We start from the raw sequence: 56,873 nt of genomic DNA, 5'->3' as shown, positions 1-56,873 counted from the left end.
TAGGAGGCGACCTTGTCGCGGTGCACCTTCGTCACCAGCGGGCCCATGTCGCAGTTCCGACGTCCGTCACCGATCCGCAAGGTCGCTGCACGTTCGGCGATCTTCGCGATGAGTTCGTCCGCGACGGGCTCCACGGCGACGACGACCGAGATCGCCATGCACCGCTCACCGGCGGAACCGAAACCGGCGTTGATCGCGGAGTCGGCGACGAGGTCGAGGTCGGCGTCGGGCAGCACGAGCATGTGGTTCTTCGCCCCGCCCAGCGCCTGGACGCGCTTGCCGTGTGCGGTGCCGGTCTCGTACACGTACTTCGCGATCGGCGTGGAACCCACGAAGGAGATCGCACGGACGTCGGGGTGGGTGAGGAGCCCGTCGACGGCCTCCTTGTCACCGTTCAACACCGTGAACACCCCGTCGGGGAGGCCTGCTTCCTTCCAGAGCTTCGCGAGCCAGATCGCCGCGGACGGGTCCTTCTCACTCGGCTTCAGCACGACCGTGTTCCCGGCCGCGATCGCGATCGGGAAGAACCACATCGGCACCATCGCGGGGAAGTTGAACGGCGAGATGATCCCAACGACCCCGAGCGGCTGCTTCGTGGAGTACACGTCGACACCGGTCGAGACCTGCTCGGAGAACTCACCCTTCAGGTGGTGTGCGAGACCGGTCGCGAACTCCACGACCTCCTGACCGCGCGTGATCTCACCGAGCGCGTCGGAGACGACCTTGCCGTGCTCCGCCGTGATGATCTCCGCCAGCTCACCCTTCTTCGCCTCGAGCAGCTCACGGAACTTGAACACGATCTGCTGACGCTTCGCGAGGGACAAGTCGCGCCAAGCCGGGAAGGCCTTGGCAGCCGATGCGACAGCTGCGGCGATCTCGTCCTGATCGGCGAGCGCGACGTGCTTCGTCGCGACACCGAGCGCGGGGTCGTAGACCGGGGCGGTGCGACCCGAGGTGGACGGGGCTTCGGCTCCGTCGATCCAGTGCGGGACGACCGGGAGGGAGTCAGTGCTCATGATGCGGGTGGTTCCAATCTGTGAAGGATCAGCGATCGCGGCGGATCGGGAGGCTCAGGAGGGGAGGTCGGCGTGGACGAGCCCCGCCGCGGTGTCGACTGCAGCGGAGACATCGCCGTCGGCCGGGTAGATCAAGGTGCGTCCGACGACCAGGCCGCGGACACCGGGCAGTTCGAGGGCTCGTTCCCAGGACGAGTAGACGTCGTCCCGATGGCCGTTCGGCTCGCCACCGAGCAGGAGTGTCGGCATCGAGGTGGCAGCCATGACGCGTTCCATCTCCTCGACGACCGGCAGCTTCATCCAGGTGTACGCCGAACTCGATCCGAGACCGGACGCGATGGCGATCGAGGTGATGACCGCCTCGGCTGAGAGGTCGTTGACGATCCGTCCCTCGCGCCACTCACTCATGAACGGTTCGAGCATGATCGGCACACGAGCCTCGACCGCCTGGTCTACGGCACGGGCGTTCGCCTCGATGGTCGCGACCGATCCGGCATCGCCGAGGTTCACCCGGAGGAGTGTCTTGGCGAAGTCGAGACCGTCTCGCACGATCCCGGGAATGTCGTAGCCGGTGAAACGGTCGTCCATCTCGAACGCGGCGCCGCGCAGCCCACCCCGGTTCATCGACCCGACCACGACCTTGTCGTCGAGCAGGCCGAGGAGGGCGAGGTCGTCGACGATGTCCGGGGTGCCCAGCACGCCGTCGACACCAGGGCGCGAGAGCGCGAGCGCGAGGCGGTCCAGAAGCTCGTACCGGTCGGCCATGGCCATCGACTCGTCGCGCACACCGAGGGCTCCGCGAGCCGGGTGGTCGGCAGCGACGATGAAGAGTCGACCGTCACCGCGGATGAGCTCGCGCCGACGCCGGCCGGCATGGGCACGGGCGATGGCGGCCGGGTCGGATGCGCGGACCTCTCGCAGGCGCTCGAACTCGCTTTCGCGGAGGAACCGCGATGTCCTGGCGTTGTTCACGATGGTCATCGGGCACCTCCGAGTTCTGCTGCACCGACGGTGCCGATGGTGTCGAGGATCTCGAGCACCTCGGTGGAGTTCGGCATGGCCGTCGAGCACTCCCGCCGCGACGCGACGATCGCCCCGGCGATGTTGGCGAACCGCAGGATCTTCTCGAGACCCCACCCTTCGATGAGTCCGTGGCAGAGGGCGCCACCGAAGCTGTCCCCCGCGCCGAGTCCGTTCACGACGTCCACGAAGTACGGCGGGACCTCGACGGTCTCGTCGCTCGTTTTGGCGAGGACCCCCTTCGGACCCTGTTTGACGACGGCGAGTTCGACGCCGCGTTCCAGCAAGGCGTCTGCAGCGCGGTGTGGATCCGTCTCGCCGACAGCCACCTCGCACTCCTCACGGTTGCCGACAGCGACCGTGACGTGTTCGAGCGCTCGCCCGACCTGGGCGGAGGCCTGCTCGGCCGAGTTCCAGAACATCGGACGGTAGTCGAGGTCGAGGATCGTCAGCGGCCGGCGGGCGCGGGCTTCCCACGCGGTGAAGTGGGCCGAGCGGCTCGGTTCCTCGCTGAGCCCCGTCACCGTCGCCCAGAACACCTTGGCACGGTAGATCGCGTCGAGGTCGAGGGACTTCGACGTGATCGTCAGATCAGGCGCCTTCGGCTTCCGGTAGAAGTACAACGGGAAGTCGTCCGGCGGGAAGATCTCGCAGAAGGTGACCGGCGTCTGCAAGTCCGCCTCCCAACCGACGAACTCGTCAGCGACGCCGAGGCGCCCGAGTTCGCGATGGACGTATCGACCGAAGGGGTCGTTGCCCGTCCTGCTGATGAGCGCCGTCGGGTGCCCGTGCTGGGCGGCAGCGACAGCGACGTTGGCGGCGCTCCCCCCGAGATACTTGCCGAAGGTGTCGACGTCCTCGAGCCCGAGGCCGTCCTGCAACGGGTAGATGTCGACGCCGACGCGTCCCATGGTGACGACGTCGTACGTGGTGGCTGATGGAGCGGTCATACGTCTCTGTACAACTTTCTGTGAGCTGTTCGGTGAGGCCATGACCAGCATACACAGAATGTCTTAACAAATGAACATGGATCGAGAATCTTGCTTACGGGCCAACCCGTCCGCTGGGACGCCACGGGGACGTAGCCAACAGTGGGAGCCAAGACCTGCTGGGCGTCCATACGAAGAAGCCCCGAGATCCGCATGATCTCGGGGCTTGCTATTCGGTGGGCCCTGCCGGGATCGAACCGACGACATCCACGGTGTAAAGGCTCTCGGATAGGGCAGTTCCGCCTGTTTCCGCGCTTCAGGCGTTGCTCGACGCTCCTCACTGCAGCAGCTGTTGCATCGTGAGGGGACGGCTCGGGGACGAGCGGCGGGTTGGAAGTCACGGCTTCAGATCGTGGCGGACAGATGGGCCCGCCCGGCCAACGGGAGAGCTCACTCCGACCGGCACAGCGGCGACCGTCAGGGTCGATGCCGCCCTGGCAAACCGATAGCGACCTGGAGAACGGCGACGTCCTGTCAGTTCACGAGCATGCCGCGCGGACGACCTCGTTCGTCGTCTGGACCACCGCGAATTCCTGGTGCAGGCTGGCCAGGGCGGCGTCGTGCAGCTCGGTCGCCGACCACCGTCGCCCATCGGGACCGAGTCGCTCGAACGTCGCCGTCGCATCACTGACGATGGTGACGTGGAAACCGAGATTGGCCGCCATGCGGGTTGTGGTGGACACACAGTGATCGGTCGTCAGGCCACAGATGACCAACGATGAGATGCCGGCACGGCGCAGCTGCACCTCCAGATCAGTGCCGATGAACGCGCTGTTGACGGTCTTGACCACGACCGGCTCCCCCGCGACCTCGCGAGCCTCCGGCTTGACCTCGTAACCGGGCCCACCCAGCGAGAACAGTTGACCCTCGCTGGCGCTCTGATGTCTGACGTGGAACACCGGTCGACCGGCCAGGCGCCAGTCGCTCAACAACATCCCGACGTTCGATTCGGCATCGTGGTTGTTGCGTTGCCCCCACTGTGGATCGTCGAATGCCTGCTGGACGTCGATCACGAGGAGCGCGGTCTTCTCCCGGGCGGTGACTGGATCGTTCATGCTTCCACTGTGCAGCGGGCCCGCCGGAGGTGCCATGTCCATCGCGCCAGAAGGCCCCCATTTCCGGACAAAGCATCGAATGCGGCCGCTAGGCTCGCCGGCATGACCGACCAGCCGAACGTTCCCATCAGCCGTGAAGAGATCGAGGCCAAGTACAACACCAACACGCCGCGAGAGCGCTACTCCAATCCATACTTGCGAACGATGGGATTGGCGGCCGCCATTCTGGTGGCGATCGGTCTGTTGGTCACCGCTGCAACGTTCTCGAGCTACAGCGGCGCGGCCGGTGGTCTCTCATTGATCTTGGCAGGACTGACCATCGCCGTGTTCTGGCTGCTCGCCGGCGCCGTCGTGCACGCCGTTCGATCTCTCCACCAAGCGCCCAGCACACGGCGCGCAACCGAACAACCGGACTAGCGCGCACGGCGCCCGCCGGGCGCTGAGCATCGGCACGACGGCTGCGGGTCGACCCGTAGTTCCTCGCCTGTGGCGGGCGACTTCACGTCAGGTTGACGCGCATTCGACGACGGTCGCGTCGTCGACGAGCGCTCGCACCTGGGGCTCAGTAGCGCAGCTTGGCTACGCCTCGCATGCGGAGATCGTTGCCTCCAAGGTACTGAGCCCCAGCGCACCACGCTCGGTGAGCCGGACGGCCCGCGAGTCGGGGCGACGGGTGATCCACTGCTGCGTTTCCATCGCCTCCAGGATTTGAGCTCCAACCTGGCCGGCGACGTGAGCGCGGCGCCCGGTCCAGTCCAGGCAGCCTCGTGACCACGGCCGTGAACCAGAACCAGGATGCAGACGGAGCGACTCCACAACGGGGCCAGCCGGGAACGGTGACGGGGCGTTCTCCGTCGCCGCGGTGCGGATGCTCGAGAGGATGCTTGCGTGGACGAGCAGGTCCGTGACGCGTAGGCCGAGATCTCCGGCGAGATGGTCGTAGCAGGTCCGCGCCTCCCGGAGATCGGCCGAGACTCGGTGCTGTCGGAAGGACCGCACGACCGTGCGAGGGGCGATGGCCTGGAGCGCCTCCACCGCCCGGGCGACCTCGTCGTTCGTCAGACGGAAGAAGCGGTTCCTGCCCACCCGATCGACCGTGACGATGCCTGCGTCGAGGAGCACGCGGAGATGCTCGCTGGCGGTGGAGGCTGAGACGCCGGCAGCGCGGGCGAGCTCCCCAGCGGGGATGGCACGGCCACCGAGCAGCGCTGTCACGATCCGGCCGCGAGCGGGATCACCGAGTGCTCGCGCCGGCACCGAGATGTCCGCGTCGCCGGTCACGACCCGGCCTTTTCGAGCGCTCGACGGGCAGCGGCGACATCGTCCACGAGCAGCACCTTGCGGTTGTCATGGTCGCTGTACTGGCCGTGCAACACCACACCGGCCCCGGCGAGCCGCTCCATCATCCGGCCGAGCGCACCCGGCGCATCCACGACGAGATCGACCACGAGCGCTTCCCGCACGAGCACCGGCCCGAACCCGATCCCACGCAATACCTCCCCAGCGCAAGCCCCCTCAGCTACGAGATAGTGCGCCACTCCCGACCACAGGCCCCCGCCCTCCAAGCCGATGCCGGCCGCACCCAATGCGCGTCCGATCGCCGCGAGGGAGGAAGCACCGTCCGGGGCCGGGATCTCGATGTCGAACATCACCGCACCGTGATCTCGGGTTCGAGGGTGACGACGGCGGTGAGGCTGTTCGCGATGTAACACTGCCGGTGGGCTTTCTCCAGGAGTCGCTCCACCGCTCCCGTCGTCGTGCCCTGGGCCACGATCGTCGGTCGAAGCACGATCTCGGTGAGCCGCATCGGACGTGTGTCGTCCGGCATGATCCCGGTCGCGGCGTCCCGGTAGTCGATGATCTCGACGCCTGCATGGGCGGCGACCGCGAGGAACGACAGCAGCTGACACGAACTCGCCGCCGCCACCAACAATTGCTCAGGGTTCGGCAACCCGCTGTCGCCTCGGAACTCGGCCGCTGCGCTCAGGTCGATCGACGAATCCCCCAACCGCACCCCATGGCGACGGCTGTAGATCTCGTAGGCATCGGTCCGCCCGCTCCACGTCACGGTAGCGGTGTAGTTGTGCGTCGTCATGCAACCACGCTAGGTCGCGAATGCTTCGGCAAGTACCGAAACAACACCGCTACGGCGTTCGGTGGTTCGCGGGAGAAATCGGTGTGGCGGTCGCGTTCTGCCTTTCCTGGCTGCTGTGTTTCTTCCGCACTGCAGGTCACGACGCATTCACTCACATCTGATCGGACACGGCGTGCTCTGCGGCGCTATGCTCCGGGCAGGTCATCACCCCGACGAGAGCCTGCCTCGGATGATTAGGGTCCGGAGAGACAGCGGGGCACACGTCTCCGCTCCTGCACACGCCTCTACCGACGTCGGAGCGACGTGCCCGAACCCGCCGCCCCGAGACCAGAGCAGCGTGTCATGCGCGGAACCCGAATCCCGTGCTGGCCCACAACTGCGCCGGTCCCGTGCATGGTAGATCTGTCGCGCCGGGCCCACAAGGTGCAATCGGCACGGTGCAGGGCGGAGACTGTGCGGCGCGATCCCACGCGGGCGCTGCTGAATCGACTCCACCCACACGATCGGTGTCCGCTCCAACGCTGCGGCCGTAGCTCGCATCAACGCGCTCATCGACATCGGCGGTGCTGCCGTTCGCGCCCCAAGGCCTCCGGGCGTCGAACTCTCCAACATCGAGTGTCCGGCGATGAGGCGCGCACGGCTTAGCGAAAAGGCCCCGAGATGCCCATGATCTCGGGGAACTTCCTTCGGTGGGCCCTGCCGGGATCGAACCGACGACATCCACGGTGTAAACGTGGCGCTCTACCAGCTGAGCTAAAGGCCCGCGATCGGATGGAAGCGTCCGATGCGACTCGTCGAGTCTAGCCGGAGTCGCCGTCGGAGCCGGAACGCTCCACAACCCGGGTTCGCGCGCTTCCGCCGCGACACCGGACGATCGGTCGGGCGCGGTGACGGTCGCTGGCCGTACGATCGAGGGGATGGATACGACGATCCCCACCCCGTACGAAGACCTCCTGCGCGACACGCTCGAGCACGGCGCCGCCAAAGGCGACCGCACCGGAACCGGCACGCGCAGTGTGTTCGGCCGCCAGCTCCGCTTCGACCTCTCCCAGGGCTTCCCGCTCATCACCACGAAGCGGGTGCACTGGAAGTCCATCGCCTACGAACTCCTGTGGTTCCTCCGCGGCGACGGCAACGTCCGCTGGCTGCAGGAACACGGCGTCTCGATCTGGGACGAATGGGCCGACGACCAGGGCGAACTCGGCCCCGTCTACGGCGTGCAGTGGCGGTCCTGGCCGACCCCCGACGGCTCGCACATCGACCAGATCTCGCAGGTCATCGACCAGCTGCGCACCGACCCGAACTCGCGCCGCATCATCGTCTCCGCTTGGAACGTCGCCGACATCCCCAATATGGCGCTCGCCCCGTGCCACGCCTTCTTCCAGTTCTACGTCGCCGACGGCAAGCTGTCCTGCCAGCTCTACCAGCGCAGCGCAGACCTCTTCCTCGGCGTCCCCTTCAACATCGCCAGCTACGCGCTCCTCACCCACCTCGTCGCCGAGCAGGTCGGCCTCGAGGTCGGCGACTTCGTGTGGACCGGCGGCGACTGCCACATCTACGACAACCACGTCGAGCAGGTGACGGAGCAGCTCACCCGCGCACCGTTCCCCTACCCGAAGCTGCGTATCAACACGAAGCGCGACAGCATCTTCGACGTGGAGTACGACGACCTCGAGATCGTCGACTACCAGCACCACCCCGCCATCCGAGCGGCCGTCGCCGTATGAGCCTGGCGCTCATCTGGGCCCAGGCCCACGACGGCGTCATCGGCGCCGACGGCGACATGCCCTGGCACGTCCCCGAAGACCTCGCGCACTTCAAGGCGCTCACCGGATCCGACGCGGTGATCATGGGACGCCGTACCTGGGATTCACTCCCCCCGCGGTTCCGTCCGCTCCCAGGACGCCCGAACATCGTCGTCACCCGCGATCACGCGTGGTCCGCCGACGGCGCGATCGTCGCCCACTCCCTGGAGGACGCGTTCGAAGCGACGCAGCTCGCCGGCAACGGCCAGGCCTGGGTCACCGGCGGCGCGGGGCTCTTCACCGAAGCGCTCGCGCTCGCCGACCGGCTCGAGGTGACCGAACTCGACCTCGACGTCGCGGGCGACACCTTCGCGCCGATCATCGGCGAGGAGTGGGTGCCGGTCACGATCGACCCGGCACACGGCTGGTCGGAGTCACGAACGGGCGTCCCGTACCGGTTCATCCGCTACGAGCGCGCACCCGCGGTCACGATCACCGGCTGAGACTCTCGACGATCCGGAGCGAACACAGCGAGCCGCGGCTCAGGCCGGCTGACGCAGCTCTTCGAGCGCGGCGCGGTAGGCCGCGAGCGAACGGGCCTCGCCCGGTGCCGTGATGAAGCTCTCACGGATGATGCCCTGCTGGTCGATGAGGAAGGTCGCACGGTTCGCGAACCCTTTCTCCTGCAGGAACACCCCGTACTCCTTGGCGACCTGGCCGTGCGGCCAGAAGTCGGCGAGCAGCTGGAAGCCGTACTGCTCCTGCTCCGCCCACGCGCGCAGCGTGTGCTTCGAGTCGACGGAGATGCCGACGAGCGTGACCTGGTCGTCCGTGAACAGGCTGAGGTTGTCGCGCAGCTCGCACAGCTCCCCCGTGCAGGTGCCCGAGAACGCCAGCGGGAAGAAGACGAGGGCGACAGCTGAACTGCCGCGGAACTGACTCAACCTGACGAGTTCACCGAACTGGTTCGCCAGTTCGAAGTCGGGTGCCAGGGTGTCGTTCTCGAGTGCCATGAGGGTCCTTTCAGGCGGGTTCGCCTGCTCCGGATCGCCCGAGCGGTGGACGGGTCCGATCCGGTCACACATCCTAACCCCGCACCGCAGCTGCACAAACCCGGAGGGGTGCGCCGCTCGGTCACCGTTCCTTGGGGTGACCGGATAGGGTGAAAGGTGGCGCCCGCGTCCATACCCATCAGGACGCATGGAGTTCACCATCACAACCCAGGCACGATCTGCCACGAGAGAAAGGTCGACGGTGACTGTTCACGACCAGGATCCATACTCGTCCAACCACGTAGACGCCGATCCTGAGGAGACGTCCGAGTGGAATGAGTCCCTCGACGCCCTCGTCGACGAACGTGGCCGCGGTCGCGGCCGCGACATCATGCTGAGCCTCCTGAAGCGCTCGAAGGAGCTGCACCTCGGCGTGCCGATGGTGCCCACCACCGACTACATCAACACCATCGCCTCGGAGAACGAGCCCGACTTCCCGGGCGACGAGGACATCGAACGCCGCTACCGCGCCTGGATCCGCTGGAACGCGGCCATGACCGTGCACCGCGCGCAGCGCCCCGGCATCGGTGTCGGCGGACACATCTCCACCTACGCGTCGTCGGCCGCGCTCTACGAGGTCGGCTTCAACCACTTCTTCCGCGGCCAGGACGCCCCGGGCGGTGGCGACCAGATCTACATCCAGGGCCACGCCTCCCCCGGCACCTACGCCCGCGCCTTCCTCGAGGGCCGCCTCAGCACCGACCAGCTCGACGGCTTCCGTCAGGAGAAGTCGCACGCGCCGCACGGGCTCTCCTCGTACCCGCACCCGCGCCTCATGCCGGACTTCTGGCAGTTCCCGACGGTCTCGATGGGTCTCGGCCCGATCAACGCGATCTACCAGGCGCACCTCGCCAAGTACGTCACGAACCGTGGCATCAAGGACGCCAGCGACCAGCAGGTCTGGGCCTTCCTCGGCGACGGCGAGATGGACGAGGTGGAGAGCCGCGGTCAGCTCCAGGTCGCCGCGAACGAGGGCCTCGACAACCTCAACTTCGTGATCAACTGCAACCTGCAGCGCCTCGACGGTCCCGTCCGCGGCAACGGCAAGATCATCCAGGAGCTCGAGAGCTTCTTCCGCGGCGCCGGCTGGAACGTCATCAAGGTCATCTGGGGCCGCGAGTGGGACGACCTCCTCAACCGCGACACCGACGGCGCGCTCCTCAACCTCATGAACGTCACGCCCGACGGCGACTTCCAGACGTACAAGACGGAAGACGGCGCCTACGTCCGCGAGAACTTCTTCGGCCGCGACGAGCGCGCCCTGAAGCTCGTCGAGGGCTACACCGACGACGAGGTCTGGAACCTCAAGCGCGGCGGCCACGACTACCGCAAGGTCTACGCGGCGTTCAAGGCGGCCAGTGAGCACAAGGGTCAGCCGACGGTCATCCTCGCGCACACGATCAAGGGCTACGGCCTCGGCCCGAGCTTCGAAGGCCGCAACGCGACCCACCAGATGAAGAAGATGACGCTCGACAACCTGAAGACCTTCAGGGACACGATGCGCATCCCGATCACCGACTCGCAGCTCGAAGAGAACCCCTACCTCCCGCCGTACTACCACCCGGGCGAGGACGACGAGGCGATCCAGTACCTGCACGAGCGTCGCCGCGCGCTCGGCGGCTACGTCCCCGAGCGTCGCAGCAAGTACACGCAGCTGAACCTGCCCGACGACTCCGCGTACGCGGCAGCGAAGAAGGGCTCCGGAACGCAGGAGATCGCCACCACCATGGCGTTCGTCCGACTGCTGAAGGACCTCCTCCGCGCCAAGGACTTCGGCAACCGCATCGTCCCGATCATCCCCGACGAGGCACGCACCTTCGGCATGGACGCGTTCTTCCCGAGCGCGAAGATCTACAACCCGAACGGTCAGCACTACACCTCGGTCGACCGCGAACTGCTGCTCGCCTACAAGGAGAGCCCGCAGGGTCAGATCGTGCACGTGGGCATCAACGAGGCGGGCGCCGTCGCAGCCTTCTCCGCGATCGGAACCTCGTACTCGGTGCAGGGCGAGCCGCTCATCCCGGTCTACGTCTTCTACTCGATGTTCGGCTTCCAGCGCACCGCCGACGCCATCTGGGCGGCCGGCGACCAGATGACCCGTGGCTTCATGATCGGCGCGACCGCCGGTCGCACGACGCTCACGGGTGAGGGCCTCCAGCACGCCGACGGCCACTCGCTGCTGCTCTCGTCGTCGAACCCCGCGGTCGTCAGCTACGACCCGGCCTACGGCTACGAGATCGCGCACATCGTGCGCAGTGGTATCCAGCGCATGTACGGCGGCGAGCACGAGGACCCGAACGTCATGTACTACCTCACGGTGTACAACGAGCCGATGGTCATGCCCGTCGAGCCCGAGGGCGTGGACGTCGACGGCATCGTGCGCGGTATCCACCGCATCAGCACGAGCGACAAGCAGGGGCCGAAGGCTCAGCTCATGGCCTCCGGTGTCGCGGTCCCGTGGGCGATCGAGGCACAGCAGCTCCTCGCCGACGACTGGGGCGTCTCCGCAGACGTCTGGAGCGTCACGAGCTGGACCGAGCTCCGTCGCGACGGTCTCGCCGCCGACCAGCACAACTTCCTGCACCCGCAGGAGGAGCGTCGTGTGCCCTACGTCACGGAGAAGCTGAGCGGTGCCGCAGGTCCGTTCGTCGCCGTGACCGACCACATGCACGCCGTGCCGGACCAGATCCGTCAGTTCGTGCCGGGCGACTTCGCGACGCTGGGCGCCGACGACTTCGGCTTCTCCGACACGCGCGCCGCTGCCCGTCGCTTCTTCAAGATCGACGGCCCCTCGCTCGTCGTCCGCACCCTCCAGCAGCTCGCTGCTCGAGGTGAGGTCGATGCGAGCCTCCCGCAGCAGGCGATCGACCGCTACCGCCTCCACGACGTGAACGCCGGCAACACCGGTAACGCGGGTGGCGAGAGCTGATTCCATCGCTACCACGGTGACGAAGACGAAGACGAAGGCCGAGACACTCGACTGGCTCCGCCGGATCTCGGGTGAGCTCGCGACCGCGACGCTCAAACGCCTCGAGGACACCCTTCCCTGGTACGCCGAGATGCCACCAGGCCGCCGCTCAGCGGTCGGCCTGGTGGCCCAGGCGGGCATCAGTTCGTTCATCTCGTGGTTCGACGACCCCCGGTCGACGCCGTGGATCGCCGCCGACGTGTTCGGGGCGGCTCCTCGCGAGCTGCTCCGTTCCGTCAGCCTGCAGCAGACGCTGCAACTCATCAAGGTCACCGTCGAGGTCGTCGAGGAACGCGTCGCGTCCGGGAGCGTCGACCTCCGTGAGGCGATCCTCCTCTACTCACGCGACATCGCATTCGCGTCGGCCGACGTGTACGCCCGTGCGGCCGAAGCCCGCGGACTCTGGGACGCCCGCCTCGAGGCCCTCGTCGTCGACTCGATCCTCAGCGGCGAGGCCGACGACGAGCTACCGAGCCGCATCGCCGCCCTCGGGTGGCACGGTCACGGCGAGGCCTGCGTCCTGGTCGGGACGACCCCACGGGTGCTCGATGTCGACATGCTCCGCCGGACCGCCCGACACCTCGACGCCGACGTCCTCATCGGCGTCCAGGGCAACCGGCTCGTGCTCGTCCTGGGTCGCGCTGAGCTGCCCAGCACCGAGCCCGGAGACGGCGAGCCCGTCGACGAGGCCGAACAGGCCGCCGCGGACGCCCGCACCAGCTCACAACTCACCTTCCTCGACATCGCCGCCAAGCTCGAGCACGGCTTCGGGCCGGGGCATCTCGTGCTCGGTCACGCTGTGCCGTCCCTCATCGAGGCATCGCGCAGCGCGAAGGCCGCGCTTGCCGGGTTCGCCGTCGCGAAGTCCTGGCGTCACGCACCTCGACCGGTCGCGGCGGACGACCTCCTTCCTGAGCGCGCCCTCGCCGGCGACAACCTCGCGAAGACCACGCTCATCGAGCGGGTCTACCGCCCGCTCAAGGACTACTCCGGCGAGCTCGTGACGACGCTCTGGTGCTACCTCGACAACGGCCGCTCGCTCGAAGCGACCGCGCGCGAGCTGTTCGTGCACCCCAACACCGTCCGGTACCGCCTCAAGCGGGTCTCCGAGGTCATCGGATGGGACGCGACCGGTGCCCGCGAGTCGCTCATCCTGCAGGCGGCCCTCATCCTCGGCGCCATCGCTGAGCCTGAGCCGTCCCGACGTCGGCTGACCTCCTGACGCTGGCAGGGCCGTTCGACCGGTCGGCTTTGTGGAGTCCACACAACACATTTTCCAAAGGTTCGTGGTGTTGCTCCACTGCTGGGCGTCCTCCGGTTGGCAGACTAGAGCGGTGATCGTCATCGCCTGCCCTGGACAGGGCTCCCAAACCCCCGGCTTCCTCGACCCCTGGTTGCAGGACGCCTCCGCGAAGGACGCGCTCGCGCGCTTCTCCGACGAAGCCGGACTCGACCTCGTCAAGCACGGCTCGGTCTCGGACGCCGACACCATCCGCGACACCGCGGTGGCCCAGCCGCTCATCGTCGCGGCCGGCATCGTCGCCTTGGACGCCCTGCGGAAGGCCCTCCCCGCCGACGCCGCGCCGTTCGGCGGCATCGCCGGACACTCCGTCGGCGAGATCACCGCGGCCTACGGCGCCGGCATCCTCTCGGACAGCGACGCGATGAGCTTCGTGAGCGAACGCGCCGTAGCAATGGCCGAAGCCGCAGCCACCACCCCGACGGGCATGAGTGCCGTCCTCGGTGGCGACCAGGACGCCGTCGTCGCGCACGTCCGTTCCTTCGGGCTGGAGCCCGCCAACTACAACGGCGGCGGCCAGATCGTCGTCGCCGGCGCGCATGACGCCCTCGCCCGCCTCGCCGACGAGCCGCTCAAGGGCACGCGGGTGATCCCGCTGCAGGTCGCAGGCGCCTTCCACACGAGCTACATGCAGTCGGCCCGCGACTGGCTGGCCGGGGCGAGCCGCACGGTCGAGCCCCAGGATCCGACGCTCCGCATCTGGACGAACCACGACGGCACCGAGGTCACCTCGGGTACGGCGTTCTTCGACCTCCTCATCGGTCAGGTCGCCTCCCCGGTACGCTGGGACCTGTGCATGGACGCGTTCAGCGCCGCAGGGATCACCGGACTCATCGAGCTCGCCCCCGCCGGGGCGCTCACCGGACTCGCACGTCGCGGCCTGAAGGGCGTGCCGACGGTCGCCATCAAGACCCCCGACGACCTGCCGGCAGCCCTCGACCTCATCGCCCAGCAGTAGCGCAGACGGAGAACCAGTCAATGACCACCCCCACCCTCAAGCAGTCGCGCGGTCCCGAGTTCACCCGCATCCTCGGCCTCGGCGCAGCTCGCGGAGACCTCAGCGTCCCGAACGACGACCTCGTCGGTCCGATCAACTCGTCCGACGAGTGGATCCAGCAGCGCACCGGCATCGTCACCCGCACGCGGGCGTCGGCCGACGTCAGCGCCGTCGACCTCGCAGCCGAAGCCGGCGCCGAGGCCATCGCGGCCGCGGGCATCTCGCCCGAGCAGGTCGACCTCGTCCTCATCGCGACGATCAGCAACGTCCAGCAGTCCCCGTCGATGGCGGCCGTCGTGGCCGACCGCGTCGGAGCGAACCCCGCTGCCGCCTACGACCTCAACGCCGCATGTGCCGGATACGCCTACGCGATCGCTCAGGCCGATGCCCTCATCCGATCGGGCGCGGCTCACTACGCGCTCGTCATCGGCGCCGAGAAGCTGTCCGACATCGTCGACCCGACCGACCGGTCGATCTCGTTCCTCCTCGGCGACGGTGCAGGCGCGGCCGTCGTCGGTCCGAGCGACTTCCCCGGCATCTCCCCCACCGTGTGGGGATCCGACGGCTCGAAGGCCGACGCCGTCGGCATGAGCGGCACGCTCACCGAGTTCCGCGACGGCACCGCCGCCTGGCCGACCCTGCGCCAGGAGGGCCAGACGGTCTTCCGGTGGGCGGTCTGGGAGATGGCCAAGGTCGCCAAGCAGGCACTCAAGGAAGCGGGCGTCGAAGCCTCCGACCTCGCGGCCTTCATCCCCCACCAGGCGAACATGCGCATCGTCGACGAGTTCGCCAAGCAGCTCAAGCTGCCGGAGACCGTCGTCATCGCGCGCGACATCGAGACCACCGGCAACACCTCGGCGGCGTCCATTCCGCTCGCCACCCACCGGCTCCTCCAGGGGCACCCCGAGCTCAGCGGCGGCCTCGCCCTGCAGATCGGATTCGGTGCCGGACTGGTCTTCGGCGCTCAGGTCGTCGTCCTGCCGTAGCAGGACGCCCGACGCGACTACACTCGACTACGGTCAAACCTCACCCAAGGAGTAGAACAATGGCACTGTCCACCGAAGAAGTCCTCGCCGGCCTGGCCGAGCTGATCAACGACGAGACCGGCATCGCGACCGACACCGTCGAGCTGGACAAGTCGTTCACCGACGACCTCGACATCGACTCGATCTCCATGATGACCATCGTCGTCAACGCGGAGGAGAAGTTCGACGTGAAGATCCCGGACGAAGAAGTCAAGAACCTGAAGACCGTCGGCGACGCCGTCGACTTCATCGTCAAGGCTCAGGGCTAGTCCCAGCGCAGTGCTGAAGGGTCGGCCGGCAGTTGGCCGACCGGCCCTTCAGCGTTCGAGGCGGCTCGTCCGTCCGGACACGGGCTCGACCGCCGCAGGGCTCGGACCCCCTCGTCGTCTCCACAGAAGGTTTGACTGAATGACCACCAAACGCATCGTCATCACCGGCATCGGTGCCACCACTCCCCTCGGCGGCAACGCCACCGACTCCTGGGACAACCTCCTCGCCGGCAAGAGCGGTGCGAGCCGTCTCGAGCAGCCATGGGCTGAAGAGCTCGAGCTGCCCGTACGCTTCGCCGCGCAGGCCGCCGTCCCCACCGCGGACATCCTCGACCGTCGTGAGGTCAAGCGCCTCGACCCGTCGAGCCAGTTCGCCCTGATCGCCGCGCGCGAGGCCTGGCAGGACGCCGGCGCCCCCGAGGTCGACCCGGAGCGACTCCTCGTCGACTGGGCCACCGGCATCGGCGGCGTGTGGACGCTCCTGGACGCCTGGGACACCCTGCGCGAGAAGGGCCCCCGCCGCGTCCTCCCCATGACCGTCCCGATGCTCATGCCGAACGGCCCGGCAGCGGCGATCGGCATGGACCTCGGTGCCCGAGGCGGAGAGCGCACCGTCGTCTCCGCTTGTGCGTCAAGCACCGAGTCGCTCGCCAACGCCTACGACCACCTCCAGGCCGGCCTCGCCGACATCGTCGTGGCCGGTGGCTCCGAAGCCGCCATCCACCCGCTCCCGCTCGCGTCCTTCGCAGCGATGCAGGCGTTGTCCAAGCGCAATGACGACCCCGCCATCGCCTCGCGTCCCTACGACGTCGACCGCGACGGATTCGTCCTCGGTGAGGGCGCCGCAGCGCTCATCGTCGAGACCGAGGAGCACGCCAAGGCCCGTGGCGCCCGCATCTACGCCGAGCTCCTCGGTGGTGCGGTGACGAGCGACGCGTACCACATCACCGCTCCCGATCCCGAGGGTTCGGCTGCTGCCCGCGCCATGCGTGCGGCCGTCGAGAACGGCGGCGCGTCGCTCGACGACGTCGTGCACGTCAACGCACACGCCACGAGCACGCCCGTCGGCGACATCGCGGAGTACAACGCGCTGCGTCGGGTCTTCGGTGCCCACCTCGACGACATCGCCGTGACGGCCACCAAGGCCTCGACCGGCCACCTCCTCGGCGGCGCGGGCGCCATCGAAGCGGCCTACACGGCGCTCGCCCTGCACCACCGGGTCATCCCGCCGACCATCAACCTCGACAACCAGGACCCGGAGATCCCGCTCGACGTCGTCACGACGCCGCGTGAGCTCGGGTCCGGCGACCTGCTCGCCATCAGCAACTCGTTCGGGTTTGGCGGCCACAACGCGGTCGTCGCGTTCCGAAGCTACTGAGCCGTCCGCGACGGAGACGACGACGGGTCGTGGTGCATGCACCACGACCCGTCGTCGTCTCCTGACCAGGGTGCCGCCGTTTCGTCACCTCGTGTCTGCCGGGAGTGTCACCGACCTCGCACGGTCCACGCCACGTGGGCACCCTGTCGTCTGTGCAGTTGTCTCGCGTGCGCGGTGCCGCCGCGCCGGCGGGGCCGGATCAGCCCACGTTGTGCAGCCAGATGACGGAGGACCCGTCGCCGGCGTGACGGAACGGCTCGAGTTCGTCGTCCCACGGCTGTCCGAGCGCGACGCGGAGTTCGCGCTGGAGCTCGGCGGCGTTCCCGGCGCCGACCTCCATGGCGTACCGGATGCGATCCTCCGGGACGACCACGTTGCCGATGCTGTCGGTCTGCGCGTAGAAGATCCCGAGGTCGGGCGTGTGCATCCACCGGGCACCGTCGGCGCCCTGGGCCGGGTCTTCGCTCACCTCGTAGCGGAGGTGCTCCCAGCCGCGCAGGGCTGAGGCGAGTGCGGCTCCGGTGCCGTGCGGGCCTTCCCAGAAGACCTCGGCACGCTGCGCACCGCGGAGGATCGGCTGGTCTTCCCAGTCGAAACTGATGGCACGACCAAGAGCGCGACCTGCCGCCCATTCGAGGTGCGGGCAGAGCGCGCGAGGCGACGAGTGCACGAACAGCACACCCTTCGTCATCGGTGTCGACATGATTCCTCCACTGCGTCCGGGTGCGTCTTCCCCAACGACCCATGCAGTGTGATCCATGCCGGTGTCCGGCTGACCGGACCTCCGTGTATGCAGTTGTTCGACTCGCGCCGATACGAGCATTATGCCCCATGACCTGGAGGAATGACAACCGTGTCGTTCCCAGTACGCTGGATCGGGAGCCGGCCCGGACTGACGGCCTTCCAGGATGGAGCGGTGATGCACGAGGCCCTCGCGATCGACATCGGCGGCACGAAGGTCGAAGCGGCCGTCGTCGACGTTGAGGGACGGATCCTGCCCGGCACCCGGTTCCGCGGTCCGACGGGCGCCGCGGCCACCCGCGAGGAGCTCGTGGCGTCGATCCTCCAGACCGCCGAACGGAGCGTCGCGGCCCATGGCGGGCCGGTGTCCGGTGTCGGAATCGGTTCGGCGGGCCCCATCGGCAGGGCCGACGGCACCGTCTCGCCGATCAACCTCCCCCGACTCGCCGTCTTCCCCGTCGTGGCGGAGCTCCGGCGCTTCACGTCCGGTCCGGTGGAACTCCGACTCGACGGCACCTGCATCGCCCTGGCCGAGCACTGGCAGGGCGCACTCCGCGGAACCGAGAACAGTATGGGCATCGTCGTCTCGACCGGGATCGGTGGCGGGATCATCCTCGGATCCCGACTCGTCCCCGGCACCTCGGGCAACGCCGGCCACCTCGGACAGATGCAGCTCCGCCGACGCGAACCGGATGCCGTCGGCACACCCTGGACGTTGGAGGGCATCGCGTCAGGCACCGCGACGGTCGCCTGGGCGCGCGCCCAGGGATGGACCGGCACGACGGGCGAACAGCTCGGGGCCGACTACGCAGCTGGAACGGAAATCGCGATCCGCGCCGTCCGACGTTCCGCCGAGGCCGTCGGCGAAGCCCTCTGTAGCATCACGACCCTGCTCGACCTGGAACGCGTCGCGATCGGAGGCGGCTTCTCGCGGGTCTCCCCCGACTACCTCGACCTCGTCCAAGAGGCTGCGACCGCCTCGGCATTGCACGCCTACGCCCGTGAGCTGCGCGTGGTCCCGGCCGGGCTCGACGCCGACGGGCCGCTCATCGGTGCCGCCGCCCTCGTCCTCGCGGACTGAACCGGCCAGTCTCGATCGCCGAGCAAGGTCGCACCGATCCCGGAGCCGCTCCATCCCGGTCCCTGAGCTTGTCGAAGGGCGCCCTTCGACAAGCTCAGGGACCGGAACCAAGGCTCGTGGGCCGGTTCTCGGTAGGGCGGGTGGGACTTGAACCCACGCATCGTTCGGTTATGAGCCGAATGCCTTCACCAGCTTGGCTACCGCCCCGTGCGGAACCCAGTGTACCGAGTGGCCCGCGGGGCGGGAGTCAGTCGCGGGATTCCTGGCGGTCTGCGGTCGCCGTGTGACGCTCGGTCGTCGGGTCGACGACCTGCTCGCCACGGTAGAGCGCTTCGAAGGTGTCGAGCGTGCGCTCGATGTCGTGTGCGGAGACGAGCTCCAACGAGGCGTCCTGCATCCGGCGGTACTCCTCGGGCGAGGCGCTGAGTACCGTCGCGAGCCGTTCGGCCAGGGCGTCGACGTTGCCCGGCTCGAACAGGTAGCCGTTGACCTGATCGTGCACGAGGTGGGGCAGGGCCATGGCATCGGCCGCGACCACCGGGAGACCGGAGGCCATGGCTTCCATCGTCGCGATGCTCTGCAGCTCGGCGATGGACGGCATCGCGAAGACGGTGGCGTTCGTGTAGGCCTGCTTCACCTCATCGTCGGACACCTTGCCGAGGAACCGGACGCGGTCGCCGATGCCGAGCTGCTGGGTCAGCTGCTCGAGGTTCTTCGCTTGGTCGCCGCCACCGATGACGTCGACGTGGGCGTCGAGTTCCTTCGGGAGTTTCGTGAGCGCGCGCAGAAGCACGTCGATCTGCTTCTCGCTCGTGATGCGACCCACGAAGAGGATGGAGTTGCGCTTCCGCGGTTCGAACGACGGCGTGTACTGCCCGGCCTCGATCCCGCAGGAGATCGCGTGCACGCCGGTCAGGCCCGTGAACTGCTCCAGGAAGTCGGCGGCCTTGCGCGTCGGGGTCGTCACGGCGAAGGCACGATCGAAGACGCGACGGGCTGCAGCCCACTGCGTCCGGACGAGCCACTCCTGGGTGCGCTTGGGGATGACGGTGAAGTCGAGGATGTTGTCGGGCATGATGTGGTTCGTCGCCACCATGCGGATGCCGCGTTGCTCGGCCTCGATCGAGAGACCACGGCCGACCACGATGTGCGACTGCAGGTGCACGACGTCGGGCTTCACGCGGTCGAGGATCTTCCGGGCGTTCCGACGCATCGACCACGGCATCGCGAAGCGCAGCCAGTCGTGCGGGTACCACCGGAGGCTGAAGAGGCGGTGCGCCGTCATCGTCTGACCCTCGTGGGTCTCCTTCCACGTGCCGAACTTGCGTGAGCCCGCGGGCGCCACGATGTGGACGTCGTGGCCTCGTCGGACGAGTCCGGCTGCGAGTCGTTCGGCGAAGCGAGCGGCCCCGTTCACGTCGGGCGAGAAGGTGTCGGCACCGATGACCACCCGCAGCGGCTTGTGGGTGTCGGCGCTCGGCGTCGTGCTGGACGCCTTCGCGAGGTGCTGGTCGTCGGGAGAAGTCAAGGTATCGGTGATTCCTCTGTGCTTGGCCAGTGATGTGAGGGGGTGCGGGCGGTCGCTCACGACCCTGATGCGGCGCGGAACGCCAAGCTCAAGCATACCTGCAGCCCGTTCGGGCTCCAGGGCTCAGGCGGGCGCGTCGCCGGTCGCGAGGGCCTTCGCGGCTGCTGCGGCCGCCGGCGTCTGGCTCACCTGCGGGTGATGGCGGGCGAGCTGGAAGACACCCCACACGGCGATCGCGCCGGCCACGACGAAGCCGAAGCCTGCCCAGAACGGTGCGTTGCTCGCCTCGCCCAGCACGATGATGCCGATGCCGACCGCGATCATCGGGTCGATGACCGTCAGACCCGCGATGACCAGATCGGGAGGCCCCGAGGAGTAGGCGGTCTGCACGAAGTAGCCGCCGAGCGCACTCGCGGCGACGAGGCCGAGCCCGCAGAGGATCGTGAGCCAGTCGAACTCGCCCTGCTGCAGCCGTCCGATGATGACCTTGGCGAGCGTCGCGACGAAGCCGTAGAGCACCCCGGTCCCGACGATGTAGAAGATGGCCGTGAAGCGGGAGCGGAACACCATGAAGCCGAGTCCGAACACGACGAGCACGACGCCGAGCATCACCAGGATCGTGACGAGCTCGGCCTCGGTGATCCGGTGCTCGCCGGTGAAGACCGCCGCGATCGTCACGAACAGGCCGACGCCGCCGACGCAGGCGACGATCGCCACGACCGATCGACGGTTCAACCGGACGCCGCTGATCCGGCTGTTCACCACCGCTGTGATGACGAGGGCGACCGCGCCCAACGGCTGGACGAGGGTGATCGGTGCGAGGGACAGGCTGCCGAGCTGGAGCACGATCGCGAGCCCGAGCATGACCGTTCCGGTCACCCAGGACGGCCGACTGAGCAGCGCCAGGAGCTGAGCGACGTTGAGCCCCGAGGTCGCGTCGGTGCCACTCGACGACTCGACCTTCGCCACACCCCGGTGCTGCAGCTGCGCGCCGAGTGAGAGGAAGACGGCACCGAGGAGTGCGAACGGGATGCCGAGGAGTTGAGAGGGATTCCGGGTGAAGTCGTCCGCGAGGTCGGCGATGTCGATGGCGGAGGGGATCACCCGTCGAGGGTACCCCGCGGCCCCGCCGATCCCGGCACGCCAGGCCGAGCCCAGCGGATAGGCTCGAGCAATGGCAATTCTCGAGATCCACGTGACCGGTGACCCGGTGCTCCACTCCGTCGCCCGGCCGGTCACCACCGTGGACGACGACCTCCGGCGGCTCGTCGCCGACATGTACGAGACCATGGATCTCGCTCCCGGGGTCGGGCTCGCGGCTCCGCAGGTCGGCGTGCCGCTCCGCCTCTTCGTCTACAGCTACGAGGACGACGACGGCCAGCCCTGGCGTGGCGTCGCGATCAACCCCGTGCTGTGGATCAGTCCCCCGCCGGTGGGCGAGCTCGACGAGGAGGCCGAGTCGGAGGGCTGCCTCTCCGTCCCGGGCGAGCGGCACCCGCTCCGTCGCGCGGAAGCGGCCATGCTCATCGGGACCGACCTCGAGGGCGACCCCGTCGAGCTGCGGGTCGTCGGCTGGCGCGCACGCATCCTGCAGCACGAGTTCGACCACCTCAACGGCGTGCTCTACGTGGACCGCCTCGAGCTGCCGCACTCGCGCCGAGCGGCGAAGGCGATCCGCAAGGCGGGCTGGGGCGTGCCCGGGATCTCCTGGCTGCCGGGTCGCGACGACCTCGAGGGCTGAACCGCCTCGACGGACACGACGCCGGCACGATCGACACGGCATCGCCTCGCCAGGCGCAGGGTGTCCGGACATGCAACGAGGCCCGAAGAGTGGAGTCTTCGGGCCTCGTCGTCCAGTCTACGGCGTCCCTGCCGGTTTCGTGAAACCGGCCTCGAACGACGAATCCCCCGGTCCGTATGGACCGAGGGATTCTGTGCAGCTCCTCGAGTTGGACTCGAACCAACAACCTATCGATTAACAGTCGATTGCTCTGCCAATTGAGCTATCGAGGAATACGTGCTTCGACCGGCCGGACGAATCCGGCCTCTGCGTTGCAGCGCGTATCTACTGTAGCAAAGGATTCGCAGACTCCAAATCGACACGCGATCAATCGATGCCGACGGCCTCGGGCGTCTCGTACTGGGTCTCCGTGCCGCCCGACTGGGCGAGCGCTGCGAGGAACTCGTGCGGCGGATCGGCGAGCATCGCGTCGATCGGGCCATAGCCCACGACCCGTGACTGGTGGAGCGCCAGGACGTCGTCGGTCACCTCGCGGAGCATCGCGAGGTCGTGCGTCACGACGATGACCGTGCCGCCGTCGCGTCGGAACCCGTCGAGCAACTCGGTCACCGTGTGCCGGACGGTGATGTCGATGCCGGCCGTCGGTTCGTCGGCGATGAACACCTTCGGGCCGAGGACGAGGGCCCGTGCGATGGCGATCCGCTGCCGCTGACCACCACTCAGCTCGTAGGGGTACTTGTCGAGGCTGGAGAGCGGCATCTGCACGGCGTCCAGCAGTGTGGCTACCCGGACGCCGAGCGCCTGCTCGCTGAACTTCTTGTCGCGAGCGAGGACCGGTTCCGAGATGAGCTCCGTGACGGTGAGCTCGGGCTTCAGGTGCGCACCGGCCTCCTGCTCGAGCAGGGACACCTCGAACGTGAGCTTCGTGAGCTCCCTACGGCCGACCTTGCGCATGGAGCGACCGAGCGTGCTCGCGTCGCCGCCGGACACGAACGGACGGGAGTCCGCTCCGGTCAGGTGGCGTCCGGACAGCACTCGCAGGAGCGTGCTCTTCCCCGAGCCCGAGCTGCCGATGACCCCGAGGGAGCCGCCGACGGGCAGCTCGAAGCTGATGCCGTCCAGGGCTCGGTTGCTCGGACTGACGCCGTGCGCGGCGTAGTCGACGCTCAGATCACTCGCCCGGACCGCCGGTCCGTCCTGCTCTGGGTGCTTCATGAGACCTCTCCTTCCGGTGCACGGGGAGCCACCGGATCGCCATCGAGTGTATCCGGCGATCCCGGCGGGGCCACGTGCCACGCTCGGCGGAGGACGACCGCGTCAGGCCTCGGCGCGGAGCGCCCGCCGTTCCGCCTCGACGTCGGCGAGCTGCCGGGTGATCTCCCGGTGGGACTCGTCGCGGGGGTCGGTGCGACGCAACGACCCGAGCAGCGCCGCCTTCCGACCGAGGAGGTCGCGGTCGATCAGCGCCCGCGCGATGTCCCGGACGTAGCTCGGCAGCTTCTCCTCGTTCGTCTCGGGGAGTGGTGACACCCCGAGCTCGCGGACCAGTCCGTCGAAGCCGGGTGGGACCTGCGCGATGACGGTCTCCAGCCAGGCGTTCGTCCCGAGGTGGTCCAGGCTCACACTCATGGCGTCGCGTACCACGGCGAGGGAACTGTTGGCGACCGAGCTCTGGACCGCGCGCTCCAGCATGGGGCGTTCGAGGTGCTGGGGCAGCTGCAGGATCGCACGGAGGGCGTCTTGCTCGAGGCGCGTCGACGGATCCTTGGGCAGGTCGTTGAGCGAGGCCTGGCGCTCGCGCGGCGGCTCGGCAGCTGGTGCGCCGGGGCCCTGCTGGCGGGCGTCTCGGGCGGAGTTCTGCGAGCCTCCTGCGGCGGCACCGCCAGCGGCCCGCACGGCGCGGGCCACCTCGTCGAGTTCCATGCCGAGCTGCTTCGCGAGCACCCGGGTGTACCCGGGACGGAGCGAGGGGTCGCGGATCTCGGCGACGACCGGCGCGGCCGCGCGGAGTGCGCCGACGCGGCCCTCGACCGTCTCGAGGTCGAAGCCCGCCAGCGTCCGCCGGATGATGAACTCGAACATCGGCTCGCGGCCGTCGACGAGCTTCCGGATGGCGCCGTCGCCGCGGTTGAGGCGGAGGTCGCAGGGGTCGAGGCCGTCGGAGGACACGGCGACATACGTCTGGGCGGAGAACCGCTTCTCCTCGCCGAACGCACGCGTCGCGGCCTTCTGCCCGGCCTCATCGGGGTCGAACGTGAAGATGACCTCGCCGGTGGCGGAGTCGTCGCCCATGACGCGGCGGATCATCTTGATGTGGTCGACCCCGAAGGAGGTCCCGCAGGTCGCCACCGCGGTGGTCTCCCCCGCCAGGTGGCAGGCCATGACGTCGGTGTACCCCTCGACGACGACGACGCGCTTGCCGCGCGAGATGTCGCGTTTGGCGAGGTCGAGTCCGTAGAGGACCTGCGCCTTGTGGTAGATCGCCGTCTCGGGGGTGTTGAGGTACTTCGGCCCCTTGTCGTCGTCGCGGAGGCGCCGGGCGCCGAAGCCGAGCACCTGGCCGGTGGTGTCGCGGATGGGCCAGATGAGGCGCCCGCGGAACCGGTCGTAGACCCCGCGGTCGCCGCTCGACACGAGCCCGGCCGCGAGCATCTCCTCGTCGGAGAATCCGCGAGACCGCAGCGCCTTCATGAGGTGGTCCCAACCGGCAGGCGCGAACCCGATCCCGAAGTGGTCGGCAGCGGCGGCGTCGAAGCCTCGTTCGCCGAGGAACCGCCGCCCGAGGTCGGCATCGCCGTCGTGGAGCTGCTGCTGGAAGTACTCGGCGGCAGCCTGGTTGGCGGCGAAGAGGCGACCCCGGTTGCCGTGATCGACCTTGCCGCCGCCCTCCTCGTAGCTGAGCGGGTAGCCGATGCGCTGCGCGAGACGTTCCACCGACTCGGCGAACGTCACGTGGTCCATCTTCTGCAGGAAGCTGTAGACGTCGCCGCTCTCGCCGCAGCCGAAGCAGTGGTACAGCCCGACCGTGGGGCGCACATGGAAGCTCGGGCTGCGTTCGTCGTGGAAGGGGCACAAGCCCTTCAGCGAGCCGACGCCGGCGGACTTCAGCGAGACGTAGTCACCGACGACGTCGCCGATGTTGGTGCGTGCCTTGACCTCTTCAACATCGCTCTGTCGAATCCGTCCGGCCATGCTTCGATCCTAGTCTCGTGCGTCCATCGTCCATCCCTGAGGGCCTCCGCACAGCGGAGTCGGAGGCCCGCTCCCGTGTGGAGGAGCGTCAGGCGCCGACGTGCCGTTCGTGCCAGGAGAGGGCGCTCTGATCGGTCAGGCTCGCGATCTGGTCGACGACGACGCGACGGCGTTCCGCATCGGACCCGGCTGCCCGCCAGTCCGCCGCGAAGCCGACGTCGAGGGCCGACTCCCCGAGCGCGAACACCGCGTCCGACAGTTCGATGAGGATCTCCCGCTGCCGGACGTACAGCGGCTGGCGGGAGTCGCTGTACATCACGAACGCGGCGACGATCCCCTTGAGGAGGGCGATCTCGGCCTGGATGCCGTGGGGCACCACGACGTCGGCCCCGAACCGCACGAGGCTGGCCTGAGGGAAGGCCTCCCGGGTCGCCGCGGTCGCCGCACCGGCGAACCGACCGATCATCTGGCTCGTGAAGTTCTTGAGCCGACCGAGGTCGCGCCGGGAGCCGTCCCAGGCGGTGATCCAGGTGTGCGAGGACTGCAGCCGGTCGAAGGCGGCGGCGAGGTCGTCGTGGGTGAAGTCGTCGCCGGCCCAGGACAGCGCCGTGTCGATGAGGCGGTCGTGTCCGGCGCGCGCGTTCAGGAACGCCGGGTCGATGTACTCCCCGACGACGGCGTCCTCGAAGTCGTGCACGGAGTAGGCGATGTCGTCCGCGAGGTCCATGACCTGCGCCTCGACGCAGCGGACGCGCTCGGGAGCGCCGGCTCGCAACCAGCGGAAGGCCGCAGAGTCCTCGTCGAAGAACCCGAACTTGGCGCGACCACCGGGATCCGGCACCGACTGGGCGGCCGGCCACGGGTATTTGCAGCTGGCGTCGAGGCTCGCGCGGGTGAGGTTCAGACCGTACGGCTCGCCGTCGGGACCGAAGACCTTGGATTCGAGGCGCGTCAGGATCCGCAGGGTCTGGGCGTTGCCCTCGAACCCGCCGATCGCGGCGGACCAGTCGTTGAGCGCTCGTTCGCCGTTGTGACCGAACGGCGGGTGACCGAGGTCGTGCGCGAGGCACGCCGTGTCGACGACGTCCGGCGCGAGGTCGAGGCTGGCCGCCAGCTCGCGACCGACCTGCGCCACCTCGAGGGAGTGGGTCAGCCGGTTCCGCGCGAAGTCGACACCGCTCGTCGGGCTCAGCACCTGGGTCTTGGCGGCGAGTCGCCGCAGGGCACTGGAGTGCAACAGCCGTGCACGATCGCGCGCGAAGTCGGAGCGTCGCGTCGAGTGGTGCTCGGGCATCCAGCGTTCCTCGTCGTGCAGGGTGTAGCCGTCCCGGTCCATGGAGACGCTCCCCTGCTCGATGATGCTATCCGCCACTGTGGTCCAGTTCCGCTCCTGCGATCTCGGTCTGCTCGTCGGCACCCAGCGACTGCGAGTCGAGCCAGCCGTAGGGCAGTGCCGGTCGTTTCGGCGTGCCGGCGCGTCCGCGCTGGCCTTCCGCTGCGGCGCCCGGGTAGGGGGCCGTCCAGTCGAGGGTCGCGAGCAGGTCGTCGAGCTGGTCGAGCGACTCCACGGTCGCGAGGCTCGCGCGGAGGTCACCGCCGACCGGGTAGCCCTTGAAGTACCAGGCGACGTGCTTCCGGATGTCGCGGCAACCGCGCTCCTCGCTCTCGAAGAACTCGGCCAGGAGCTCGGCGTGACGCCGGAACGCGGCCGCGACGTCGCCCAGGGACGGCTCCGCCTTGCCGCCCTCGCCGGCGAACGCCGAGCTGAGGTCGCCGAAGAGCCAGGGGCGACCGAGGCAACCGCGGCCCACGACGACGCCGTCGCATCCCGTCTCGTCGACCATCCTGAGGGCGTCCTCACCCGACCAGATGTCGCCGTTCCCGAGAACCGGCACCGAGGTGACCGTCTCCTTGAGCTTGGTGATCGCCGACCAGTCCGCGTGGCCGGAGTAGAACTCGGCGGCGGTCCTGGCGTGCAGCGCGATCGACGCCACACCGGCGCCCTCGGCGATCCGGCCGGCCTCGAGGTAGGTGAGGTGGTCGGAGTCGATGCCCTTGCGCATCTTGATCGTGAGCGGGACGTCGCCGGCGGCACGGACAGCGCCCTCGACGATGTCGCGGAAGAGCCCGGTCTTCCAAGGCAGCGCCGCTCCCCCGCCCTTGCGGGTGACCTTGGGCACCGGGCAGCCGAAGTTGAGGTCGATGTGGTCGGCGCGATCCTCGGCGACGAGCATGGTGACGGCCTCGGCGACCGTCTTCGGGTCGACGCCGTAGAGCTGGATGGAGCGGAGCGTCTCGCTCTCGTGGTGCTGGATGAGCCGCATGGTCTCCGGCGTGCGTTCGACGAGCGCGCGGGAGGTGATCATCTCGCTGACGTACAGTCCGGCACCGTATTCGCGGCACAGTCGACGGAACGCCGTGTTGGTGATCCCGGCCATGGGGGCGAGCACGACCGGCGAGTCGAGCACGATGGGCCCGATCGAGAGGCTCGGGCGCTGCGAGAGCGTGGTAGGAAGAGACATCACCCTCGATTCTCCCAGATGATCGGCGCTCCCGCGCCCAGTGAGGACCACATGTCAGACGCCGTCCCGCCCGTCGTCCTCCAGCCGCCCGGCCGCGAGCGCGTCCGAGCAGCGGCCGCCGCACTCGGTCTCGACGTGGAGCTGGTCGAGCGACCGCCCGCGCGCAGTCTCCACGAGGCGGCGGAGCTGCTCGGCATCGAGCCCGCGGACATCGTCAAGACGATCGTCGTGAAGCGTCGCAGCGGCGACTACCTCTTCGCCCTCGTGCCGGGCGGCCGCAAGATCTCCTGGCCGCCGTTCCGCACGCTGCTCGGGGTGAACAAGCTCGCGATGCCGGACGCGGCGACCGCGTTCCAGGCGACCGGCTACGAGCGCGGCACCATCACCGTCCTCGGTGCGAGCGCTCCACTCCCCGTCTACGCGGACGAGCGCATCCTCGAGCGCGGAGGGCGCATCTCGATCGGCGCCGGCGAGCACGGGTGGAGCGCCTTCGTCGACGCGGCGGAGTACCTCACGGCCATCGGCGCCGTCACCGCGGACCTCACCGAGCCGGAGGACCCTCAGTCCTGAGCCGGCTCCGGCGGGAGCACGAGGCAACTGTCGCCCTCGCAGACGACGGCGTCGCCCCCGAGGAGTCGGAGCGCCGGCCGGACCGTCGCGGACTGCTGATCACCGACGCTGCGCTCAGGGGACGTCGTCTCCGCGCTCACGCCTGCACCGGCTCGGTGCTCGCGCGTTCCGTCCAGACCTGCTCGAGGACCTGCGTGAACGCGGCGGCCTCCTGCGCCCCGGACACCCCGTAGGCGCCGTCGATGACGAAGAACGGGACGCCCTGGATGCCGTACCCCTGTGCCGTCGCCTGATCCTGGCGGACCGCCTGCGTGTACTGGCCGGATTCCAGCGCCGAGACCACGGCGGACCGGTCGAGCCCCACCTCGACGGCGAGGTCGGCGAGGTCCTCGATGCGACCGACATGACGGCCCTCGGTGAAGTAGGCCCGCAGGAGGCGCTCGGTCATCTCGAGCTGCTTCCCCGCCGCCTTGGCGAAGTGCAGCAGTTCGTGCGCCTTCACCGTGTTCGTGTGCTGGAGGATGTCGAAGTCGTACTCGAGACCGGCGTCCGAGGCGATCCCCGTCACCCGATCGAGCATCTGCTGCACCTGGTCGGCCGGCATGCCCTTGTGCTTCACGAGGAAGTCGATCTCGGTGCCGTCGAAGTCGACCGGGGTGTCGGGTGCAAGCTCGAAGGAGTGGTACTCGACCTCGACCTCGCGTCCGTCGCCGAGCTGCGCGAACTCCGCCGCACCCCGCTCGAACTTGCGCTTACCGATGTAGCACCACGGGCAGGCGATGTCGGACCAGATGTCGATCTTGATGGGTTCACTCATGTCAGGGCCAACCACCGACACCCGTCGGTCATTCCCCCGAGGGCGCCGCGGCGTCCGGCACGTCGCGCGCCCCGCCGAAGCGGCGGTCACGTCCGGCGTACCGCTCGACGGCCTCCCAGAGCTGACGCCGCCCGAAGTCGGGCCAGAGGGTGTCGAGGAAGACCATCTCCGCGTAGGCCGACTGCCACAGCTGGAAGTTGCTGGTGCGCTGCTCCCCGGAACTCCGGACGAAGAGGTCGACGTCCGGGAGGTCGGGCAGGTAGAGCCGGCTCTGGACGAGACGCTCCGAGACGGCCGACGGCTTGATGCGGCCGGCGGCGACGTCGTCGGCGATGCTGCGGACCGCGTCGACGATCTCGTTGCGGCCGCCGTAGTTGACGCACATGGTGAGCGTCAGGCGGTCGTTGCCGCGCGTCAGCTCCTCCGCCGTCTGGAGCTCCTTGATGACCGAGGTCCACAACCGCGGCCGACGCCCAGACCAGCGCACGCGCACGCCCCACTCGTTCAGTTGGTCGCGCCGTCGATGGAGCACCTCGCGGTTGAACCCCATGAGGAAGCGGACCTCGTCGGGCGAGCGCTTCCAGTTCTCCGTCGAGAACGCGTACACCGACAGGTGTTTGATCCCGAGTTGCAGGGCACCGGCCACGACGTCGAGGAGTGCGGCCTCGCCCGCCTTGTGCCCTTCGACACGCGTGAGTCCGCGTCGGTTCGCCCACCGGCCGTTGCCGTCCATGACGATCGCGACGTGCGACGGCACCTCGCCCTTCGCGAACTCGGGCGGGACCTCCCCCGTCCAGTCGATCGGTTTGAACGGCACCGCGTCGCGGTGGGTGTACGGCTTCGGGGTCACCCGCGGCTCCGATCCTGTTCGAGGTGCGCGAGCGACCGTAGGCCGCGCTCCAGATGCCATTGCGCGTAGGCGGCTGTGAACCCGCTCGCCCGTGAGGCCGTCTGCTCGGCGGCGGCCTCCGCGTAGTCCCAGTCGCCGGAGAGCAGCGCTCCGAGGAGCGAGAGGGTGTCGGCGTCGAGCCGAGGGCTGCCCGAGGGTGCGCAGTCGTCGCACACGACCCCGCCGAGCTGCACGACGACGTGCGAGTACTCGCCCTCCGTGCCGCACCTCGAGCAGGCGCCGAAGCTCGGTGCCCAACCGGCGAGCGAGAACGCCCGGAGCAGGTAGGAGTCGAGGGTGAGCCGCGGACCGTGCTCGTGCTTCGACAAGGACCGCAGGGCGCCGACGAGCAGCAGGTACTGCTGGAGGGAGCCCTCGGACTCCGTCAGGCGATCGGCCGCCTCGACCATCGCGCTGGCGGCCGTGTAGCTCCCGTAGTCGGCGCTGATCTCGGCGCCGTACGAACCGAGCGACTCGGCCTGGGTGATGGTGTCGAGGCTGCGGCCCTCGTAGAACTGGACGTCGGCGACCATGAACGGCTCGAGCCGGGACCCGAACTTGGAGCCGGTGCGACGGACACCCTTGGCGACCGCCCGGATCTTGCCCCTGCTGCGTGAGAGCATGGTGACGATGCGGTCGGCCTCGCCGAGCTTGTGGGTCCGCAACACCACCACTTCGTCTCGATATACCGGCACGCATCGATTATCCCGCCTCGCACCGACAACGTGACCCGGGAACCGCCGTCGGGGATCGAAGGAGCGCCTGGAGAGATGAAGCCGTGAACGAGGTCCTCTTCGTCGTTCCGCTGTGGGTCGACCTCTCGGCGGTCGCCATCGGCGCCGTCCAGGGCGCGATGTTCGCGGCCAGATTCCAGGATCGTCAGCTCGACTGGCTCGGCGTCGCCATCATCGGCGTCGTCGTCGGACTCGGCGGCGGTCTCATCCGCGACATCCTCCTCGGACAGGTGCCGGCGTCCCTCCAGAACAACTGGTACCTCCCCGTCGCCTCGGGAGCCGCCCTGCTCGGGATGTTCCTCCTGCGCACCATCACGAGGCTCGGGCCGGTCATCATCGGTCTCGACGCCCTGACGATCGGCATGTTCGGAGCGATCGGCTCCACCAAAGCCCTGGCAGCCGGCCTGCCGGTCATCCCGGCGATCTTCGTCGGCACCGTCTCCGCTGTCGGAGGATCGGTGCTCCGCGACGTCATGCTCGGTGTCCCCGTCGCCCTCATGCACGTCGGGTCGCTCTACGCCGTGGCGGCCGCGGTCGGGACCGCCCTCCTCGTCCTCGCCGTGACCTTCGGTGCGCCGCTCGGGATCGCGGCGATCGTCGGTGTCTCCTCGACCGCGGTGATCCGCCTCCTGGCGGTCCGGTTCGGGTGGACGTTGCCCGAGCAGCGCCAGATCGGCGGATGGCGGATCTGGCGCCGCTCGACGCGCGGCTGAGTCGTCTCAGTCGACCGCGAGTGCCGCGACGGGCGCGATCCGGGTCGCCCGACGTGATGGGGCGACCGAGGCCACAGCCGTGAGGAGTGCGGCGAGCACGACGATCACGGCGACGATGGCCCACGGGATGACCGGGAAGATCAGCCCGGGCGAACCGTTGATCGCGCCGAGCATCGACTGGGCACCTGCCCACCCGTAGAACGTCCCGAGGACGAGGCCGACGACGACGGCCGCGATCGTCAACTGGGCCGCCTCGATCACGATCATGCGACGGATCTGCGCTGCGGAGAACCCCAGGGCGCGGAGCAGTCCGAGTTCGCGCGTGCGCTGCAGGACGCTGAGCGAGAGGTTGTTGACCATCCCGACCGCGGCGATGAGCGCGCTCAGCCCGATGAGGGCGGAGAAGACGCCGACGGTCGTCGCGACCACGGCCTGCGTGCCCTCGTAGACCTCCGGACTCGCAGCCTGTGCGTTCATCACGAACTCCTGGAAGTTGGCCGCTGCGACCGCGAACATCGTCACGAGGGTCACGCCGATCACCAGTCCGATCGTCGTGCGTGAACTGCGCTCCGGGTAGCGGACGGCGTTCTCGGCGGCGAGTCGAGCCGTCGCGGAGGTGCCGAACAGCCGGCCGACCAGCCGCAGTGCCGGCGGCATCACGAGGTGCGCACCGAGCACGAGGCCGGAGAAGGAGACGATCCCGCCGACGATGCCGATGAGCACGCCGAGCGGCGAAACGAGCCCGACGCCGACACCGGCGAGCAGGAGCAGGACGCCGACCACGAAGAGACCGATCGCGACCGCGTTCCGGGCGGGCCGCGCGGTGGCCTCCTCCCGGCTCAACTCCTGCGATCCTCCGATCGCCTGCATCGGGGTGACCGTCAGGACGCGACGCGCGCCGATCCAGGACGCGAGCCAGGTGGTCAGGACGACTGCGACGACCGGCAGGAGCACGGCCGGTTCGACGATCGCGTACGGCAACTCGGGCAGCACACCGGTCGCGACCCCGATCCGCACGAGCGCAAAGGTCGCGAGGAGCCCGACGAGCAGCCCGGCTCCCCCGCCGAGCAGGCCGACGACGACGCCCTCCTTCGCGACGGCGCGACGCTGCGATCGCGCCGTCGAACCGATCAGGCGGAGCAGCGCGATCGTCCTCGTCCGCCCGGCGACGATCGTCGCGAACGTGTTCGCCGTGACGATCGCACCGACGTACACCGCCAACGAGACGAACACGGCGGCCGCGAGGATGAGCATGATCACCACGGTGCCGCTGGAACCCGTCACGTCGTCGGCCAGGATGAAGGTGGAGAGCACACTCGTGACCATGAGCAACAGGACGCCGAACGAGGCACTCAGCGTCGCGACGAGGAGGCTCGCGCGATGCTCGCGGGCCCGGGGGCGGAGGTCTACCCGGCTCATGCCGCACGCTCCATGCCGAGCATGAGCGCTGAGATCTGCTCGGCGGTCGATCGGGGACGGTCCTCGACGACCCGGCCGTCCGCGAGGAACACGATCCGGTCCGCGTAGCTCGCGGCGATCGGGTCGTGCGTCACCATCGCGATGCTCTGCCCGTATTCGGTGCTGGCCGCCGCCAGCAGGGCCAGGACGCTCCGCCCGGTGCGCGAGTCGAGGTTGCCGGTCGGTTCGTCCGCGAAGAGGAGCTCGGGTCGCGTCGCGAGGGCACGCGCGATCGCGACGCGCTGCTGCTGTCCGCCCGAGAGTTCGTGCGGGCGGTGCCCGAGTCGGGAGGCGAGTCCGAGCGTGCTCACGAGCACGTCGATCCAGCTCTGCTCCTCACCGGTCGGACGGCGGGCGTCGAGCTCGAAGGGCAGCCGGATGTTGGCCGCGACGTCGAGCGTCGGCACCAGGTTGAACGCCTGGAACACGAAGCCGACACGACGCCGACGGAGGATCGTGAGCTGCCCGTCGTCGAGGTCCGTGATGTCCTGGTCACCGAGGCGCACCCGGCCAGCTGTGGCCTGGTCGAGGCCGGCCATGATGTGCATGAGCGTCGACTTGCCCGAGCCGCTCGGGCCCATGATGGCGGTGAACCGGCCCCGCTCGATCTCGAGGTCGACGCCGTCGAGGGCGACGACCTGGTTGTCGGCGGGTCCGTAGCTCTTCCTGAGTCCGTGGACGCTGGCGACGACGGACGGCTGTGCTGAAGTGGTCATACTCCGAAGCTACGGAGTGAGGTGCCGGGTGCGCGTCGGGCGCACGAGCGACCCTGGTACATCCTGGGGATGATCCTCGATCACTCCGCGGGTGCGTGCTGGACCGCGGTCAGACCAAGCCGTGTTCGAAGGCGAACACGACGAGCTGGACCCGGTCGCGCACCTCGAGCTTCGCGAAGATCCGGCTGATGTGGGTCTTCACGGTCGCCTCGCTGAGGAACTCGGCAGCGGCGATCTCGGAGTTGCTCAGCCCGCGCGCCGCGAGGAGGAAGATCTCGCGCTCGCGCGCCGTGAGCTCGGCATACCGCTGCGGTGCGGCCGGAGCGGCCGGCGCCTGCTGGAAGTGTTCGAACAGCTCGCGGGTGGCCGACGCGGCGATGACCGCGTTCCCGGCATGGACGGTGCGGATCGCTGCGAGCAGGAACTCCGGCTCCGCGTCCTTGAGCAGGAACCCGCTCGCGCCGGCTCGGATGGCCGTCGCGGCCGCCTCGTCGAGGTCGAAGGTGGTCAGCACGACGATCCGAGGCCGCTCGCCCCCGCGCGCGTCCGCCTCAGCCAGGATCGTCTTCGTCGCCTCGATCCCGTCCATGACCGGCATGCGGACGTCCATGAGGATGACCTGCGGACGTGTCCGTGCGGCCAGCTCGACCGCTTGACGCCCATCGGAGGCCTCGCCGACGACGCGGAGGTCCGGCTGCGAACCGATGAGCATGCGGATCCCGCCTCGGAACAGCGCCTGGTCGTCGACCAGCGCGATCGTGATCGCCCCCGCTGCCGTCGCATCACTCGGATCGGTCATCTCGTCACTCCCACCGTCGCGTACGGGATCGATGCGTAGACGGTGAAGAGACCGTCCACCAGGGTCGTCCCGAACCTGCCGCCTGCCAGCGTAGCGCGCTCGTTCATCCCGGCGAGTCCGTGCCCCGTGCCGGCCTTCGGCGGTTCGACCTTGGCCCGGTTGACGACCCAGAGCTGCAGCTCGGGTCCGGTCCAGTCGAGGTGGACGTCGATCGGCCCCCGATGGTCGCCGTGTCGGAGCGCGTTCGTGAGCGCTTCCTGGATGATCCGGTAGACGGCGAGCTGCGAACCGGTCGCCACCGGTCGTTCCTGACCGTGGCTCTGGACCACCACGTCCAGTCCGGCTCCTCGCAACTGCTCGTAGAGCCGGTCGAGGTCGGCCATGACCGGCTGCGGGCCCTCGGTCTGTTGGAATCGCAATTGCGCGAGCAACACCCGGACGTCGGCGAGGGCCTCGCGGGAGATGCTCGAGATCGTCCGCAACGCCTGGTCGGCCGAGTCCGGGTCTGCGGCCAGCGCATATCGGGCACCGTCGGCCTGCGCGATGACCACGGCGAGGGAGTGTGCCACCACGTCGTGCATGTCGCGCGCGATCCGGTTGCGCTCCTGCTCGACCGCGACGTCGCGCTCGGCCAGGAGCTGCGCCTGTCGGCTCTCGCGGGCGAGCCGCCAGGTGCGCATGAGGACACCTGCGGTCCAAGCGAGGCCGAAGAAGGCGGCGAACGCGAGGAACATGAACAGCCCGACCGTCACCTGCGCGACCGGTGTCAGGTCGTTCGCCAGACCGAAGGTGCTGATCTCAGCGGAGATGTTGGAGGTCCAGCTCGGGACGACGATCACATAGAACGCGATGAGCGCGGCTCCGACGAACGCGGAGGCGAAGGAGATCCAGCGCAGGGCCCGTCCGCCGTAACTCGCCGCCGCGTAGAGCACGACCGGGATCGCGAAGTTCGCGGGATCTGGTGCCAGGAGGAGCAGCATCTGCGCCAGCGCCGCGACCCAGGCGACGGCGAGGGAGATCCCGGGAGCCAGGCGGCGGAGGGCGAGCGCCACGCACATGCCGAGTAGGACGATGACGTACTGGGTCGGCCGAGCGGCGTATGCCGCGAACGTGACGAGGAACAGCACCGAGGGCAGCGCGATGTCGAGGGCCAGTTGGCCGGGTCGGAGCGAGCGGAGCATCCCCCAACCGTACGACCTGGCGGCCGGTCACCCCGTCCTCCCGCGGGAAGATCATCCTCCGGGTGTACACCGGAGGACAGCGCTGCGCCGGGCCGACCCGAAGGCCGACCCGGCGCAGCGGGATCGTCAGATGGAGGCCAGTTCCCGCGCCTCGACCTGCGTGCGCACGGCCCGGTTGACCGCCGAGACAACTGCCTTGAGCGAGGCCGTCGCGATGTCGCCGTCGATGCCGACGCCCCAGAGGCGCTGGTCGTTCACCTGGAGCTCGACGTAGGCGGCCGCCTCGGCGTCGCCTCCGGCGCTCAGCGTGTGCTCGACGTAGTCGTACAGCGTGACCTCGATGCCGCGCCCGGAGAGCAGGTTGAGGAAGGCCGCGATCGGGCCGTTGCCGGTCGAGGTGCGCTCCTCGACCTGCTCGCCGTCGCGAAGGGCGACCTCGAGGACCACGGTGCCGGTGAGGTCGCTCGACGTCTTCGTGGACTGCAGTTCGAACCGACCCCACTTCGCGTCCGCGACCGTTGCCGGAAGGTACTCGTCCTGGAAGATCGACCAGATCTGGCCGCTCGTCACCTCGCCGCCCTCGGCGTCGGTCTTCGCCTGGACGACGCCGGAGAACTCGATCTGCAGGCGACGCGGCAGGTCGATCGCGTGATCGGTCTTGAGCAGGTAGGCGACGCCGCCCTTGCCCGACTGCGAGTTCACGCGGATGACCGCTTCGTAGCTGCGCCCGAGGTCCTGCGGATCGACGGGCAGGTACGGCACGGCCCATTCGAGGTCGGCGACGTCCTTTCCCTGGGAGACGGCGTCGACGGACATCGCCTCGAAGCCCTTCTTGATCGCGTCCTGGTGCGAACCGCTGAAGGCCGTGAAGACGAGGTCGCCCGCCCACGGGCTCCGCTCGTGCACCGGCAGCTGGTTGCAGTGCTCGGCCGTCCGCTTGACCTCGTCGATGTCGCTGAAGTCGATCTGCGGGTCGACACCCTGCGTGAACATGTTGATGCCGAGCGCGACGAGGTCGACGTTGCCGGTGCGCTCGCCGTTCCCGAAGAGGCACCCCTCGATCCGGTCGGCACCGGCCAGGTAGCCGAGCTCGGCTGCCGCGATCGCGGTCCCGCGGTCGTTGTGCGGGTGCAGCGAGATGATGATGTTCTCGCGGTTGGCCAGGTTGCGGCTCATCCACTCGATCGAGTCCGCGTAGACGTTCGGCGAGGCCATCTCGACCGTCGACGGCAGGTTGATGATGACCTTGCGGTCGGGGGTCGCCTCGAGGACCTCGACCACCTGGTTGCAGATGTCGACGGCGAACTCGAGCTCGGTACCGGTGTAGCTCTCCGGCGAGTACTCGTAGTAGATCTGTGTCCCGGGAACGGTCGACTCCATCTCGCGACACTTCCGGGCGCCGTGGAGGGCGAGGTCGATGATGCCCTGCTTGTCGCTGCGGAACACGACGTCGCGCTGCAGGATGCTCGTCGAGTTGTACAGGTGCACGATCGCCTGCTTCGCGCCGCGCAGCGACTCGTAGGTGCGTTCGATGAGGTGGTCGCGTGCCTGGGTCAGCACCTGGATGGTGACGTCCTCGGGGATCGCACCCTCGTCGATGAGGCTGCGGACGAAGTCGAAGTCGGTCTGGCTCGCGCTCGGGAACCCGACCTCGATCTCCTTGTAGCCCATCTTCACGAGCAGGTCGAACATGATGCGCTTGCGCTCGGGGCTCATCGGGTCGATGAGGGCCTGGTTGCCGTCGCGGAGGTCGACGGCGCACCAGCGCGGGGCCTCGGTGATCCGTCGGTCAGGCCACGTGCGATCGGGCAGCGAGACGTCGAACTGGTCCTGGTAGGCGCGGTAGCGATGGACCGGCATGCCTGATGGGGTCTGGGTGTTCTTCATGATCCTGGGATCTCCTCGTGGGATTGGGGGTGAGCCAATGACGAACTCCGCGACGAGGGAGGCCTGGAACTAGGACTCGTCGCGGCAGCTAAGGAGGAGCAGACCGGAGAACACGTCGTCAGCATAGCACTCCTCCGCGCGGCCGATCAGGCGACCAACGAGGCGAGGTCTCGCACGGACACGTCCGGGAGGTACGCGCGCCCGACCGCGATGCCGATCGCCGGCAGGGTCAGCGGGTCCGCGTAGCCGAGGACGAGCGGACGCTCCTCCGGCTGGAACTTCCCCTTGAAGGCGAGGAGCGAGCGGAACCCGTACACGGGCTCGAGCACGTTCCCGAGGTAGGTCAGGACCCGGTCGATCCCGTCCGTCTCCGGCTGCTCGGCGCTCCTCGAGCGCGCGAGCGGAGCTCCGGAGAGGCTCATCTCCTCGATGCCGTCCGCCTTGAACCGCGCGGCGGCCTCGGCGATGAGGAACTCCATGACGCCGTTCATGCCGTCCGTCCGACGCCGCATGAAGTCGAGGGTCCAACCGACCAGCTCACCGTCGCGTCGGACCGGGAGCCAGCTCGTGACACCGTGCAGCCGTCCTTGCTCGTCGACCGCGAGCAGGAGCCGGACCTCCTCGTCGACGAGCTCGTCGATCCCACCGAGGGTGAACCCCATCTCGGGCAGCTTCCGCTCGGCGACCCACTCCTCGGAGATCTCGGCGATCTGCGCCGCGAGCCCGACGCCGAGCGCCCCGTAGGTCGACCAGACAGCGGTGATCCCCGCACGATCGGCTCGGTTCACGGAGGATCTGATGTCCTGCCAGCGCTTGCCGACCATGCTCCAGCCCTGCGGGTGCAGGACCGTCTCCTCGGCGACCTGCACGGTGCGCCAACCGATCCGGTGGAGCGCTCCTGCGGTCTGCTCGTCCACGCTGTACAACGCCACCGTCAGGCCCGAGTCCTCACAGTGCTCGATGAACCGCTCGAGCACCCCCTGCTCGTGGCGGTGCATCCCGAAGAATCCGCCCGTGGTGACCGCGACCCCGGCGACGATCCGATAGGCGATGCCAGCGTTGCGCTCCGGGTCGAACCAGGTGAGGTTGCCCGGCCAGGTGGCCATGTGCCCGATGGAGTCGCTGCCCTCGGCCAGGAGCTCGCGCAGGCGGCGCTCGTCGGCCGGCGCGATGGCGTTCGCGACCCGGCTCAGCGGCCAGACCGCGCCGAGCAGGATGATGCTCCACCAGACGGGTCCGACGGCGTGGAACACCACGCCGGTGAGCGGCGCGACCGGCACGAAGCCCGGGAGGACGTTCCGCAGGTACGCGGCGGGGACGAAACGCTCCGGCGCCGCGCGGAGGACCTCCCACACGTCGGGCCTCGGCGAGAATCCTCCGGGTTGCAGCAGGGCGACGACGACGAAGAGCGCGGCGAGCACGACCCACGACGCGCCGACCAGGGCGAGATACCCCCAGGCGCTGCGTCGGGTGGCCCGCACGGGGAACCCACGACGGAGCACGACCAGGAGCGCCGCCACGACGAGCGGCAGCAGGATCGCCGCCCACAGTGCTATCGCGATCTCGACGGACCGCTGCTGCGCACCGTGCCCCGTCCCGAGCAACGACGAGGGGTGTCCCGTCGGGTGGAGTCGCACCCCCGCCCCGAGCGACAGCGCACTCAGGACGGCGAAGGACACCATGATCGCCGTGGCGAACCAGACCGCGAACCGTCTGCCGCGGAGCAGGCCCCACGCCGCGAAGAGCAGGGCGATCATGGGGACCACCGACAGGAGCACCGCTCCGAAGCCGTCGACGCGCACCAGCGTGAGGTCGCGCAGGCACTGTGCTGACACGCCGACCGTGCGGCATTGCCCGATGACCTGTCCGGCGTCCGGGATGTTCTGTTCGAGCAGGAGCACGAGCGGCGCGAGCGGACCGAGGTGCCGGCCGGACAGGAAGGTGATGAGCGGTCCGACGCCCATCATCGCGACCACTGACGCCAGGAGCACCCGGGTCTCGTGGTGCGAGCTCCGCACGCGTCGCACCGACGGGGTGGCCCCGGCGAGCACGATCCCGAGCAGGACGCCGACCAGCGCTGCAAACAGTCGCGCGAGATCCTGCGGGAGTCCCGAGTACAGCAGCACGATCAGCGCACCGACGACGACGAACGCGCGGATCCGCCGACGCCAGAGCGGCCCGTGGAACGCACTCGACGCGGCGAGGGCGCCGAGCGCGCCGGCCACGGGGTCGAAGGCCACGATGCGGGCGACCTCGCCGCTCCAGAACTCGCCGCCGAGCGTGCCCAGGAGTTGGAGCCCGATGGCGAGCGCGTTCCCGGCGACCGCGGTCACGAGCACCGCCAGGAGCGTCTTGGCTGCGCCGAACCGTCGCTCGGCGAGCACCAGTGCGGGGACGCCGATCAGCAGGAAGGCGAGGAGCCCGAGCACCCCGTCGGTTCCCAGGGCGCCGGTCAGGAGTGCCCACCAGTGCCCGTCGACCACGACCTGCTCGTACCCCACGCCCGCCGCCTCACGGATCGCCGACCGCCAGGCCGGCGTCGCCACCGGCGGCGTCCGCCACACGAACGCACTGACCACGAGCACCAGCGCCGTGATCCCGATGCTCATCGGCACCGATCGGATCACGCCGGTCACGAGTCGACCGAACGGCGTCGCCCTCCCCGCGCGCATCAGGCGAGCCCGAATCGTGCGGCGATCACGGGGAGCGCTCGCTCGAACACCGTGTGCACGGTGTGCCAGTCGTGCGCCGTCCCGTCGGAGACGAAGGTCGTCGTCCGCATGCCGGCGGCCGAGGCCATCGCGGCGACCCGCCGGACGCCGGGACCGTAGCGGCTGTCGTCGCTGCCGTAGCCGAAGACACCGACGGTGTCCGCGTACGGGGTGTGTGCGGCGAGGATCGCGGAGGGGGCTGCAGCCTCGTACGCCGTCGCCGACCCGCCGAAGCCCTGTGCGATCGTCGTCGGTCCGATGGACGGGACGACCTCCCCCGAGATGTCGAGGATGCCGCCGTAGCGTTCGGGGTGCGCGGCGCCGAGCTGGATGGAACAGGTCCCTCCCTGCGAGAAGCCGGCGATGAACCAGTCCGTCCGCGATGCGGACACCGGGAGGTGCGCCGAGATCCACGCGGGGACGTCGACCGTGAGGTAGCTCGCCGAGTTGCCGAGCTGCCCGTCGACGCACATCGGGTTGCGGTCCGGAGCACCGAGCTGGTCGGGCACGACCACGATCGGTGCGAGACCCGCATGCGAGGCGGCGAAGCGGTCGAGGATCCCGGCGATCCCAGCCGACGCGAACAGGTCGGCAGGCTCTCCCGGCTGACCGCTGAACGCCTCGATGACCGGCAGTGCCGGCGGGTGTGCGGCCAGGGCGGCCGGTGGCAGGTAGACGAGCGCGTCCCGGTGGGCGAACCCGGAGGTCGTCGCCGGGATGTCCACGTGTTCGACCCGCCCGCCGCTCGGCAGATCGGCGGGTCGCTGCCACGTCGTCGTCGTCCCCCGGGCGGCAGGCAGGGCCGAGAACGACTGGTACGGGCTGATCCCCAGCGCCGCCCGCACCGTCGCGAACTCACCGAAGTCCTGGTTCACGCCGACCGCCCCGATGAGCAGGAAGACCGGGACCGCGAGGCTTGCCACGACGACCCGCCACGCCCGGGTCCGCACGATCGCGGCGATCGCGAGGGCGGCACCGGCGAACCCGACCGCCGCCCACGCACGGGTGACCGGCGTCAGTTCGATCCCGAAGACGTCGAACACGTCACCGAGCAACCAGGCCGTGGCATAGGCGAGGAGCGCCCCACCGCTCGCCACGAGCAGCATCGTCAGCCAGCCGCGAACCGTTCGGCGCCCGGTCAACAGGAGGATCGCCAGAAGGACGGCGGCACCGCCGACCCAGACGAGGAGCTCCGGACGATCCAGCCTGATGGCCAGCAACCAGTCGAACACTCGGACTCCTTCTCGCGACCCCGAGGACCAGTATGTCCGCGCGCTGCAGAGCCCGTTGGCCAGACGACGGGTTCCACAGCGGGCCCAAAGCGGACACGCAAGTCACGTTCAGGTAACGGAGGACTCCCACTCGGATCCGCGCGGGTGCACATCGCCGACGGTCGAGTGGATCCGGGTCAGAATCCCAGGCGACCGAGCAGTTTCGGGTCGCGCTGCCAGTCTTTCGCGACCTTGACGCGGATGGACAGGAAGACCCTTGATCCGACGAGTGGCTCGATCCCGGCGCGCGCCCGGGCCCCGACGTCGCGGAGCCTGGAGCCGCCCTTCCCGATGATGATCGCCTTCTGGCTGTCGCGCTCCACGAACACGTTCGCGTAGATGTCGAGCAGGTCGGTCCCCTCTCGCGGGATCATGTCGTCGATGGTCACGGCGAGCGAGTGGGGCAGCTCGTCCTGGACACCCTCGAGCGCGGCTTCACGGATGAGCTCGGACACGCGGTCGACGACGGTCTCGTCGGTGGTGGCCTCGGTCGGGTAGAGGCGTTCCGAGAGCGGCATGAGCTTCGTCACCTCGGTGACGAGGATGTCGAGCTGGTCGTCGGTCACCGCGGACAGCGGGATGACCGCGTCCCAGTCCCGGAGCTCCGAGATCGCGAGCAACTGCTCGGCGATCGTCGTCCGGCTGGCGGTGTCGGTCTTCGTGACGATCGCCACCTTCTTGGCGCGCGGGAAGCCGTCGAGCGACTCGTTGATGAAGCGGTCGCCGGGACCGAGCTTCTCGTTGGCGGGGATGCAGAACCCGATGACGTCGACGTCGGAGAGGGTGGACTGCACGAGGTCGTTCAGCCGCTGGCCGAGCAGGGTGCGCGGGCGGTGGATGCCGGGGGTGTCGACGACGATGAGCTGGCCGTGGTCGCGGTGCACGACCCCGCGGATCGCGCGACGCGTGGTCTGCGGCTTCGAGCTCGTGATCGCGACCTTCTCACCGACGAGGGCGTTGGTCAGCGTGGACTTGCCGACGTTCGGACGCCCGACGAAGGACACGAACCCCGCTCGGAAGTCGGACGGAGGGGTGGTGTCGTTCATGGGTGCTCCCGGTGGTCGGTGGACGCCTGCTGGGCGTCCTGCAGCTGGTCGTCGCGCTGGGCGATGACGGTGAGGATGCGTCCCCGCCGCCCCTCGACGCGCTCGGCGGTGAGTTCGAGGCCGTTGGTCGACACCGTCGATCCGACGACGGGCAGCCGACCGAGGGCCTTCGCGAGGAGCCCGCCGACGGAGTCGACGTCGTCGTCGTCGAGTTCGAGGCCGAACAACTCCCCCAGCTCGTCGACCGGGAGACGCGCATCGACCCGGAACCGTCCGTCGTGCAGATCGGTGATCTCGGGGGTGTCGGTGTCGTACTCGTCGGAGATGTCGCCGACGAGTTCCTCGATGAGGTCCTCGAGGGTGACGAGACCGGAGATGCCGCCGTACTCGTCGACGACCATCGCGATGTGGTTGGACTCCTTCTGCATCTGCTGCAGGAGCGAATCGGCCTTCTTGGACTCGGGTACGAAGCTCGCCGGCCGCAGGAGCGGCTCGATCGAGCCCACCTCGGTGACGCCGTCGCCACCGAACATCGCCCGCACCAGGTCCTTCAGGTACAGGATGCCGACCAGGTCGTCGATGTCGCCGTCGCTGACGGGCGCCCTCGAGATCCCCGTCTCCAGGAACACCTCGAGCGCCTCGCGGACGCTGAGATCGCGCTGCAGACTCACGAGGTCGGTGCGCGGGATCATCACCTCGCGGACGAGCGTCTCGTTGAACTCGAAGATCGAGTGGATGAGCTCGCGGTCGTCCTCCTCGAGGACCGAGTGCGCCGCGGCCTCGTCGACCATGCTCAGCAGTTGCTCCTCCGAGGTGAAGGAGACCGAACGGGGCAGCCCCGGGGTCACCCGGTTGCCCAGGGAGACGAGGACGTTCGCGACCGGGCCGAGGACCACGCGTGCGGCGCGGATGGCGGGAGCGCTGAAGCGCAGCACTGCGCTCGCGTGGGTCCGCCCGACGCCTCGGGGGCTCGCGCCGACGAGCACGAAGGAGGTCCCGGTCATGATGACGACCGCGAGGACGAGGACGACCCACAACTCGTCGATCGACGAGGCCAGTGCGAGGGTGACGAGGACGGCGGCCGTGGTCTCGGCCAGGATCCGGATGAAGTTGATCGCGTTGACGTGCGCACCCGGATCGGCTGCGATGGCGCGGAGCGCGGATCCCGAGCGGGCGCCCTCTGCCAGGTCGAGGATGTCCGCGCCCGACTGGACGCCGATCGCGGCGTCGGCTGCGGCCATGAGACCCGCGAACGCGACGAGCAGGAACGCGACGATGACGAAGACGGCGACGAGAGACATCAGCTGGTGCGTCGTCTCTCCTGGAGCGCGAAGGCGAGGAGGATGTCCCGCTGGATACCGAACATCTCCTTCTCCTCGTCGGGCTCCGCGTGGTCGTACCCGAGCAGGTGGAGCACACCGTGGCAGGTCAGGAGCTGGAGTTCGTCCATCGTCGAGTGCTTCGCGGCGGCGGCCTGCGTCTCGGCGACCTGCGGGCAGAGCACGATGTCGCCGAGCAACCCGGGCGGCGTCGGGTTCTCCTCGGTGCCGGGACGGAGCTCGTCCATCGGGAAGCTCAGGACGTCGGTCGGTCCCGGCTCGTCCATCCACTGGACGTGCAACTGCTCCATTGCGCCCTCGTCGACCAGCACGATGGCGAGTTCGGCATCGGGGCTCACGTGCATCGCGTCGAGCGCGAACGACGCCAGGGCGAGGATGCGCGATTCGTCGACGGCGACACCGGACTCGTTGTTGATCTCGATGGTCATGAGCGTCCTCGCTTCGGCTGGTGGTCTCTGGCTGCGCCGCGACGCTCGGCACGGTTGGCGAACTCGGCGGCCTGCTCGCGCTCGAACCGCTGCGCCTGTCGGACGGCGTCGTACTCGCCGTAGGCGTCGACGATCCGACCGACGAGGGTGTGGCGGACGACGTCCTCGCTCGTGAGGTGGGCGAAGTGGATGTCGTCGACGTCCTTGAGCACGCGGGTGACGAGCCGCAAGCCGGACGCACCGGTGGGCAGGTCGATCTGCGTGACGTCGCCGGTCACGACGATCTTGGACCCGAACCCGAGCCGGGTGAGGAACATCTTCATCTGCTCGGGCGTGGTGTTCTGCGCCTCGTCGAGGACGATGAACGAGTCGTTGAGGGTCCGGCCACGCATGTAGGCGAGCGGTGCGACCTCGATCGTCCCGGCCGCGAGGAGCTTCGGGACGATCTCCGGGTCCATCATCTCGTTGAGCGCGTCGTAGAGCGGACGCAGATACGGGTCGATCTTGTCCGTCAACGTGCCCGGGAGGTACCCGAGTCGCTCGCCGGCCTCGACGGCCGGGCGCGTCAGGATGATCCGGTTGACCTCCTTGCGCTGCAGAGCCTGCACCGCCTTCGCCATCGCGAGGTACGTCTTGCCGGTACCAGCGGGGCCGATGCCGAACACGATCGTGTTCTCGTCGATCGCGTCCACGTACGCCCGCTGCCCGACGGTCTTCGCCTTGATCGTCTTGCCACGCGAGGTGAGGATGACCTGCCCGAGCACCTCCGACGGGGAGGCCGAGCCGTCCTGCCCGAGCATGCGGGCGGAGGTGCTGACCTCCGCCGGCCCCGGGTCGTGTCCTTCTCGGACCATGGTGATGAGTTCCTCTACGAGTCGTCTGGCGGCGTCGGCCTGCGGCGCCGGGCCGGTGATGGTGATCTCATTGCCGCGCACGTGCACCGAGACACCGGGGTGTTCACGCTCGACGGTCGTCAGGAGGCGGTCCTGTGGGCCGAGGAGACGGACCATGGCGAGCCCGTCCACCAGGAGGACGTGCTCGACCTCATCCGTCCGCGCAGCGGCGGGTCGGTCTGGGTTCGAGGACTCAGGCTCCGCCAAGGGTGCCCTCCTGCAGGGAACCGCCGAGGACATGCGCGTGCACGTGGAAGACCGTCTGCCCGGCGGACTCGCCGGTGTTGAAGACGAGTCGGAACTCGCCACCCGTGTGCTCCTTCGCAAGCGACGACGCCACCTCGACCATCTCAGCGAGCAAGGAAGGGTCGCCAGCGGCCAACTCCACGACGTCGCGGTACTCGGCGGTCTTCGGGACGACGAGGAGGTGCACGGGCGCCTGCGGTGCGATGTCGGCGAACGCGATCACCCGATCGGTCTCGGCGAGGAGGGTCGTCGGGATCTCCCCCGACACGATGCGGCTGAATACCGACGGTGCTTCACTCATGTCCACCAGTCTAAGGTTCGTGGCGGCCTCATGCGCGGGCTGGTGGATCGTCACCACCGACCGAGCAACACGTTGAGCGCGGCGATCGCCGCAGGCCCTGCCGTCGAGGTGCGCAGGACGCCGGAGCCGATCCGGACCTCGATCGCGCCGGCCGCTTCGAGCCGCTCTCGCTCCGCCGGCGAGATGCCGCCCTCCGGACCGACGACGAGGACGAGTTCCTCGGCGAGCAGTGCCGACGGGTCGAGCTCCGAGAGCGCGAGTGCCGCGCTGGGTTCGAGCACGAGGACGGTCCGGCCGGCGACGATCGCCGAGAGTCCTCGGGTGTCGACGACCTCGGCCACCTCGGGCACCCGGGCGCGGATCGACTGCTTCGACGCCTCGCGCACGATGAGCTGCCAGCGCGCACGGCCCTTGACCGCTTTGTCGCCCTGCCACCTGGAGATGCTGCGCTCGGCGCTCCAGGGGACGATGCGGTCGACACCCAGCTCGGTCGCCGCCTGGATGGCGAGTTCGTCGCGATCGCCCTTAGCCAGCGCCTGCACGAGGACGAGCCCGGGACGGTTCTCCGGGTGCACCACGACCGATTCGACGCGGATCTCCAACTCGCCCGGCTCGCTTCGCACGACCGGTCCGGTCGCGATCAGGCCCCGGCCGTTGCCGATCGAGGTGGTCTCGCCGACCCGCAGCCTGCTCACGGCGACGGCGTGCTTCGCCTCGGGCCCGCGGAGGGTCACCGAGTCGCCGACACCGGTCGATTCGAGATCCTCGCGGAGGTACAGCGAACTCATCTCAACCGACGCCGTGGAAGCGGTCGCGGATCTTCGCGAACAGGCCCTGCTGGAACTGCGCGAGCGCCGGAGCACCCTGGCGTCGTCCCGAGGCGAAGCTCTTGATCAGCTCGCGTTCGCGGTGGTCGAGCTTCGTCGGGGTGACGACCTGGACGCCTATCTTGAGGTCGCCCCGGCTGTTCCCGCGGAGGCGGGTGACGCCGCGGTCCTTGACCGTGATGACCTCCGAGCTCTGCACGCCCGGTCGCAGCTCGACCTCGACGTCGCCGTCGAGCGCGTGGACGGTGACCTGGCGGCCGAGGATGGCGTCGGTCATCGGGACTTCGAGCGTGCACAACAGGTCGTCGCCGTCGCGGCTGAAGACGTCGTGGTGCTTGACCTTCATCTCGAGGTAGAGGTCGCCGTTCGGGCCGCCGGCCGGGCCCACCTCGCCGCTCCCCGGCATCTGCAGACGCAGACCGGTGTCGACACCGGCCGGGATGTCGACCGAGACGGTGCGGCGAGCACGGAGCCGACCCTGACCCTGGCAGGTGACGCACGGGGTCGCGATGATCGTGCCGTAGCCGCGGCAGGTGCCGCAGGGCGCCGAGGTCATGACGTTGCCGAGCAGCGAGCGGACGGCCCGCTGGATGGAGCCGGTGCCGTGACAGATGTCGCAGGTCACCGGTGAGGTGCCGGGCTGGCAGCAGGAGCCGTTGCAGGTGCTGCAGAGCACGGCGGTGTCGACCTCGAGGTCGCGGTGGGTGCCGAAGATGACCTCGTCGAGGTCGAGCTCGACGCGCAACAGGGCGTCCTCCCCGCGTGCGCGACGGGACTTGGGTCCGCGCTGCTGGCCGCCCCCGCCGAAGAAGGTGTCGAAGATGTCGCCGAAGCCGCCGAACCCGGCGTCGCCGCCACCGAACCCACCCGCCTGCGGACCGAGGTCGTACTGCTGGCGTTGCTTGGGGTCGCTCAGCACGTCGTAGGCGTGCGTGACCTCCTTGAACCGTTCCGAGGCGTCGGAACCCGGGTTCACGTCGGGGTGCAGTTCGCGTGCGAGGCGGCGGTACGCCTTCTTGATCTCTTCGGGCGTCGCCTCCTTGGCGACACCGAGTGCTGCGTAGTGGTCGGGGTAGTCAGCCACTGAGGGCCTTTCGTTCGAGGTGCGGAAGGTGTTGGGGGACGCGACGAGGATGCGTCACTCGGCGTCGAGGATGCGCGAGAGGTACCTGGCGACGGCGCGGACCGCAGCCATGTTGCTCGCGTAGTCCATTCTCGTGGGGCCGAGGACGCCGAGCCGGGCGATTTCGCCACCAGAGGAACGGTAGTTCCCGGCGAGGACACTCGTGGTCTCGAGGCCGAACGACGCGTTCTCCCGCCCGATGCTGGCGACCACGCTGTCGCGCTCGGACTCCATCTCACCGAAGAGCCGGAGCAGCACGACCTGCTGCTCGATGGCGTCCAGGACCGGATAGATGCTGCCGGGGAAGTCGTCCTCGGTGCGGGCGAGGTTGGCGGCGCCGGCCATGACGAGGCGGTCCTGGCGCTGCGCCGACAGCTGCTCGCGCACCGCGTCGACGATGCGGACGGCGGCCGCGCGGTCGAGGTCGGCGATGTCGGCGGGGACGTCGCCGATCGCGTCGTGGGCGTCGAGGAGTGGACGGCCCGCGACCGCCTCGTTGCACAGCGAGCGGAGCCGCGAGATGAGGTCGTCGTCGACCGGGCTCTCGGTCTCGATGAGCCGCTGCTCGACGCGGCCGTTGTCGAGGATGATGACCGCGAGCACACGGTTCGGGGTGACGCTCACCAATTCGAGATGCCGAACACGTGCCCGGGAGAACATCGGGTACTGGACGAGCGCGACCTGGTTCGTCAGCTGCGACAGCAGCCGCACCGTGCGGTGCAGGACCTCATCGAGGTCGCCGGACGCGCCGAGGAAGGTCTCGATCGCCGTCCGTTGGGCGTTGTTGAGCGGACGGCGGTCGGCCAGGTGGTCGACGAACATCCGGTAGCCCTTGTCGGTCGGCACCCGGCCGGAAGAGGTGTGGGGAGCGGCGATGAGCTCTTCGTCCTCGAGCTGCGCCATGTCGTTGCGGATGGTGGCTGCGGAGACCCCGAAGGAGTGGCGGTCGACGATCGTCTTGGAACCGACGGGCTCACGCGAGGCGACGTAGTCCTGCACGATGACGCGGAGCACTTCGAGACCGCGATCCGACACCATCTCGATCTCCTCCCGTCATCCACCTCGGAGCACCGACCATCAGCACTCGAAGACCCTGACTGCCAATCATATCGTGGCCTCCGCGCAGCCGTCCCTTGCGCGGCCCTGTGCCGCGGGAATACCGTTGGCCGCAGGCGTGGGTCCCTGATGAGCAACACCTGGTGCGATACGCTCAGCTGGACCAATTGAATATCACTCTCCGTGAAAGGTGCGAAGATGTCCGATCCGAACGCTCAGCCGCCCGTCGACCCAGCGAAGGGCGGGTCGGTTCCGCCTGCAGGAGACGGCGCGACGCCCCCTCCCGCAGCTCCGCAGCAGCCGCCCGCAGGCGCCTACCCGCCCCCGCCCGCCGGTGGCTACGCGCCGCCGCCGCCCGCTGCAGGCTCCTACCCGCCGCCGCCCGCAGGCGCCCCGCAGTACCAGCAGCCGTACGCCGCCGCTCAGCCCATGAGCCCGTCGGACGAGAAGCTCTGGTCGACGCTCATCCACATCGGTGGGATCTTCTTCGGATTCATCCCGCCGCTGATCGGCTACCTGGTCCTCAAGGACCGCGGCCCGTTCATCAAGGCGCACACGCTCACCGCGCTGAACTTCCAGCTGACGATGCTGATCGCGCTGGTGGTCGGCTCGATCCTGACGATCGTCGTCGTGGGTCTGTTCATCATCATCGCCGTGTACGTCGTCGTGATCGTGTTCAGCATCATCGCCGCGATCAAGGCGAACAAGGGCGAGCTGTACAGCTACCCGCTCACGATCCAGTTCATCAAGGCCTGATCCGTCGAGTCGCAAGAGAACAGCCCCGTCCGGTCCGCCGGGCGGGGCTGTTCTGCGCCTCGGGCAGGGTCAGTCGCCGACCAGACGGCGGACGACCGCGTCGGCGAGGAGCCGTCCGCGGCGCGTGAGCTCCAGCCGTCCGAGCAAGGCCTGCCGTGCGTCGACCAGTTCCTCGGCGATGAGCCCGGCCACCGCCGTGCGAGCCTCGGGGGCGAGCGTCCGGATCGGGATGCCGTCCCGCGTGCGGGTGAGCAGCAGGATGCGTTCGAGTTCCCGCGTCTCGTCGTCCAGGGTCTCCCGGCCGGCGGCCGGCGACTCCCCCGCCGCGATCCGCTGGGCGTAGGCCGCCGGGTGCTTGACGTTCCACCAGCGCACCCCGCCGACGTGACTGTGCGAGCCCGGGCCGACACCCCACCAGTCCTCGCCGGTCCAGTAGGAGAGGTTGTGCCGGGAGCGGTGCGTGTCGTCGGTCGCCCAGTTGCTGACCTCGTACCAGCCGTAGCCGGCCTCGGTAAGGAGATCGTCGGCGAGCTCGTACATGTCGGCCTGCAGGTCTTCGTCGGGGGTCCCCACCACGCCCGAGCGGATCTGGCGCGCGAGTTTCGTCCCGGGTTCGACGATGAGCGAATAGGCCGACACGTGGTCCGGAGCGCAGGCGATCGCCGTCTCGAGTGAGACGCGCCAGTCGGCCAGGGTCTCCCCCGGCGTCCCGTAGATGAGGTCCAGGCTGACGCCGAGGCCGGCCTCGCGGGCCCACTGCACGACGAGCGGCACCCGAGCCGGATCGTGCGTGCGCTCGAGGGTGGCGAGCACACTCGGCACCGCGGACTGCATCCCGAAGGACACCCGGGTGAATCCGGCTTCGGCGAGCGTGCGGAGATAGGCGGCGTCGACGGAGTCGGGGTTCGCCTCGGTCGTCACTTCGGCGCCGAGCGCGAGGTCGAAGTTGTCCGTCACGCCGCGGAGCATCCGGACCAGGTCGTCAGCGGGAAGGAGGGTCGGTGTCCCGCCACCGAAGAACACGGTCGATACCGGTCGGTCGGGGACGGTCGACGACGCCAGGACGGACTTGCCGAAGCGGAGTTCCGCGACCGCCTCGTCGGCGTAGTCCGATTGCTTCGCGCCTCGGAGCTCGGTCGCCGTGTAGGTGTTGAAGTCGCAGTAGCCGCATCTGACCCGGCAGAACGGGACGTGCAGGTAGACCCCGAAGTTGCGTTCGTGGGCACCGACGGCCGCCGTCTCCGGGAGGAGTCCGTCGGACGGGGCCGGATCGGCGAGTGGGAGGGCGCTCGGCACGGTCCGTCGCTCAGACGCCGCGCGACGGCAGGAGTGCGCGGAGGTAGGCGTCGTTCATGGTCTTGCGGCGGCGCTTGGAGCCGACGAGCTTCGCGGCACCCTTCGTCGGGCGGAAGAACGAGCGCACGACGATCCAGACGGAGTCGTCCTCGCGCTGCTCGATCGTGAAGGACTGCTCACCGCTCTCCGGATCGCCCTCCATCGTGCCGATGGCCAGGCTCACGTGACCCGGCTCCTCGGTGACGGAGATGACGCGATGCGGCCCGACGAGCGGTTCCCCGCCGACGGTGCCGGCGAAGACGACCGTCGTGCCCGGCGTGATGAACGGCGTGCCGTCCTCGGCGAAGCGCTGCTCTTGGTGCGTCTCGATGGGTTCCAGCGGCGTACCGTCCTCGGCGAAGGCGATGCCGCCGTACTGCACGCCCGTGCCGGGGTGCACCTCGGAGATCTCCACGCCGCTCGAGCGGTGCAGTCCCCAGGTGAGGAGGGCGCTGCTCGCGAGGGCGAACCGCTCCTCACCGCTCCCGAGGCGGAATTCGTCCTCCGACGGCACGTAGCCCTCCGGCGGGTACTGCATGAGGTCGGTCCGCTGGGTGGCGCCGACGGCCGCGTAGTCGACCGCCTCATCCTCGAACGAACTGCGTCGTGCGTTCACTTCTTGTCCTTCGTCTCCACGTCCCCGGAGAGCGCTGCGATGAACGCCTCCTGAGGCACCTCGACCTTGCCGACCATCTTCATCCGCTTCTTGCCCTCCTTCTGCTTCTCGAGGAGCTTGCGCTTGCGGGTGATGTCACCGCCGTAGCACTTGGCCAGGACGTCCTTGCGCATGGCACGGACCGACTCGCGGGCGATGATCCGCGCACCGATGGCGGCCTGGATCGGCACCTCGAACTGCTGGCGCGGGATGAGCTTCTTCAGCCGCTCGGTCATGAGCACACCGTAGGCGTACGCCTTCTCGCGGTGGACGATGGCGCTGAACGCGTCGACCTGGTCGCCCTGCAGGAGGATGTCGACCTTCACGAGATCCGCGGCCTGCTGGCCGGAGGGCTCGTAGTCGAGCGATGCGTACCCCTGCGTGCGGCTCTTCAGGTGGTCGAAGAAGTCGAACACGATCTCACCGAGCGGCATCGTGTACCGCAGTTCGACGCGGTCCTCGCCGAGGTACTCCATGCCGAGCAGGGCGCCGCGGCGGCTCTGGCAGAGCTCCATGATGGTGCCGACGTAATCCTTGGGGGCGAGGATGCCCACCTTGACCATCGGCTCCGACACCTCGAGGATCTTCCCGGAGGGGAACTCGCTCGGGTTCGTGACGGTGACGACCTGCTTGTCCTCCGTCTTCACCTCGTAGGTGACCGACGGTGCCGTGGCGATGAGGTCGAGGTCGAACTCGCGCTGCAACCGCTCGGTCACGATCTCGAGGTGCAGGAGGCCGAGGAAGCCGACGCGGAACCCGAAGCCGAGGGCGACGGAGGTCTCCGGCTCGTAGTTGAGCGAAGCGTCGGAGAGCTTCAGCTTGTCGAGCGCGTCGCGGAGGATCGGGTAGTCGCTGCCGTCGATGGGGTACAGACCGGAGAAGACCATCGGCTTCGGGTCGGTGTAGCCCGGGAGGGCGTCGGTCGCCGGTTTTACCGCGGTCGTGACGGTGTCGCCGACCTTCGACTGCCGGACGTCTTTCACACCGGTGATGAGGTAGCCCACCTCACCGACGCCGAGGCCCTTCGTTGGCGTCGGCTCGGGCGAACTGACGCCGATCTCGAGGAGGTCGTGCACCGCGCGCGTCGACATCATCTGGATGCGCTCACGCGGACTCAGCTGGCCGTCGATCATGCGGACGTAGGTGACGACGCCGCGGTAGGTGTCGTAGACGGAGTCGAAGATCATGGCGCGCGTGGGTGCGTCCGGGTCGCCCACGGGGTTCGGGATGCGGCCGACGACGCGGTCGAGGAGGTCCTCGACACCCATGCCGGTCTTGCCGGACACCCGCAGGACGTCTTCGGGCTTGCCGCCGATGAGGCTCGCGAGCTCCTTCGCGTACTTGTCGGGGTCTGCCGCCGGGAGGTCGATCTTGTTGAGCACCGGGATGATCTCGAGGTCGTTCTCGAGGGCGAGATAGAGGTTCGCGAGTGTCTGCGCCTCGATACCCTGTGCGGCGTCGACGAGGAGGATCGCACCCTCGCACGCGGCGAGCGACCGCGAGACCTCGTAGGTGAAGTCGACGTGCCCGGGGGTGTCGATCATGTTGAGCGCGAAGGTCTCGCCGTTGAGCGACCACGGCATGCGCACGGCCTGGCTCTTGATGGTGATGCCGCGCTCGCGCTCGATGTCCATGCGGTCGAGGTACTGCGCCCGCATGTCGCGGTCCGAGACGACGCCGGTGATCTGCAACATGCGGTCCGCCAGGGTCGACTTGCCGTGGTCGATGTGGGCGATGATGCAGAAGTTCCGGATGAACGCCGGGTCGGTCGATGCCGGCTCGAGGGCCTTCACTGCTTGGGGGCTCACGCGTTCCTCGGGGTCAGGGGTGGAATCGGGCAACCCTCATTGTCCCACGGCGGGGAGCACCCGCGCTGCGGTACCCTGGATTGCCAGAACTCAGCCCGACTGGTAATGTTGCCTGTTGGCTTGCGTGTGAGTTGAGACCACACGAGAACTCGCTTGAAGACGCCCTCTTCCGTCCGACGGCACCGAACATCATTTCCTCGAACCGAAAGTTGACCCAACGTGGCAAACATCAAGTCGCAGATCAAGCGCATCGGCACCAACAAGAAGGCCAACGAGCGCAACAAGGCCGTCAAGAGCCAGCTGAAGACCGCCATCCGCGCAACCCGTGAGGCCGTCGTCGCCGGCGACAAGGCTCAGGCTGAGTCCGCGCTCAAGCTCGCCTCGAAGAAGCTCGACAAGGCCGTGAGCAAGGGCGTCATCCACGAGAACCAGGCAGCGAACCGCAAGTCGGCCATCGCCAAGCAGGTCAACGCGCTCTAAGCGACGCCAGCTGCAAGGCCCCGGCGTTCCTCGGAACGTGCGGGGCCTTTCGCGTTCCCGGAGCACACCGGTCCCTGAGCACACAATCGGTCCCTGAGCACACAACCGGTCCCTGAGCACACAACCGGTCCCTGAGCTTGTCGAAGGGCATCCCGCCCGCCGCCACGGCCCGCTCGGCAGGCTACCGCTCCGACAAATCGACCCCGCGTGCCGCGATGACACCGACGAGCCGCTCGAGCGCGAACACCGGGTCGCGGCTCGCGCCCTTCACGCCGGCGTCGGTCTCGGCGAGCATCTGCACCACGCGGCCGATGCCGGCGTCCGTCCAGCCGGACAGGTCCCGACGGGCGCGGTCGACCTGCCACGGTGCGAGGCCGAACTGCTGGGCGATCTGCCCGGACCCGCCACGCGCCGACGACACCTTGGCCATCGTGCGGATCTTCATCGCGAACGCGGCGACGATCGGTACGGGGTCGGCACCGGAGTCGAGCGCCTGCCGCAGGGCGAGCAGTGCTTCCCCGTGTCGTCCGGCGATCGCGGCGTCGGCGACGTCGAACGCGCTCGTCTCGAGTCGACCGCCGTAGTACTTGTTGACCGTCTGCTCGGTGATCTCCTCCGACGCGTCGGCCATGAGCTGACTGCACGCGGCTGCGAGCTCGGCGAGGTCGTCGGAGAAGGCGCCGACGAGCGCCCGGAGCGCCTGGGGCGTGATGCGACGACCCGCCGTCTTGAACTCCGCCGCAGCGAAGTCGGCCTTGTCGCTGTCCCGCTTGAGTTCGGTGCAGACGATCTCGACACCGCCACCGGCGCCTGAGCGGATGGCGTCGAGCAGCTTCTTGCCGCGCACGCCTCCGTTGTGCCGCAGCACGAGGTAGGCGCCCTCCGGCGGTGCTTCGAGATACCGGATGGCTTCGGTGAGGAACTGGTCGGAACACTTCTCGACCTGGCTGACGCGGACGAGCCGGGGCTCGCCGAAGAGCGACGGGCTCGCGACCGTGAGCAGCTCCCCAGGGGCGTAGCTGTCGGCGGCGACGTCGTTGACCTCGAGCGAGGGGTCTTCGGAGACGAGGAAGTCGCGCAGCCGGCGGATCGCCCGGTCGGCGAGGAAGGACTCCGTGCCGGTCACCAACACGATCGGCGCCGGGCGGATCTCCGACCAGCCGAGCTGCGGGATCGCCGCCGAGGCTTTGGCCGCCGTCTTGGCCTTGCCGCGACCGGCGGAACGTGGTGCAGCCACAGCGGCTCCTCTCGACCGTCCGAGTCTACCGGCGACCGCCGACGCCAAGCGGGGCGGTCGGCGGCTCACCCGCCGCGCTCCGACCACACGCGGAACCCGCCGCCGTCGTCCGGGCCGAGGACGATGGTCCCAGACTCGTCCGTGCGGAGGACCTCGGCCCCGGTGGCCTCGTAGAGCTCGAGCGCTGAGCGCGTCGGATGCCCGTAGCCGTTGTCGGCCCCGACGGAGACGAGCGCCACCGTCGCGCCCACCCGGCGCGCCAGGCGGTCGCTCTGATCGGCGGAACCGTGATGCGACACCTTGACGATGTCGACCGCGTCCCCGAGCGCGTGCCGTCCGAGCAGCCGGTCCTGTGCTTCCTCACCGAGGTCGCCGAGCAGCAGCACCGATGCGGCGAGGAGGTCGAACCGGACCACCACGCTCGAGTCGTTCCCCGGTTCGACGCCACCTGCCGCGGGGTCCGGCCACAGGACGCGCCACGGCGCCGCGCTCTCCGGATCCCCCAGCACCCCCTGGTCCCCGGCGCCGGCCTGTCGCACCTCCGCACCGCCCGCTCGGAGCACTCGCGCGATGCGCTCGTCCTCCGGGTCGCCGACCGGCCCGAGCAGCACCTCGTCGACCCTGCCGACGACCGCGTCGAGGCCTCCGACGTGATCGAGGTCGTAATGGGTGAGGACGAGCAGCTCGATGCGGGAGACCCCGAGTTCGTCCAAGCACGCGCGGAGCGGTTCGGGGTCGGGCCCGACGTCGACCAGGGCGGTGGCGCCGCCCTGTCGCAGGAGGACCGCGTCGCCCTGACCGACGTCGCAGGCGGCGACGATCCAGTCGCCCGGCCGATGCAGGGCCGGGCCGAGTCCGTCCCCGACCGCCCGACCGCACAGTGCAACGAGCGACACGACCACCGCCACCCCGATCGTCCTCGACCACCGCGGGGGCAGATCCCGACGGAACAGCAGGAGCGTGGCGATCAGGGCCGTCGGCACCGCGACGAGCACGACGCCGAGTGGCCCCTCCGGCCACGGCACCCTCGCGGCAGAGACGCCCTCGAACCACCGGGCCACTGCGGCGATCCACGTCGCGGGCACCCACCCGAGCCATGCGACGAGCAGCGCGAGTGGTGGTGCGAACGGGACCAGCAGGCAGGCGAGCAGCCCGAGCATGGTCGCGGGCGCTGCGGCCGGGCCCGCGAGCAGGTTCGCGGGGACACCGCCGAGCTGGATCGCGGGGTCGAGGAGGACGAGCATCGGCTGGCAGGCGAGCTGGGCGGCTGCCGGGATCGCGATGAGGGCCGCGATCCCTCGCGGCAGCCATCTACCCAGCAAGTCCGTGAGGGGTCCGCTCAGAAGCAGCAGACCGCTGGTCGCGAGCACCGAGAGCCCGAACCCGTACTGCCCGGCCAGCCAGGGGTCGGCGACGAGGAGCACGACCACCGCCAACGACAGCGCGGCGAGGCCACGGATCGGCCGCCCGAAGCCGCCCAGCACCAGGACGAAGGCAGCCATGAGTGCCGCCCGTTGCACGCTCGGTTGGGGCGTCACGAGGACCACGAAGGCGACGAGGCACAGCAGGGCGCACGAGATCCTGAGCTTCCGTCCACCACCGACTGCCGCGACCGCCGTGTTGACGAGCCACACGATGACCGCACAGTTCGCTCCGGACACGGCCGTCAGATGCGAGAGTGAACTGCGCTGCATCGACTCCGTGACCGCGTCACTCACCTGGCTGACATCGCCGATCGCGAGGCCGGGCAGCAGTTCCCCACCCGGGCCGGGCAAGGTGGACGCGAGGCCGACGAGGCCGGAACGGAGCGACGCCGACCAGTCGAGGATCGCCGGCGGCTCCCCCAGCAGCTCGGGTTCCTCCCGCGCGAAGAGCAGCGCTG

General features: G+C 69.0%; 54 protein-coding genes and 3 tRNA genes (2 of these 57 running past the window's edge). 15 read left to right on the top strand and 42 right to left on the bottom strand.

Annotated features, from left to right (window positions below; all coding sequences use genetic code 11):
* The 4 genes from IFR14_RS10205 to IFR14_RS10190 form a co-directional block, all read right to left on the bottom strand.
* Positions 1-1,016 carry the 5' portion of a CoA-acylating methylmalonate-semialdehyde dehydrogenase gene (locus IFR14_RS10205; RefSeq protein ID WP_191940975.1) on the bottom strand. 487 nt of this gene lie to the left of the window's left edge, so the window shows 1,016 of its 1,503 coding nt (coding positions 1-1,016); the start codon lies at positions 1,014-1,016; its stop codon lies beyond the left edge, outside the window.
* A 54-nt stretch (positions 1,017-1,070) separates the two neighbouring features.
* Positions 1,071-1,997: a class I fructose-bisphosphate aldolase gene (locus IFR14_RS10200; RefSeq protein WP_191940974.1), complete on the bottom strand. Its 927-nt coding sequence runs from the start codon at positions 1,995-1,997 to the stop codon at positions 1,071-1,073.
* Entirely contained in the window at positions 1,994-2,986 is a 993-nt protein-coding gene (iolC, locus tag IFR14_RS10195) for a 5-dehydro-2-deoxygluconokinase (protein WP_191940973.1), read from the bottom strand. Before iolC ends, IFR14_RS10200 begins: the two co-directional genes overlap by 4 nt.
* Positions 2,987-3,504: 518 nt before the next feature.
* On the bottom strand, positions 3,505-4,038 hold the full coding sequence (locus IFR14_RS10190; protein WP_198425038.1) for a cysteine hydrolase family protein: 534 nt from the start codon (positions 4,036-4,038) through the stop codon (positions 3,505-3,507).
* A gap of 144 nt (positions 4,039-4,182) precedes the next feature.
* On the opposite strand from IFR14_RS10190, the gene IFR14_RS10185 reads away from it, so the two are divergent.
* Positions 4,183-4,497: a hypothetical protein gene (locus tag IFR14_RS10185; protein WP_191940971.1), complete on the top strand. Its 315-nt coding sequence runs from the start codon at positions 4,183-4,185 to the stop codon at positions 4,495-4,497.
* Positions 4,498-4,659: 162 nt separating this feature from the next.
* Here the strand turns inward: IFR14_RS10185 and IFR14_RS10180 are convergent, their stop codons facing one another.
* The 4 genes from IFR14_RS10180 to IFR14_RS10165 form a co-directional block, all read right to left on the bottom strand.
* Positions 4,660-5,361, bottom strand: a complete 702-nt coding sequence (locus tag IFR14_RS10180) for an ArsR/SmtB family transcription factor (RefSeq protein WP_191940970.1) — start codon at positions 5,359-5,361, stop codon at positions 4,660-4,662.
* Positions 5,358-5,729, bottom strand: coding sequence for an amino acid-binding ACT domain-containing protein (locus IFR14_RS10175; protein ID WP_191940969.1), 372 nt, complete (start codon positions 5,727-5,729; stop codon positions 5,358-5,360). The genes IFR14_RS10180 and IFR14_RS10175 overlap by 4 nt, the downstream gene beginning before the upstream one ends.
* Positions 5,729-6,175 (bottom strand): OsmC family protein, encoded by a 447-nt coding sequence (locus tag IFR14_RS10170; RefSeq protein ID WP_191940968.1) that lies wholly within the window; start codon positions 6,173-6,175, stop codon positions 5,729-5,731. Before IFR14_RS10170 ends, IFR14_RS10175 begins: the two co-directional genes overlap by 1 nt.
* A 690-nt stretch (positions 6,176-6,865) precedes the next feature.
* A tRNA-Val gene (locus tag IFR14_RS10165) sits at positions 6,866-6,938 on the bottom strand.
* Positions 6,939-7,092: 154 nt separating this feature from the next.
* Here IFR14_RS10165 and IFR14_RS10160 point away from each other — a divergent pair.
* Together IFR14_RS10160 and IFR14_RS10155 are read left to right on the top strand one after the other, a co-directional pair.
* The gene (locus tag IFR14_RS10160) at positions 7,093-7,902 is read left to right on the top strand and encodes a thymidylate synthase (protein WP_191940967.1); all 810 of its coding nucleotides are present in this window, start codon (positions 7,093-7,095) and stop codon (positions 7,900-7,902) included.
* Positions 7,899-8,423, top strand: coding sequence for a dihydrofolate reductase (locus tag IFR14_RS10155; protein ID WP_191940966.1), 525 nt, complete (start codon positions 7,899-7,901; stop codon positions 8,421-8,423). The genes IFR14_RS10160 and IFR14_RS10155 overlap by 4 nt, the downstream gene beginning before the upstream one ends.
* Before the next feature lie 39 nt (positions 8,424-8,462).
* Here IFR14_RS10155 and IFR14_RS10150 read toward each other — a convergent pair whose 3' ends face one another.
* The gene (locus IFR14_RS10150; protein ID WP_064293656.1) at positions 8,463-8,933 is read right to left on the bottom strand and encodes a peroxiredoxin; all 471 of its coding nucleotides are present in this window, start codon (positions 8,931-8,933) and stop codon (positions 8,463-8,465) included.
* A 241-nt stretch (positions 8,934-9,174) separates the two neighbouring features.
* On the opposite strand from IFR14_RS10150, the gene aceE reads away from it, so the two are divergent.
* The 6 genes from aceE (at position 9,175) to IFR14_RS10120 (ending at position 16,909) form a co-directional block, all read left to right on the top strand.
* The gene (aceE, locus tag IFR14_RS10145) at positions 9,175-11,901 is read left to right on the top strand and encodes a pyruvate dehydrogenase (acetyl-transferring), homodimeric type (protein WP_085510736.1); all 2,727 of its coding nucleotides are present in this window, start codon (positions 9,175-9,177) and stop codon (positions 11,899-11,901) included.
* A 16-nt stretch (positions 11,902-11,917) separates the two neighbouring features.
* Positions 11,918-13,162 carry a PucR family transcriptional regulator gene (locus IFR14_RS10140; RefSeq protein WP_175484370.1) on the top strand — a complete coding sequence of 415 codons (1,245 nt, stop codon included), beginning with the start codon at positions 11,918-11,920 and terminating at the stop codon, positions 13,160-13,162.
* Between the two features lie 112 nt (positions 13,163-13,274).
* Positions 13,275-14,198 (top strand): acyltransferase domain-containing protein, encoded by a 924-nt coding sequence (locus IFR14_RS10135; RefSeq protein WP_191940965.1) that lies wholly within the window; start codon positions 13,275-13,277, stop codon positions 14,196-14,198.
* 20 nt (positions 14,199-14,218) lie between these two features.
* Positions 14,219-15,223 (top strand): beta-ketoacyl-ACP synthase III, encoded by a 1,005-nt coding sequence (locus IFR14_RS10130; RefSeq protein ID WP_191940964.1) that lies wholly within the window; start codon positions 14,219-14,221, stop codon positions 15,221-15,223.
* Positions 15,224-15,282: 59 nt separating this feature from the next.
* A complete protein-coding gene (locus IFR14_RS10125; RefSeq protein WP_056006457.1) occupies positions 15,283-15,531 on the top strand; it encodes an acyl carrier protein in 249 nt (82 codons plus the stop codon).
* Between the two features lie 139 nt (positions 15,532-15,670).
* Positions 15,671-16,909, top strand: a complete 1,239-nt coding sequence (locus IFR14_RS10120; RefSeq protein WP_071260783.1) for a beta-ketoacyl-[acyl-carrier-protein] synthase family protein — start codon at positions 15,671-15,673, stop codon at positions 16,907-16,909.
* Between the two features lie 199 nt (positions 16,910-17,108).
* Here IFR14_RS10120 and IFR14_RS10115 read toward each other — a convergent pair whose 3' ends face one another.
* Entirely contained in the window at positions 17,109-17,612 is a 504-nt protein-coding gene (locus IFR14_RS10115) for a DUF3145 domain-containing protein (protein ID WP_191940963.1), read from the bottom strand.
* A gap of 150 nt (positions 17,613-17,762) precedes the next feature.
* Between IFR14_RS10115 and IFR14_RS10110 the strand changes: the two genes are divergently transcribed.
* On the top strand, positions 17,763-18,731 hold the full coding sequence (locus IFR14_RS10110; RefSeq protein ID WP_342365677.1) for an ROK family protein: 969 nt from the start codon (positions 17,763-17,765) through the stop codon (positions 18,729-18,731).
* 132 nt (positions 18,732-18,863) lie between these two features.
* Here IFR14_RS10110 and IFR14_RS10105 read toward each other — a convergent pair.
* From IFR14_RS10105 to IFR14_RS10095, 3 genes are all read right to left on the bottom strand, one after another.
* Positions 18,864-18,938: transfer RNA gene (locus IFR14_RS10105), tRNA-Ile, on the bottom strand.
* A gap of 40 nt (positions 18,939-18,978) precedes the next feature.
* On the bottom strand, positions 18,979-20,259 hold the full coding sequence (locus IFR14_RS10100) for a glycosyltransferase (RefSeq protein ID WP_446728079.1): 1,281 nt from the start codon (positions 20,257-20,259) through the stop codon (positions 18,979-18,981).
* Positions 20,260-20,382: 123 nt separating this feature from the next.
* Positions 20,383-21,363 (bottom strand): DMT family transporter, encoded by a 981-nt coding sequence (locus IFR14_RS10095; RefSeq protein WP_342365676.1) that lies wholly within the window; start codon positions 21,361-21,363, stop codon positions 20,383-20,385.
* Between the two features lie 70 nt (positions 21,364-21,433).
* Here IFR14_RS10095 and def point away from each other — a divergent pair, with 70 nt between their 5' ends.
* Positions 21,434-22,000 (top strand): peptide deformylase, encoded by a 567-nt coding sequence (gene def / locus IFR14_RS10090; RefSeq protein WP_064293647.1) that lies wholly within the window; start codon positions 21,434-21,436, stop codon positions 21,998-22,000.
* Positions 22,001-22,199: 199 nt separating this feature from the next.
* Here def and IFR14_RS10085 read toward each other — a convergent pair.
* From IFR14_RS10085 to dusB, 5 genes are all read right to left on the bottom strand, one after another.
* A tRNA-Asn gene (locus IFR14_RS10085) sits at positions 22,200-22,272 on the bottom strand.
* Positions 22,273-22,366: 94 nt separating this feature from the next.
* A complete protein-coding gene (locus IFR14_RS10080) occupies positions 22,367-23,215 on the bottom strand; it encodes an ATP-binding cassette domain-containing protein (protein WP_071260793.1) in 849 nt (282 codons plus the stop codon).
* 102 nt (positions 23,216-23,317) lie between these two features.
* Entirely contained in the window at positions 23,318-25,192 is a 1,875-nt protein-coding gene (gene dnaG / locus IFR14_RS10075) for a DNA primase (protein ID WP_191940960.1), read from the bottom strand.
* An 88-nt stretch (positions 25,193-25,280) separates the two neighbouring features.
* On the bottom strand, positions 25,281-26,528 hold the full coding sequence (locus IFR14_RS10070) for a deoxyguanosinetriphosphate triphosphohydrolase (RefSeq protein ID WP_085511054.1): 1,248 nt from the start codon (positions 26,526-26,528) through the stop codon (positions 25,281-25,283).
* A 25-nt stretch (positions 26,529-26,553) separates the two neighbouring features.
* The gene (gene dusB, locus IFR14_RS10065) at positions 26,554-27,714 is read right to left on the bottom strand and encodes a tRNA dihydrouridine synthase DusB (RefSeq protein ID WP_191940959.1); all 1,161 of its coding nucleotides are present in this window, start codon (positions 27,712-27,714) and stop codon (positions 26,554-26,556) included.
* Between the two features lie 51 nt (positions 27,715-27,765).
* Here dusB and IFR14_RS10060 point away from each other — a divergent pair, with 51 nt between their 5' ends.
* Positions 27,766-28,284, top strand: a complete 519-nt coding sequence (locus IFR14_RS10060; RefSeq protein WP_191940958.1) for an aminoacyl-tRNA deacylase — start codon at positions 27,766-27,768, stop codon at positions 28,282-28,284.
* Here IFR14_RS10060 and IFR14_RS10055 read toward each other — a convergent pair.
* The 4 genes from IFR14_RS10055 to recO are packed head-to-tail and all read right to left on the bottom strand — an operon-like array spanning position 28,275 to position 30,685.
* Positions 28,275-28,424 (bottom strand): hypothetical protein, encoded by a 150-nt coding sequence (locus tag IFR14_RS10055; protein ID WP_191940957.1) that lies wholly within the window; start codon positions 28,422-28,424, stop codon positions 28,275-28,277. The two genes, IFR14_RS10060 and IFR14_RS10055, sit on opposite strands and share 10 nt — an antisense overlap.
* On the bottom strand, positions 28,421-29,101 hold the full coding sequence (locus tag IFR14_RS10050) for a DsbA family oxidoreductase (RefSeq protein WP_191940956.1): 681 nt from the start codon (positions 29,099-29,101) through the stop codon (positions 28,421-28,423). The genes IFR14_RS10055 and IFR14_RS10050 overlap by 4 nt, the downstream gene beginning before the upstream one ends.
* A 28-nt stretch (positions 29,102-29,129) precedes the next feature.
* Positions 29,130-29,951, bottom strand: a complete 822-nt coding sequence (locus tag IFR14_RS10045; RefSeq protein ID WP_191940955.1) for an isoprenyl transferase — start codon at positions 29,949-29,951, stop codon at positions 29,130-29,132.
* Positions 29,948-30,685, bottom strand: coding sequence for a DNA repair protein RecO (gene recO / locus IFR14_RS10040; RefSeq protein ID WP_086473471.1), 738 nt, complete (start codon positions 30,683-30,685; stop codon positions 29,948-29,950). The genes IFR14_RS10045 and recO overlap by 4 nt, the downstream gene beginning before the upstream one ends.
* An 83-nt stretch (positions 30,686-30,768) precedes the next feature.
* Between recO and IFR14_RS10035 the strand changes: the two genes are divergently transcribed.
* A complete protein-coding gene (locus IFR14_RS10035) occupies positions 30,769-31,437 on the top strand; it encodes a trimeric intracellular cation channel family protein (RefSeq protein WP_079705760.1) in 669 nt (222 codons plus the stop codon).
* Positions 31,438-31,443: 6 nt separating this feature from the next.
* On the opposite strand, the gene IFR14_RS10030 is transcribed toward IFR14_RS10035, so the two are convergent.
* The 15 genes from IFR14_RS10030 to hrcA all read right to left on the bottom strand — a co-directional run bounded on the left by IFR14_RS10030 (position 31,444) and on the right by hrcA (position 48,702).
* Positions 31,444-32,856 carry an ABC transporter permease gene (locus IFR14_RS10030; RefSeq protein WP_191940954.1) on the bottom strand — a complete coding sequence of 471 codons (1,413 nt, stop codon included), beginning with the start codon at positions 32,854-32,856 and terminating at the stop codon, positions 31,444-31,446.
* Entirely contained in the window at positions 32,853-33,611 is a 759-nt protein-coding gene (locus IFR14_RS10025) for an ABC transporter ATP-binding protein (protein ID WP_079705758.1), read from the bottom strand. The genes IFR14_RS10030 and IFR14_RS10025 overlap by 4 nt, the downstream gene beginning before the upstream one ends.
* Positions 33,612-33,720: 109 nt before the next feature.
* The gene (locus IFR14_RS10020) at positions 33,721-34,410 is read right to left on the bottom strand and encodes a response regulator (protein WP_079705757.1); all 690 of its coding nucleotides are present in this window, start codon (positions 34,408-34,410) and stop codon (positions 33,721-33,723) included.
* Positions 34,407-35,591 carry a sensor histidine kinase gene (locus IFR14_RS10015; RefSeq protein WP_191940953.1) on the bottom strand — a complete coding sequence of 395 codons (1,185 nt, stop codon included), beginning with the start codon at positions 35,589-35,591 and terminating at the stop codon, positions 34,407-34,409. The genes IFR14_RS10020 and IFR14_RS10015 overlap by 4 nt, the downstream gene beginning before the upstream one ends.
* Positions 35,592-35,717: 126 nt before the next feature.
* Complete coding sequence (gene leuA, locus IFR14_RS10010) at positions 35,718-37,478, bottom strand: 2-isopropylmalate synthase (protein WP_086473476.1); 1,761 nt, start codon at positions 37,476-37,478, stop codon at positions 35,718-35,720.
* A 146-nt stretch (positions 37,479-37,624) separates the two neighbouring features.
* Complete coding sequence (locus IFR14_RS10005; RefSeq protein WP_191940952.1) at positions 37,625-40,087, bottom strand: bifunctional lysylphosphatidylglycerol flippase/synthetase MprF; 2,463 nt, start codon at positions 40,085-40,087, stop codon at positions 37,625-37,627.
* 62 nt (positions 40,088-40,149) lie between these two features.
* Positions 40,150-41,421 (bottom strand): alpha/beta hydrolase, encoded by a 1,272-nt coding sequence (locus IFR14_RS10000; RefSeq protein ID WP_191940951.1) that lies wholly within the window; start codon positions 41,419-41,421, stop codon positions 40,150-40,152.
* A gap of 176 nt (positions 41,422-41,597) precedes the next feature.
* The gene (gene era, locus IFR14_RS09995; RefSeq protein ID WP_086473479.1) at positions 41,598-42,506 is read right to left on the bottom strand and encodes a GTPase Era; all 909 of its coding nucleotides are present in this window, start codon (positions 42,504-42,506) and stop codon (positions 41,598-41,600) included.
* Positions 42,503-43,807, bottom strand: coding sequence for a hemolysin family protein (locus tag IFR14_RS09990; RefSeq protein ID WP_191940950.1), 1,305 nt, complete (start codon positions 43,805-43,807; stop codon positions 42,503-42,505). Before IFR14_RS09990 ends, era begins: the two co-directional genes overlap by 4 nt.
* Entirely contained in the window at positions 43,807-44,274 is a 468-nt protein-coding gene (ybeY, locus tag IFR14_RS09985) for an rRNA maturation RNase YbeY (RefSeq protein ID WP_079705750.1), read from the bottom strand. The genes IFR14_RS09990 and ybeY overlap by 1 nt, the downstream gene beginning before the upstream one ends.
* The gene (locus IFR14_RS09980; protein ID WP_228498304.1) at positions 44,271-45,284 is read right to left on the bottom strand and encodes a PhoH family protein; all 1,014 of its coding nucleotides are present in this window, start codon (positions 45,282-45,284) and stop codon (positions 44,271-44,273) included. Before IFR14_RS09980 ends, ybeY begins: the two co-directional genes overlap by 4 nt.
* Positions 45,285-45,360: 76 nt before the next feature.
* Entirely contained in the window at positions 45,361-45,714 is a 354-nt protein-coding gene (locus IFR14_RS09975; protein WP_064293856.1) for an HIT domain-containing protein, read from the bottom strand.
* A 50-nt stretch (positions 45,715-45,764) separates the two neighbouring features.
* Positions 45,765-46,502, bottom strand: a complete 738-nt coding sequence (locus IFR14_RS09970) for a 16S rRNA (uracil(1498)-N(3))-methyltransferase (protein WP_191940948.1) — start codon at positions 46,500-46,502, stop codon at positions 45,765-45,767.
* Position 46,503: 1 nt separating this feature from the next.
* A complete protein-coding gene (gene dnaJ, locus IFR14_RS09965) occupies positions 46,504-47,625 on the bottom strand; it encodes a molecular chaperone DnaJ (protein WP_064293629.1) in 1,122 nt (373 codons plus the stop codon).
* Between the two features lie 54 nt (positions 47,626-47,679).
* Positions 47,680-48,702 carry a heat-inducible transcriptional repressor HrcA gene (gene hrcA, locus IFR14_RS09960; protein WP_085510717.1) on the bottom strand — a complete coding sequence of 341 codons (1,023 nt, stop codon included), beginning with the start codon at positions 48,700-48,702 and terminating at the stop codon, positions 47,680-47,682.
* A gap of 216 nt (positions 48,703-48,918) precedes the next feature.
* On the opposite strand from hrcA, the gene IFR14_RS20885 reads away from it, so the two are divergent.
* Entirely contained in the window at positions 48,919-49,476 is a 558-nt protein-coding gene (locus tag IFR14_RS20885) for a DUF4870 domain-containing protein (RefSeq protein ID WP_234993956.1), read from the top strand.
* 69 nt (positions 49,477-49,545) lie between these two features.
* On the opposite strand, the gene hemW is transcribed toward IFR14_RS20885, so the two are convergent.
* The 3 genes from hemW to lepA are packed head-to-tail and all read right to left on the bottom strand — an operon-like array spanning position 49,546 to position 53,274.
* Positions 49,546-50,772 (bottom strand): radical SAM family heme chaperone HemW, encoded by a 1,227-nt coding sequence (gene hemW / locus IFR14_RS09950; protein WP_191940947.1) that lies wholly within the window; start codon positions 50,770-50,772, stop codon positions 49,546-49,548.
* Positions 50,773-50,782: 10 nt separating this feature from the next.
* Positions 50,783-51,427, bottom strand: a complete 645-nt coding sequence (locus tag IFR14_RS09945; RefSeq protein ID WP_229938518.1) for a DUF1990 family protein — start codon at positions 51,425-51,427, stop codon at positions 50,783-50,785.
* A complete protein-coding gene (gene lepA / locus IFR14_RS09940; RefSeq protein ID WP_191940946.1) occupies positions 51,424-53,274 on the bottom strand; it encodes a translation elongation factor 4 in 1,851 nt (616 codons plus the stop codon). The genes IFR14_RS09945 and lepA overlap by 4 nt, the downstream gene beginning before the upstream one ends.
* 219 nt (positions 53,275-53,493) lie before the next feature.
* Here lepA and rpsT point away from each other — a divergent pair, with 219 nt between their 5' ends.
* Positions 53,494-53,754, top strand: a complete 261-nt coding sequence (rpsT, locus tag IFR14_RS09935; protein ID WP_064295571.1) for a 30S ribosomal protein S20 — start codon at positions 53,494-53,496, stop codon at positions 53,752-53,754.
* Between the two features lie 181 nt (positions 53,755-53,935).
* Here the strand turns inward: rpsT and holA are convergent, their stop codons facing one another.
* Both holA and IFR14_RS09925 read right to left on the bottom strand, forming a co-directional pair.
* Positions 53,936-54,991: a DNA polymerase III subunit delta gene (gene holA, locus IFR14_RS09930; protein ID WP_191940945.1), complete on the bottom strand. Its 1,056-nt coding sequence runs from the start codon at positions 54,989-54,991 to the stop codon at positions 53,936-53,938.
* A gap of 65 nt (positions 54,992-55,056) precedes the next feature.
* Positions 55,057-56,873: the 3' portion of a ComEC/Rec2 family competence protein gene (locus IFR14_RS09925; RefSeq protein WP_191940944.1), read on the bottom strand. It continues 556 nt past the right edge of the window; 1,817 of the gene's 2,373 nt are visible here — the last part of the coding sequence; its start codon lies beyond the right edge, outside the window — the gene reads right to left on this strand; it ends in the stop codon at positions 55,057-55,059.

Source organism: Plantibacter sp. CFBP 8775 (assembly GCF_014839505.1).
Taxonomy (GTDB): Bacteria; Actinomycetota; Actinomycetes; order Actinomycetales; family Microbacteriaceae; genus Plantibacter; species Plantibacter auratus.
Note: the sequence above shows the minus strand (reverse complement) of the source record. Positions and strands in the feature narration are given on the sequence as shown.

Coding starts and splice junctions, on each gene's coding strand:
- ybeY (WP_079705750.1), bottom strand. CDS start 44,274: ATGACCATCGAGATCAACAACGAGTCCGGTGTCGCCGTCGACGAATCG.
- hrcA (WP_085510717.1), bottom strand. CDS start 48,702: ATGGTGTCGGATCGCGGTCTCGAAGTGCTCCGCGTCATCGTGCAGGAC.
- IFR14_RS20885 (WP_234993956.1), top strand. CDS start 48,919: ATGTCCGATCCGAACGCTCAGCCGCCCGTCGACCCAGCGAAGGGCGGG.
- IFR14_RS10200 (WP_191940974.1), bottom strand. CDS start 1,997: ATGACCATCGTGAACAACGCCAGGACATCGCGGTTCCTCCGCGAAAGC.
- IFR14_RS10160 (WP_191940967.1), top strand. CDS start 7,093: ATGGATACGACGATCCCCACCCCGTACGAAGACCTCCTGCGCGACACG.
- IFR14_RS10080 (WP_071260793.1), bottom strand. CDS start 23,215: ATGAAGCACCCAGAGCAGGACGGACCGGCGGTCCGGGCGAGTGATCTG.
- IFR14_RS10020 (WP_079705757.1), bottom strand. CDS start 34,410: ATGACCGATCCGAGTGATGCGACGGCAGCGGGGGCGATCACGATCGCG.
- IFR14_RS10120 (WP_071260783.1), top strand. CDS start 15,671: ATGACCACCAAACGCATCGTCATCACCGGCATCGGTGCCACCACTCCC.
- IFR14_RS10185 (WP_191940971.1), top strand. CDS start 4,183: ATGACCGACCAGCCGAACGTTCCCATCAGCCGTGAAGAGATCGAGGCC.
- IFR14_RS10170 (WP_191940968.1), bottom strand. CDS start 6,175: ATGACGACGCACAACTACACCGCTACCGTGACGTGGAGCGGGCGGACC.
- IFR14_RS09970 (WP_191940948.1), bottom strand. CDS start 46,502: ATGAGTTCGCTGTACCTCCGCGAGGATCTCGAATCGACCGGTGTCGGC.
- IFR14_RS09990 (WP_191940950.1), bottom strand. CDS start 43,807: ATGTCTCTCGTCGCCGTCTTCGTCATCGTCGCGTTCCTGCTCGTCGCG.
- era (WP_086473479.1), bottom strand. CDS start 42,506: ATGAACGACACCACCCCTCCGTCCGACTTCCGAGCGGGGTTCGTGTCC.
- dusB (WP_191940959.1), bottom strand. CDS start 27,714: ATGTCTCTTCCTACCACGCTCTCGCAGCGCCCGAGCCTCTCGATCGGG.
- IFR14_RS09975 (WP_064293856.1), bottom strand. CDS start 45,714: ATGAGTGAAGCACCGTCGGTATTCAGCCGCATCGTGTCGGGGGAGATC.
- IFR14_RS10130 (WP_191940964.1), top strand. CDS start 14,219: ATGACCACCCCCACCCTCAAGCAGTCGCGCGGTCCCGAGTTCACCCGC.
- IFR14_RS10155 (WP_191940966.1), top strand. CDS start 7,899: ATGAGCCTGGCGCTCATCTGGGCCCAGGCCCACGACGGCGTCATCGGC.
- IFR14_RS10030 (WP_191940954.1), bottom strand. CDS start 32,856: ATGAGCCGGGTAGACCTCCGCCCCCGGGCCCGCGAGCATCGCGCGAGC.
- IFR14_RS09980 (WP_228498304.1), bottom strand. CDS start 45,284: ATGGTCCGTCTCCTCGGCCCACAGGACCGCCTCCTGACGACCGTCGAG.
- leuA (WP_086473476.1), bottom strand. CDS start 37,478: ATGAAGAACACCCAGACCCCATCAGGCATGCCGGTCCATCGCTACCGC.
- IFR14_RS10115 (WP_191940963.1), bottom strand. CDS start 17,612: ATGTCGACACCGATGACGAAGGGTGTGCTGTTCGTGCACTCGTCGCCT.
- def (WP_064293647.1), top strand. CDS start 21,434: ATGGCAATTCTCGAGATCCACGTGACCGGTGACCCGGTGCTCCACTCC.
- IFR14_RS10050 (WP_191940956.1), bottom strand. CDS start 29,101: ATGAGTGAACCCATCAAGATCGACATCTGGTCCGACATCGCCTGCCCG.
- IFR14_RS10005 (WP_191940952.1), bottom strand. CDS start 40,087: ATGAGCATCGGGATCACGGCGCTGGTGCTCGTGGTCAGTGCGTTCGTG.
- IFR14_RS10175 (WP_191940969.1), bottom strand. CDS start 5,729: ATGTTCGACATCGAGATCCCGGCCCCGGACGGTGCTTCCTCCCTCGCG.
- iolC (WP_191940973.1), bottom strand. CDS start 2,986: ATGACCGCTCCATCAGCCACCACGTACGACGTCGTCACCATGGGACGC.
- IFR14_RS10150 (WP_064293656.1), bottom strand. CDS start 8,933: ATGGCACTCGAGAACGACACCCTGGCACCCGACTTCGAACTGGCGAAC.
- IFR14_RS10025 (WP_079705758.1), bottom strand. CDS start 33,611: ATGACCACTTCAGCACAGCCGTCCGTCGTCGCCAGCGTCCACGGACTC.
- IFR14_RS10070 (WP_085511054.1), bottom strand. CDS start 26,528: ATGGACCGGGACGGCTACACCCTGCACGACGAGGAACGCTGGATGCCC.
- dnaG (WP_191940960.1), bottom strand. CDS start 25,192: ATGGCCGGACGGATTCGACAGAGCGATGTTGAAGAGGTCAAGGCACGC.
- IFR14_RS10125 (WP_056006457.1), top strand. CDS start 15,283: ATGGCACTGTCCACCGAAGAAGTCCTCGCCGGCCTGGCCGAGCTGATC.
- IFR14_RS10060 (WP_191940958.1), top strand. CDS start 27,766: ATGTCAGACGCCGTCCCGCCCGTCGTCCTCCAGCCGCCCGGCCGCGAG.
- IFR14_RS10015 (WP_191940953.1), bottom strand. CDS start 35,591: ATGCTCCGCTCGCTCCGACCCGGCCAACTGGCCCTCGACATCGCGCTG.